Source organism: Parabacteroides sp. FAFU027, assembly GCF_022808675.1.
GTDB lineage: Bacteria > Bacteroidota > Bacteroidia > Bacteroidales > UBA7332 > CAXXIC01.
The window spans coordinates 173014-230684 of sequence record NZ_JAKZKV010000003.1 but is presented as its reverse complement, the minus strand read 5'-3'; the positions used below and the strand labels follow the sequence as shown (position 1 = coordinate 230684).

Sequence of the window (57671 nt, the reverse complement as noted above, 5' to 3'; positions counted from 1 at the left end):
CGTGAATTGCAGAAGGAGCTGGCAACGGTGCGTGCCGTATTGCGCACTTATATCATTCAGGTCGATTCTCTGAATGCGCAAAACAAAAGGCTTCGCGATGAAAATCAGAACGTGACGCAGCGTTACAACGAAGCTTCACAGACCGTTTCGCAATTATCAAAAGAGAAGAAAAACCTTTCGGATAAAGTTTCGCTCGCAGCGCAGTTGAACGCGACGGAAATCAGTGTTTCGGGACTGAATAAAAAAGGAAAGGCGACCAAGGATGTGGGGAAAATGACCCAAATCATGATTAACTTCAAGATTGCCCGCAATGTGACGGCTGCAACCGGTGATAAGATGGTTTACCTGCGCATTATGAAACCGGATAACGACATCCTGACCAAAAACCGGATGGATTTGTTCAGATACGAAAATCGTGACATCAATTATTCCTGTCGAAAGGCGTTTGAATATACCGGTGAGGAGATTCCGCTGACCTTATACTGGAATGTCGAAGAATACCTTTACCCCGGAGACTACCGCGTGGACATTTTCGCTGACGGCAACCTGATTGGAAGCCGCAGTTTTAAACTGGAAAAGTAAAAATCAATAAACCATAGTGAAACGCACCTGACTGAAATCAGGTGCGTTTCTTTTGATGGGAAATAAGACCTCAGTAACAGGTTTTAATCATCGCGAATTAAAAAAGAACTATTAATTGGTTTTGTTGCACAGAATTCATACTTTTGTGCGTTTTGCAAACCTCAAAACAAAGATTGTCGTCAAACCATGAAGCAATATTTAGATTTACTACAGCGTGTTTTAGATGAAGGTGTGCGTAAAGATGACCGCACCGGTACGGGAACCATCAGCGTATTTGGCCATCAGATGCGTTTCAATCTCGAAGAGGGATTCCCGATGCTTACCACAAAAAAGCTTCACCTGAAGTCTATTGTTCACGAATTGCTTTGGTTTTTGGCAGGTGATACCAACGTAAAGTATCTTCAGGATAATGGAGTCCGTATCTGGAATGAATGGGCTGATGAGAATGGTGATTTAGGTCACATTTACGGTTATCAATGGCGTTCGTGGCCTGATTATGACGGTGGTCACATCGACCAGATTACCGAAATTATTGATACAATCAAGAATAATCCCGATTCACGCCGTATCATAGTAAGTGCATGGAACGTGGCCGATATTAAAAACATGAAGCTACCGCCTTGCCACGCTTTCTTCCAGTTTTATGTGGCAGATGGACGCCTTAGTCTGCAATTGTACCAACGCAGTGCCGATGTCTTTCTCGGCGTTCCTTTTAATATCGCTTCTTATGCTTTGTTGCTGATGATGGTTGCTCAGGCTACAGGTCTTAAAGCAGGTGACTTCGTACATACTTTCGGTGATGTACACATTTACTCTAATCATATTGAACAGGTTAAGCTCCAGCTTTCGCGCGAACCCCGCGCATTGCCCCGCATGGAGATTAATCCTGATGTAAAAGATATTTTCTCCTTTAAATATGAGGATTTCACACTTTGCGATTACAATCCGCATCCCCATATTAAAGCTGATGTTTCAGTTTAATAACTAATAAATTCAAGGTAAGCTATGTCAACAATTTCAGTTATTTGCGCCCTTGCCGAAGACCGTGGTATCGGAAAAAAACAGGAGCTTTTGTGGCGACTGCCCAACGATATGAAACGCTTCAAAAACCTCACTGAAGGGCATATTGTAGTGATGGGCCGCAAGACGTTTGAATCGTTGCCGAAAGGGGCGCTTCCCAATCGGAAAAACATTGTGCTGACCTCTATGCCCGAAGCCATGGGCACCACCTGTATTGCTTGTACTACGATGGAAGAGGCCATTCAGTTAAGTGAAAGCGACAAAGAGATTTTTATTATTGGTGGAGCTTCCGTCTATCAAGAGGCTTTGACAAAAGCAGATAAAATGTATCTGACTTTCGTCCATTCAACTTTTCCTGACGCCGATGTGCATTTCCCCGAAGTCAACTATGACGAATGGGAAGAGGTGAATCGCGAAGATCATAAAGCGGATGATAAGAACGCTTATGATTACACCTTTGTGGATTTCGTGAGAAAGAGATAAGGGAGGCCTTTTCCGACCCCACCGAAGGAGGTGAAAAGAAAAAATCAAAATCAAAACATTAGTAAGAGCTCTGATCCAACTCCCTCCCTTTGGGGGAGGGTTGGGGAGGGGCTATTTTTATTATGAATATTATCCTATTTGACGGAAAATGCAGAACAGACCTGCTTCCGTTTACCTTTACCCGACCTGTAGCCGACATCCGCGTCGGTATAATGACCATTCGCGAGAAATGGGCCAAAGTGTTTAAAGCTGAATTTTCCTATCTGACTGAAGAATACCTTTCAGAAAAGTTTCCCTTGAATGAGACCGAGGAAAATATCTACATCGCTGGAAATGTATTACCATCGATTGAGCTGGTTGACGCTATTCTTCACCTGAATGAAGGCGAAGCGCTGTTTAATGACGATTTGTTGATTGCGGTAAAAGGTAATCGTACAGCTTATGAGCAAGCGGAGTCGTTGGAACGCGTGGAATACAAGGAAAAACTGCTCGCTATTCGTCAAAGTTACGATATCTTCACGTTGAATGGAGAAGCGATGGAAGTGGATTTCCGTCGGTTGACCATTGGACGCCAAAGTGCTGCGTTGAGCCCGACTGTACAGGTGATTGGTGAGCTCTGCTTTGCAGATGGAACTCCGAAGCTATTTGTGGAAGAGGGCGTGACCATCGAATGTGCAACTATCAATCTGAAAAACGGTCCCGTTTATCTGGGAAAAGATGTTGAAATCATGGAAGGTTCGCATATCCGGGCACCATTTGCCGCCTGTGAGCACGCTACTGTGAATATGGGTGCGAAAATATACGGAGCAACGACATTAGGTCCTTACTGCAAAGTAGGAGGGGAGCTCAATAACGTAGTAATGTTTGGTTATTCCAATAAAGCTCACGACGGATTCCTGGGAAATGCCGTTATCGGAGAGTGGTGTAACCTCGGTGCCGGAACTGAATCGTCCAACCTGAAAAATGATTACGCAGAAGTGAAGCTGTGGAACTACTCTTCACGCCGTTTTGCTAAAACCGGACTGCAATTCTGTGGTTTGATGATGGGTGACTATTCCAAAGCAGGCATTAATACGATGTTTAATACAGCAACTGTTATCGGTATTGGTTGTAATATCTACGGTTCCGATTTTCCACGTACTTATATCCCGTCTTTTAGTGAAGGAGGTGCATCAGGCTTTAAAGAGGCGAATATGAAAAACTTCTTTGCAACTTTAGAGAAAGTCAAAGCCCGCCGGAAGAAAGAACTCACAGATGCAGAACGTCGCATTTGCGAAGTGGTGCTGGAGCAGAAGATATAAAATACCGACTGTGAAACAATATATTCGGAGTAATCGGATATTTATCCTGAATTGAAAGCGAAAAATAGTGATTAGGGAATGATTTATCGGCGCTAGATTCCTATTTATTGGGTCTTGTGGCTGATTTATCCACTCTTCAAACTAAAATATTGCCGCGTAGAAGTGATTTATTCTCTCTTAGATTTAATTTGAGGTCAATGTGTTTTAATATATTCAGACTATGAAATATTATTTGACATCTAAGAGGTGATTTGTGATGAATGTGAATTGATATATTTGGAATATATAATTATATATTGTTAATATGGATTGGAATATGCACGCTATGAAGTGAATTATTCCCGCTCTGAAGTAATTTATGCCGGTTGTGATTTCATATACCGGCATTTTCATTTATTATTTCAGCTCATCGGTCGCTAAAGAGAAGAGTTCGTTGCAGGTTTTCCAGTTGCGGGTGGTGGCGATGACCTTGAGACGGTTTTCAATCAGGCTGTTGCTGATTTTTGTCTTGCTGTATCCATTCGGACAGTAGAGATAGACAACTCGTCCTCTGGTTTTGAAATCATCTGTAAGACTTTTGTCCGCATTTAACTTATCAACCAAAGATTGTAACGGCTTTTCGGTCAGAAAAGTGACATGCAGGTGGTTGCTTTCCTTTGATTTATCAGACAAATAGGGATTCTGCTCAATAATAATCCTCAGTTCGTCACGGCTCAGGACAATCACCGGAACGTCAAATCCGAATCGGAAAAGGATTTCCTCCGTTATTTTTTGCTCAAACTTCGTATCGTTTCCATTTTTACTTTGGAAGATTATGTTTCCGCTCTGGATATAGCTCTTAACCCCGGTAAATCCCATGTCGGAAAACATTTGGCGGAGTGTATCCATCTTTATCATGCGGTTTCCGCTGACGTTGATGCCGCGTAATATGGCAATGTAGGTCTGCATAAATGATTTGGGGTTGTATAACAGTAGAGACGTGGCCTGCCGCGTCTTTACTCAAAATGTTAATTTAATATCAATCAGTTTATTGATATCATCGAGCTGTTTTTCTTCCAAAATACCGATACGAATGCCGCGTCCTTCCATATAAACGGTGGCTGCCATCAGTTCGGTCTTGATTGCCTCTTCAATATCGCTGGCCATGATGGCATCAGTTGCCTTTTGCCCAAACATAAAGGCCGCTTTGAAATAACCATCGCGGGGCAGTAGGTAAATAATAGCCCGTTTCTTGTCTTTTATACGGAAGCCCCAACCATAATTCTTGCCTGAATGAAACCATTCCTCGGTTGCCTTCGGGTATTTTGTGTACACATATTCTTTTAAGGCCTGCCACAATGGGTAGGTGTTTCCGATGGCCGATTTTAATCCCTCTTCGTCAGGAAGAACTGCCTTATCCATGAAAATGCTCGTGTCCATGATTGTTTGTTTTTGGAGGAGAGACGCGCCAGAGCACGTCTCTATTGTTGGTATGTCTTTATGCGGTGGTTATTATTCGATTTGGCCAAAAATAAAGACGTAATTCTTTCCGTATTTCTTCGCACATTTGGGGCAAACGGTGTACCACATATACATTTTCCCGATTTTGTACCCTTTTTCGGCTGCAATTCGTTGGAAATCCTTGCACCAGTTGCCTGTTTCCTTGAAAGGCCCTTCATAAACCTTTGTGAACATCTTTCCACTCAGCCGTGCGTGATTTATGCCGGGGATTTCCTTGTCCACAGCGAGGTAAAGATCCATATTCCACTTAGAAGTATGGTCTGAAAGGCAGAGGTAGTCGGGGAAAGAGATGTTGTGCTCGCGCATTTTAGCATCGAAACGCTTCATTACCTGACTAAAATTCAACGGCATGTAAAAGAAGGTACGTACACGCTCTTTAGCGAACAGTTTATCATTCCATTCCAGGATTTGGTTGTCCCATTTATCGACTTCAATCAAAGGACAGCAGATTTCTTCGTTTTGTGTTTCTGTTTTCATGGTATTTTGATTTAACTAAATATGGAATTGGTAATTTCAGTCAAAGATAAAAACAAATAAACCGGCAGATTAGATTTTAAATGCAAAATAAAAGCCGGACTTTGTGGAAGCCCGGCTTTTACAGATATGAATTTGGAATGTTCGTACTTAGTTATGCACCACGTTAAACAGGCGTTTAAAGCGGATACCGCCATCAAACAGACCACGGTCCTTGTCGAGAGAGAGCCAAATGAGTATTGGTTTTCCTACAACGTGGTCTTCGGGTACAAAACCCCAGTAACGAGAGTCTGCCGACATGTGACGGTTGTCACCCATCATCCAGTAGTAGTCCATTTTGAAGGTGTAACGGTCTGTAATCTTGCCGTTAATCATGATTTTGCCATCTTTTACTTCCAGTTTGTTGCGTTCGTAATCACGGATGCAACGTTCGTAGATTGGAAGGTTATAGAGACTCAATTTAAGCGTCTTGCCTTTCTGTGGAATCCAGAGCGGTCCGTAATTATCGCGTGACCAAACTTTGAACCCGTTCAATGGATAAACTGGTCCTCCCATCAGGTCCGGTTCAATGATGACTTTCACCACAGATTTGTTCTGTTTCAGTTTGCCTAAAACCTCTTGGGTCAATGGGAAATGATACAGTTGGGTAAATTGACCGTTAGCATCAGGTTCAATGCCCAATTGTCTCTGCCAATCGCCTGCTTCATAAAGCTGAATATCGTCTTTGCTAATACCAAGTGAACGAAGATATTCTTCACTTAGTGATGCTCCGTCAGTTTTCACGAAATAGTTAAACTGAAGGTGTTCCGGATTCGCCATTTTCTTTTGATTGATAAAAAGCTGGTTGTTTACGATTTGTAAAACATCCCCCGGAAGTCCAACGCAACGTTTTACATAATTCTCCCGGCGATCAACAGGACGATAAACAATCTCTCCGTAAGTTCCCTGGTTGGCTTTTACTAGTTCACGGCCAATGGCAATACATTTATTGGCGTATGCATTGTGATTCATCGAATCTTTGACGAAGGGTTGCCCCATGCTTTGCAACTGACGATCGCCTTCGGTATAATACGATGAGTAAATGTCAGGATTTTGCACCTTCAACGCTACGGTATCGCCCGCCGGGAAGTTAAATACCACAATGTCATAGCGTTTAACTGTGCCAAAGCCAGAAAGGCGCTTGTATTCCCATTGCGGCCACTCGATGTACGATTTGCAATCCAGGATTGGCAGCGTGTGTTGTGCCAATGGAAATGAAAGCGGAGTATTTGGCACGCGTGCACCGTAGCTCACCTTACTTACAAAAAGGAAATCACCCACCAAAAGCGTCTTTTCCAACGATGAAGAGGGTATCTTGTAATTTTGGAAAAAGAAGGTATTGATGAAATAGACGGCTACAAGTGCAAAAAGGATTGCATCGACCCATTCCATCACTTTGCGGGCTGTTTTATTTTCCCATTTCTTCCAAAAGCCGTAATTAACACGTTTTGAAAGGTAAATGTCAAAGATGACCGGCAGCAACAGCAAAATCCAGAAGTTGCCAACCCAGTCTGCAAAGAGAATCAGAAGCACAGCAGCGACAATGAACTTAATCCACTGCTTCGGTGCAAATTTTTTCATAATGATGAATATGAATAAGTTGATAATTGAAAATCAAAATCAGAATTTCAACATGTCTTCCATGGTTAGGAAGCCTTTTTTGCCCGCGGTAAACTCAGCGGCAACCACAGCTCCAAGGGCAAAACCCTTGCGGCTTTTCGCATCGTGAGTGATGGTGATAGTATCTACTACAGATTCGTAAATGATTGAGTGGTAACCCGGAACTTCACCTTCACGAAGAGCTTCGATTGCCAGCTCGTTTGCACTATTAGAACCGTCTTTGAGCGCCCATTTGGTTTTGCGGTCAATATTCTCGAGTACACCTTCTGCTAATGTAATTGCTGTTCCACTTGGTGCATCCAGTTTATGAATGTGGTGGATCTCGGTCATTTTTACATCATAGTCAGGGAAATTATTCATGATTTTAGCCAGGTGTTTGTTGAGTGCAAAGAAGATATTCACACCCAGGCTGTAGTTTGAAGCGTAGAAGAAGGTTTTTCCATTGTTGTCACAAGCCTCTTTAATCTCCGGCATATTGTCCAACCAGCCGGTTGTACCTGCCACAACAGGCATATTCACAGCAAAACATTTGCGGTAATTCTCTAGCGCAACCGATGGCGCGGTAAATTCGATGGCTACCTCTGCACTTTGAAACGCTTCGGAAGTGAAATCATCCGGATTATTTACATCAATGATACTTACGATTTCGTGTCCTCTGCTGATCGCGATTTGTTCGATTTCGTGACCCATTTTGCCGTAGCCAATCAATGCTATTTTCATCTGTTTCAGTTTTAAATGGGCAGAATGTCAGGCTGGATCTCGGTTGAATCACTCGGATTGCGGCCTTTTCTTCTGCTTTTGATGTTTTATAAAAGGATAGTCTGTTTAAATTATTTTGGATTTTTTGTCGGGACATGCATATTTACGCCCCGTTTTTCTTTAATTTGCAAAGATATAGTTTTCCCCGAAACCAAAAGCGCCCCGTCGGAAAATCCCAAATCTCAAACGGCTTTATCTTATGGAACAATTGCTGCAATACATCTGGAAATACCGCCTTTACACCGCCGATTCTCTTCAAACCACCGCAGGAGCAGAGGTGGATGTGATTGATGCCGGCCAGCACAATACAAATTCTGGCCCGGACTTTTTTAATGCCAAAGTCAAACTCGATGGAACGGTCTGGGCGGGAAATGTCGAGATTCACCTCCGCTCATCCGACTGGATGCGGCACGGACATCACGAAGATAAAGCCTATGACTCGGTCATACTAAATGTGGTAGAGGTTTGTGATGCGGTGATTGTCCGCTCTAATGGGGAGATTGTCCCGCAATTAGTATTGCCCTTTCCCGAAACGATGCGTGAGCATTACCGCCATCTGGTAGCTGCCGATTCGGCTATTCCCTGCCGCAATCAGTTGGGTGAAATTGATCCGTTTCTCTTTTCTTCCTGGAAAAATGTATTGTTGACTGAACGTTTGGAACGAAAAACGGAAGCCATCCGTTTGTTATTGGAACAAAACAAGCAAAATTGGGAAGAGGCCTTCTATATTACCCTGTTACGCAGTTTTGGGATGGGTATCAACAGCGATGCATTCGAACGTTTGGCACGCAGTCTGCCGTTGAATTTTATTTTAAAGCACAGCGATTCGTTGCTTCAGGTCGAGGCATTCTTTTTCGGTCAGGCCGGATTGTTGATTGAGGAGCCTGACAATGCTTACCTGCAATTGCTTCAGCGGGAATATCGTTTTTTGCAGAATAAATTCGCTCTCAAACCGATTGAGCCTGAGGCGTGGCGATTCCTGCGGCTTCGTCCGGCCAATTTTCCGCACATTCGTTTGGCTCAAATGGCAGCTCTTTATCACAAAATGCCGATGTTATTTTCCAAAATCATACAAATTGTGAAACCGGATGAATTTTACGCATTGATGACGGTTGAGCCGAGTGTTTATTGGCAAACGCATTATGACTTTGAGGCAGAAAGCGTGAAACGGACCAAGCATCTGGGCAAAACGGCTTTACAGGTGGCGCTGATTAATGCTGTTGTTCCGATGATGTTTGCTTATGGAATGTCAACCGGTCAGGAGGAACTGTGTAACCGAGCGTTGTCTTTGCTGGAAGAGATTCAGGGCGAGGATAATGCTATTGTCAGAAATTGGAAATCAGCGGGAGTGTCGGTGGAGTCGGCTTATGATTCGCAGGCTGTTATTCAGTTGCAAAAGGAGTATTGCGACAAGAAGAAATGTCTCTATTGCCGCATCGGGCACCGCATTCTGAGCCGGAAATAAGGGAGAGAACCGCATTTGCTTCCACTCCCGAATAATTTGTGTATTTTTGTCAGCGAAAAATCAGCGGTTTTCTCCAAAAATAACTCTGCATGAACAGTCGAATTTCATATTTCTCCTTATTTATATCATCCGTTTTCGCTTTTATCGTTTCGTCGTGTGCCAATATCGGCCGTCCGGGAGGTGGTCCTATTGATGTCACGCCTCCGGTATTATTGAAAAGCACACCGGAGCAGGGGGCAACTTTTTTCAAGAAAAAGAAAATCGAGCTGGAATTCGATGAAATCATACAGGTGGAAAAACCGGGCGAGAAAATTACCGTTTCTCCTCCGCAAACGAATCCTCCTGAAATTTATACGGCAGGTAAAAAGATTATAGTTGAACTCAAAGATTCACTTCGTAACAATACGACCTATACAATTGACTTCTCGGATGCGATTGTCGATAATAACGAGAAGAATCCATTTCCAAATTTTGCCCTTTCGTTCTCAACCGGAGGCACTATCGATAGTCTGGAAGTTGGCGGTGTTTTGCTCAATGCAGAAGATCTGGAACCGGTTACGGGAATGTACGTTGGTTTGCAGCCGGATTTGGTTGATTCGGCATTCCGCAAGAAGCCATTCGTGAAAATTACCCGTTCGGATGCTTCCGGTAATTTTACATTGAAAAATGTAGCTGCAGGAAAGTATCGCATTTATGCATTGAAAGATGCGAACCGCGATTATAAATTTGACCAACCCGGTGAAGATATTGCATTCCTCGATTCGGTAATTATACCTTCTTATAAATTGGTTGAAAAAACCGATACGATTTGGAAAGATAAACTTAAGCATAAAATGGATACGGTTCGCTCTGTACTAGCGAAGCAATATTTACCGAATAATCTGTTGTTGCGCGCTTTCAACGAGAACTTCAAGTCGCAATACCTGGATAAAACCGAGCGTAAAGAGCGCAATCATCTATTGATTACCTTTGCTGCTCCGGCAAAAGAGTTACCCCGTTTGCGCCCGCTCAATTTTCCTGCAAAAAACTGGGCCAGACTGGAGCGAAGTGCAACTAACGATACATTAAACTTCTGGATTAAGGATTCCACCATTTATAAGAGTGATACCTTAAGACTGGAGGCTACCTATTTGCATACCGATTCTTTACGCAGGCTCATTCCTCAGACGGATACATTGACTTTTACTTTTCATGATATAAAGTTAGCTCCCTCCAAAAAGCCTAAAAAGAAAGATGAGAACGCCAAAGTGGAAAAACCTGCCCTTCAGGTTGAATCAAAATTCGGAGGTTCAATGGATTTGTATGGCTTGATGGACTTTTCTCTTCCTGTTCCAATTGATTCCATTGACGAGAAAAAGTTCCATTTCGAAGAAAAGAGAGATTCGCTCTGGCATGCTTTAAAAACTCCGCCATTTGCGTATGATTCGTTGAATATCCGGAGGTTTAATCTCAAATATAAGTGGGCACCCGGCCAGGAATATCGTCTGAAGGTGGATTCGGCGGCAATTTACGGCATAAATGGCCTATGCAATAAACCGATTGAGAAATCATTCAAGGTTAAAAATGTCGAGGATTATTCCGGATTCTTTATCAATGTCGCAGGAATAAACGATAGCGCTTTTGTCGAATTGCTTAATGAAAGCGATAAGATGGTTCGCCGTGAACCGGTTATTAAAGGCGTGGCAGAGTTTTTCTATGTCAATCCGGGAACCTATTATGCACGTCTTATTTGGGATAAAAATAAAAATGGGAAATGGGATACCGGTAATTTCGGGCAAAAATTGCAGCCGGAGCAAGTCTATTATCATCCTGGGAAATTCCAACTGCGGACAAACTGGGATGTAGAAGAGCAGGGCTGGAATCCACTTGCTTTGCCTTTGGATAAACAAAAACCACGTAAACTGGTGAAGAATAAGCCAAAAGAAAAGGTGAAACGTGACCCGATAACGGGAAAAGTGATTCCATCAACTCCCGTAAAAGAGAATACAGAAGAGGAACAGCAATCTCCTGTTACAGAATAGTCGTACATTCCGGAATTTGAAATAAATTAAAATATATTCCGTTAGAATGAGAGGCGTTTTTACCATGATGATGAATTCATTTTTGTCTTTCTAAAAGAAAAACAATGAGATATAAGATATTGACTTTACTATTGATTTTACCTGCTATGGCACTTTTGGCACAGGATGGGCAAAGTGCTTTTGGATTCCTCCGGCTACCGGCCTCTCCCTACATTGCTGCTTTGGGAGGAACGAATGTGTCATTGGTGACTTCGGAAAATTCAACAGCTTATCAGAATCCTGCGTTATTGTCTCACTCTTTTGACAAGCAGTTGAGCCTGGGGTATATGAATTATGTGGCTGATATAAATTCCGGGGCTGCTATGTATAGTAAGGCTGCTTCTCCCCGTGCGAATTGGGCCATTGGCATGCAGTTTTGTAGCTATGGCACTTTTAAAGAAACGAATGAGATAAATGAGGAGCTGGGGACATTTACAGCTCAGGATATGGCTCTTAACGGCATCTATTCCTATAAATTCACCGATAAATGGTCGGGGGGAATTACCGGGAAAGCGATTTATTCAGCTTTGGCGGATTATACCTCATTTGCAATTGGCGTGGATTTAGGACTGAATTATTACGATGAAGCACACAATTTTTCATTGGGGATGGCTTTGAAAAATCTTGGAGGACAGATTGTCCGTTACGATAACGTTTACGAATCGCTACCATTCGATTTTCAGATTGGTCTTTCAAAGAAATTGGCTCATGCTCCATTCCGATTCCATACCACTTTACATTATCTGACGGTATGGGATATGTCTCTTAATCGTTCGACAGATGCTTCGATTTCTACAACGGCTTATACAGGCAGTTCTGATAACTTTCTTAAGACATTGTCCAAGCATTGTGTGTTTGGAGTTGACATGCTTTTATCTAAGAACTTCTATCTCGCATTAGCATATAATCCAAAGACCTCGGATGACTTCCGGTTGTTGGAACAGAAAGGCATGCAGGGCTTTTCGTTTGGAACGGGATTTAAGGTGAGCCGGTTTAATGTAAGTGCCGCCTATTACTCACAGCATGTGAATGCTTCAACCCTTATGGTCGGAATAAATACAACCATTGGCAAACTATAACCAAACCTATAGCTGTTAATACAATAACAGCACATTTAATTAGCTATATAAACTCTCAATTTTCGATGAAAAAAATAATCATTGCCATCGATGGCTTTTCCTCATGCGGAAAAAGTACCATGGCAAAAGACCTGGCCCGTGAGATTGGCTATATCTACATTGATAGCGGCGCCATGTACAGAGCGGTTACGCTTTATTGTCTCCAGAATAATCTGATTAAAGATGGCGTTGTAAATGAACCGGAGTTGTTGCCCCGGATGGAACAAATTCAGATTTCGTTTGTTTTAAACCCCGGCACAGGAAAGCCGGAGACTTGTCTTAACGGCCAAAATGTCGAGACAGAAATTCGCACCCTTGAAGTTTCCCAAAATGTGAGCTATGTGAGCGCGATTGCATTTGTACGCAAGGCAATGGTAGCGCAGCAACAACAGATGGGAATGCAGAAAGGAATAGTGATGGATGGTCGAGACATTGGTACGACGGTTTTTCCTACTGCCGAGTTAAAGATTTTTGTAACCGCGTCACCCGAAATCAGAGCACAACGCCGATTTGACGAGATGATTCAGAAGAATGAAGTAGCCTCTTTTGATGAAATTCTGGAAAATGTAAAGCATCGGGATTATTTAGACCAAAACAGGGAGGAGAGTCCGCTACGTCAGGCAAAAGATGCCTTGCTGCTGGATAATTCTCATATGACGATTGCTGAGCAAAAGCAATGGCTGTTGGCCCAGTTTCAACGGGTGGCAGAAAATTAATTGTATGAAAAAAGATGTGATTGTAGAGATAGATAAAGGTTCCGGTTTTTGTTTTGGGGTAGTAACCGCTATTCAAAAAGCGGAAGAGGAGCTTTCCAAAGGAGGTACCCTGTACTGTCTGGGCGATATCGTTCATAATAGTCATGAGGTAGAGCGTCTTGAAGGAAAGGGGCTTGTTACCATTGATCATGAAGCTTTGAAAGGACTGAGAAATGCGAAAGTATTGCTTCGTGCCCATGGAGAGCCACCAGAAACTTATAAACTGGCCAAAGAGAATAATATAGAAATCATAGACGCCACTTGTCCGGTTGTGTTGCAGCTTCAGAAAAAAATCAAGAAAATGCACGATTCTCCAGAGTCTGATGATTTACAAATCGTGATCTACGGTAAAATTGGCCATGCTGAGGTAAATGGCCTGGTCGGTCAGACTAACCGCAAAGCGATTGTTATCGAATCATTGGCAGACCTTGATAAAATAGACTTCAATAAGGGGATTCGTCTCTATTCACAGACAACAAAGTCCCTGGATGGTTTTTCATCGGTTGTCACTGAGATTAAGTCCCGCCTCAATCCTGACGTATCTTTTGAATCTTTTGATACAATATGCAGGCAGGTTTCAAACCGATTACCAAATATCCGCCAGTTTGCAGGAAAGCATGATGTCGTACTGTTTGTAAGTGGAAAGAAGAGTTCAAATGGTAAGGTGCTTTTTGAAGAAAGCCGCAAGGTCAATCCAAATTCCTATTTGATAGAAGATGCCCGTGAGTTGAAAGTTGAATGGCTTGAGAAAGCCTCCTCTATTGGTATTTGTGGGGCAACTTCAACACCCACATGGTTGATGGAAGAAGTGGAAAAACAGGTGCGTGCTATTTTATAAAAGTATACTGTGGAAAAATGTCATCAAAATTGACGATTTTGCAACTTGGGCTGTTAAAATGCTATTTCATTGCGAATTTTGAGAGAATTATGTAAGGTAAATCAACGTAATCAGTTAAATTTGCGCCAAATTACAAACTCAAATTATTTACATACAAAACAAAGCAATTGATATGGCATTAAAATGTGTAGGGATATTGACCTCCGGAGGTGACTCTCCGGGCATGAATGCCGCCATTCGTGCGGTGACACGTGCTGCTATTTACAACGGATTGGAGGTTAAAGCAATTTATCGTGGATATAAAGGCTTGATTTCAGGTGAAATAGTGTCGTTCAGAACTCAAAACGTAAGTAATATTATTCAACAGGGTGGTACTATTCTAAAATCCGCGCGTTGCAAGGAATTTATGACACCAGAAGGACGTGCAATTGCCTACGAAACGATGCAGCGTGAAGGTATTGATGGTCTCGTTGTTATCGGTGGAGATGGCTCTTTAACCGGAGCGCGTATTTTCGCTTCAGAGCATAATGTTCCCATCGTTGGTCTTCCGGGTACGATTGATAATGACCTTTTTGGGACAGATATTACTATTGGGTACGATACCGCACTAAATACGATCATGGATGCTGTGGATAAAATCCGCGATACGGCGACTTCGCATGACCGCCTTTTCTTTATTGAAGTGATGGGTCGTGATGCCGGCTTCCTTGCTTTGAATGGTGCAATTGCTTCCGGTGCCGAAGCTGCCATTATTCCTGAAATAGCAACAGAAGTTGACCAGTTGGCAGAGTTGATTAAAAGTGGTTTCCGTAAGTCTAAAAACAGTAGTATCGTACTGGTTGCTGAAAGTGAAATTACGGGAGGTGCTATGGGACTTGCTGACCGTGTGAAAAAAGAGTACCCTGAATACGATGTTCGCGTAACTATTCTTGGTCACATCCAGCGTGGAGGTTCGCCAACTGCCAATGACCGGATTCTTGCCAGCCGTATGGGTGCTGCAGCTATCGACGCTTTGCTTGAAGGGCAGCGAAATGTGATGATTGGCGTTCAAAATGACCAGATTGTATATGTTCCTTTCTCGAAGGCTATTAAGAATGATAAACCCATCAACAAGGAGTTGCTAAACGTATTGCATACCTTGTCTATTTAATAATGAAATTATTTTATCAGGATTGGTTAGCCAGTCCTGATATTTTTCTTTTTGGGTATTTCCCTCATTATTCAATTGAATGAAAAGCTTCCTTTCCAGAATAAAAGACATTCACATTTCCCGAAAAACTGTTCTTCGGATTTCTGGTTCCATTTTAACCGTTCTTTTGTTACTGGTTCTTTTCACTCCTTCCATAGCAAAATATTTTTTCTTCAGAGAAGTTCATCGGATAGAGCAAAACAGGCATATTCAGATTGAAATAAAAGGATTTGAATTCCGGAAACTGAGTGATGTTTGCATAGATTCGGTCCGGATTATCCCACTCAAAAATGATACCTTCTTTACATGCAATCATCTGGAAGTCGATTTGAACTTTTGGAAACTACTTATGTTGGATCCGGATGTCAATACCATCTCCGCTAATTCCATGAAATGTCGTTTTATCAAGATTGGGGATTATTGCAATTACAATTTCCTGTTTACCAAAGACAAAAAACAGCCGGGAAAAACACACAAAAAAGACTATTCTGATCGGATCACAACGTTGTTAAATTCTCTGTTTAAAGTTCTTCCTTCTGATTTGAAAATTCAGGATATAGATGTCTCTTCAAATAATAATGGAAATAAGAGCCGTGTTTTGTCTCAAAATCTGAAGATTGTCAATAGTCATTACGCTTTCCCGATTCAGATTCAGGATAGCCTTGTTAGCCAAAGATGGCATGTGCAAGGTATTGTTGATAAATCGAATCGGGTTATCTCCGGAAAGATTTCATCATTGGGAGCTGAAAAAGCAATACTACCATATATTAATATGGTGTACCATGTCAGGGTTGCATTCCGGAGTCTTGCCTTTAGCCTACACCCGGAAAAAAAATGGCACAATAACCTGGCTTTAACCGGTACAGCGTCATTTAATGACCTTGATGTCGAGCATGCTCGATTGTCAACTGATAAGATTCAATTAGGAAATGGTGCTTTAAACTATCATCTGAATATTGGTGCCAATTTTGCCGAACTTGATAGCGCGACAGAGGTGAAGTTCAATAAAATTTCATTTCATCCCTATTTTTATCTCCAAAAAGATACGGATTGGAAAATTACGGCGTTAATTAATAAAAACCGGTTTCCGGCAAGCGATCTTTTAAATTCATTGCCAAAAGGGTTGTTTCATAATCTGGCTGATATTAAGGTGAAAGGAGATTTGAGTTATCATTTTCTTTTTGATTGTGATTTTGTAAATCCTGATAAGCTTCGGCTTGAGTCAAGATTAAAAAAACATAATTTCTCGATTGCTTCTTTAGGGGAACTGGGTAAGATAAATGTTCCCTTTTTGTACACAGCATACGAGAATGATCTCCCTGTACGTACTTTTGAGGTTGGGCTGTCAAATCCCAATTATTGTCCTTTGGAGAGTATTTCCCCATTGCTTCAACAAGCGGTATTGCAGTCAGAAGATGGCCAGTTCTTTTACCATCGGGGATTTCGAATGGATGCGCTCCGAAACGCATTGGTTTATGATATTAAGAAGCGACGTTTTGCCCGGGGTGGAAGCACTATCAGCATGCAGTTGGTGAAAAATGTTTTTCTGACACGGCATAAAAATATTGCCCGTAAACTGGAAGAAGCATTGTTGGTCTGGATGATTGAAGAAAATAGAACAACCTCAAAATCGCGGATGTTTGAAGTTTATTTGAATATTGCGGAGTGGGGGCCTTTGGTTTATGGTATTGGCGAAGCTTCCCGTTTTTATTTTGATAAATCACCTGCTGATTTGAATCTGAATGAAGCTATATTTTTGTCGGGGATTATTCCATCTCCGAAGAAGTTTGCAAACGCATTTGATGCCAGTGGCAGGTTGAAGTCTAATCGGGCCTGGTATTATCATCGAATTGCAGATCGTCTCTTAAGGACTGGATATATCAGTCAATTAGAGCGTGATTCTTTAAAACCGGATGTGTTTCTGTTGGGTGCAGCAAAAAGATACATAACACCTATATTTGAGGATAGCTCAGAAGTGAAAATGACTGTAATTCCCGCTGGAATCGATGGTTTGCCTCCTGGAAAGTAGCAAAATGTAACACCTTTGATCTTTGGACGCTAAAATAGAATCCTAGGTCAGATTTGAGAATTAAATGTTATTAATAAAATAAATTCCCCTGAACTATTCGTATTCTAATAGATGCTGTTAAATTTGCAGTTCCAAAATATAAGTACAAGATAAACACAACATGATAGAACTATATAGTCTAATACGCATTCTTATCGTTGAAATACAAACTCTAAAAGCAATTATTTAATATCAAAACAATTTCAAAACTATGAAAACTCAACAAAAAAACAAGTCTAGAAAGGCTAGTATCGCGTTCTCTTATGCAGTAATCCCAGTAGCATTAATTGTTGCTATCTGTGTGTTTAAATTTGTGATGGGTAACGGAGCAAACTTCGAAGGTGGTAATCCTGAAGGTCACCCGCTTCCCGGTAACATGTTGGCTACAATCTACAAAGGTGGTTTTATCGTACCTATTTTGATGACTTGTTTGTTAACTGTAATCACTTTCTCTTTTGAAAGATTTTTCGCAATCTCTAAAGCTTCTGGTAAAGGTTCAATGAATGAATTCGTTCAGAAAATCAAAGGTTTGTTGGAGCAAGACAAAATCAAAGATGCTTATGCTGCTTGTGACAAACAAAAAGGTTCTGTTGCTAACGTTGTAACAATGGTGGTTTCTAAATATGAGCACGCTGTTAATGATACCACAATGACCAAAGATCAGAAAGTGGTTGAGATCCAGAAAACTGTAGAAGAAGCAACTTCTTTGGAATTGCCTAGCTTGCAGCAAAACCTTGTAATCCTCGCAACTCTTGCATCTGTATCTACTCTTCTTGGTCTTCTCGGTACCGTATTGGGTATGATCCGTGCGTTTGCGGCGATGTCAACTGCCGGTGCTCCTGACTCAACTGCACTTGCAACCGGTATCTCTGAGGCACTTATCAATACTGCATTTGGTATCGGTACTGCTGCTGTAGCAATTATCATGTACAACTTCTTCACTACTAAAATTGACAAGTTGACTTACGCAATTGATGAAGCTGGTTTCAGCATTGTTCAGACTTACGCTGCTAAACACTAATTCATTATTTTGTAAATCAATAAACTGAGAAATTATGCCAAAAGTAAAAATCCCTCGCAAAAGTACGGTGCAAGATATGGCACCTATGTGCGATATGGCGTTTCTTTTGCTCAATTTCTTCATTCTTACTTCAAATTTTACTCAGAAAGAACCTGCTATTATTGATACCCCAAAATCAATCTCGGAAATTAAGATTCCTGAGACTAATATAATGAAGATTTTGGTTGATAATAAAGGTAAGGTTTTCTGGGGTATAGATAAACAAGCCGATAGAATTGAAGTGTTGAGAAAAATGGGGGAAATCTATAACATCAGTTTTACTGATGAAGAATATAAGCGATTCAGTGTTGTCGGTAGCTTCGGAGTACCAATGAGTGCAATGAAAACTTTTCTTGCCATGTCTCCGGAACAACGTGATAGCAAAGAGTCAGCTTTAGGTATCCCTTGCGACTCGCTGGATAATCAGTTGAAAGACTGGGTTTCGGCTGCACGTAGCGTGAATAAAGATCTTCGAATTGCAATCAAAGGTGATAAAAGTACAACCTATCCTGCTATCAAAAAGGTAATGGGAACTTTACAGGATGTAAATGAAAACCGTTTTAACTTGATTACAGGTCTCGAAGCAGAACAAGAATTAATCCCAACTAAAAAGTAATCCACATGGCAGAAATATCATCTGATCACGGGGGGGAAGGTAAAAAAGGGAAACCCAAGAAGATGTCAACTCACGTTGACTTTACCCCCATGGTTGACCTTGCGTTCTTGTTGATTACCTTCTTCATGTTGACAACAACTCTTATCAAACCACAGACCATGGAATTAGCCATGCCTCCGAAAAATGATAAAGTTGAAGATCCACCTGAAGTTGCAGCTTCGAGAGCAGTAACCGTCATCTTAGGCAAGAATCATAAAATCTTCTACTACATAGGAGCACAAGCGAATGGTGTTGATCCTAAAGTAGAAACATCTGATTTGGGAACTCAAGGCTTGAGAAAGATTCTTCTTCAGAAGAACTATAATCAGGTAACTAAAATCAGAGAACTGAAAGCAAAACTTAGTGAAATGAAGATTACTAAGGAGGTTTATGAGGAACAAAAGAAGAAAATCATGGGCGAGAAGGGTTCACCTGTTGTCATGATTAAAGCTACAAATGGTGCATCGTATAGTGATTTGGTTGATGTATTGGATGAAATGGCGATTTGTAATATTGCCCGTTATGCAATCATCGATGTTACACCTTACGATCTTGGTTTGATTAAGAATCTTGATATTTAAAAGGAGGAAAAATAATGAAACCAAAAGTAGATATTTATAATAGTGAGTGGGTGGAAATGGTTTTCGAAGGTAAGAACCAACAATATGGAGCTTATATTCTTCGTAAATCAAATTCAAAACGCCACCTTAAAGCGTTTCTTATTTCAGCGACTTTGTTTGTATTGGCAATCAGTGCGCCTTTATTGGCTAAGTATTTGATCCCTAAAAAGCACGTTGAAGAGAATACTGTAATCGAGCTGTCAAAGCTTCAAATGAAGAAAGCACCGGAAGAGATTAAGAAAGCTGTTTTGGCTCCTCCTCCTCCTCCTGCCCGTAATACCATCAAATTCGTTCCTCCGGTCATCAAACCAGATGATCAGGTAAATGAAGAAGAGGAAATGGTTACTCAGGATAAGGTAATGGAATCAACAGCAGCCGTAGGTGCTGTAAACTTTGATAAAGGTACAGATGATGTAACTGTAGCTCCTGCACAAACGACTATTGCAGAAGAAAGCACAGAGCCTTTTATCATCGTAGAAGAGATGCCTGAATTCCCGGGTGGAACTGAAGAGATGATGAAATTCCTTGGTAACAATATCCGTTATCCGGTTATTGCTCAGGAAAATGGCATTCAGGGTATGGTAATTCTTTCGTTTGTAGTAAGCAAAACCGGTCAGATTTCTGATATCCAGGTTGTACGTGGTTTAGGTTCTGGTTGTGACGAAGAAGCTGTTCGTGTGGTTCGTAAGATGCCTAACTGGAAACCAGGTAAACAAGGAGGTGCAGCAGTACCTGTTAAGTTTACTTTGCCAGTGAGATTTGCATTGAAGTAAGAATAGTGATTTATAACTATTATCTTTTTGAGAATGAAGCGAAAAATGTCATTTAAGCTAATCTTTGGGATTGCAATGACCGTTATCTATTTGGCTTTTGGCTTGGTATTATTATTAACCAAAGATATATTATGGCCAATTAGCGGAGCAACCCGAATTGGGATGGGTGTACTGATTTTGCTATTCGGTTTGTATCGTCTGACGCAGGTTTATAGCTGGTATATTGAGCAAAAAAATATTGATAGAGGTTCAATAATGACCTTGTTGATATTGGTTTTGAGTCTGCAAAGCTGTGGATATAAAAATCCCGGTGTAGGTAATTCATCGACTGACACTACTATAGTTTGTGTCGATGAAACAGTAACACCGGTTATAAAAGCAGAAGCTGAAGTTTTTGAGGTTATGGATACACTTGGCACGTTGAAGATTGACTATATTCCGGAAGGAAAAGCGATTAAAAATGTGCTGGATTTGAAATCAATGATGGCTGTTGCAACCAGACAGTTGACGCAAAAAGAAGAAGATTTTCTTAAGGAAAAATCTTACGTTGCACGTCAGACCTGGATAGCTAGCGATGCTATTGCTTTGATCACAAATCTCTCTCAGGGTGATACAATTCTTTCTGAGAAAAATGTCCGTGATATTCTGACCGGAAAAATTACAAACTGGAACCAACTGAACAAAAAAAATCCTTCTCAGCCAATTAAGATTGTTTTTGATAATCAAAACTCAAGCTTAGTGCGATATATGGCAGATTCGATCTGTAAAGGACAGAAACTCGCTGTAAATACCTTTGCTATGGATGTAAACCGTGATGTAATTGATTATGTTGCGAGAACTCCCGGAGTACTTGGTTTTATCGGAACATCTTGGATTGTTGATAAAGATGATTCTTTGCATCTTTCGTTCCATAAAAAGATAAAGGTTATGTCTATTTCTCCAGGTGAAGAAGTAGATCCGCTAAATAGCTTTAAACCTTATCAGGCTTACATCTCAGACGGAGTATATCCATTTGGTCGGAAAATATATACAATAAACATTGAGCCCGTTAGTGGAAAGGCTTCGCGTTTTGCATCCTTTATTGCCGGTAACAGAGGCCAGCGTATCATTTTAAAGACCGGGATAGTACCTGCAATTGCGCAAACCAGAGTGGTGAGCGTGAGAAGTAGTCTATAAGCTTGTGATTATTATAGATGAAGTTGAAGAATGATCCTTTTTAATTTAATATCAGAGTTTCTGGTTTTGAATTAAAAATGTGTATCACTCTTCAACTTTTTCGTTTTCGATTAGTCGAAAATAAAACCATAAATTAATTCTATGATTATGATTAAGAAAACGCAAATCTTAGCTATGTTGCTTATTGCCTTCTCTATGGGGCAGGCTATAGCACAAAAATCGGCGTTCAACAGTGCATTTTTATTGCTAGAGGATGATCAATATTCAAAAGCTACAACATTAGCAACATCCTTAAGCGGTAGTGAAACCGATTTTATTTCCGGAGAAATCGCCTTAAGAAAAGGCGATGTGAATAAAGCTCAGGAACTTTTCAATAAATCTGCAGCAGATGTGAAAAGTCCCTGGGGGATTGTCGGCCTGGGTCACCTCAGTTTGCAAAAAGGAGACCTGGTAGCAGCAAATGCGAATTTCGACAAAGCTGTAAAGGTCAACAAAAAGAATGCGCCTACTTATGATATTATCTCGCGTATTTGTCTGTCTTTAGATAAACCGGATACAGCCACTGCGATTAAATACCTGAATAAAGGTTTGGATGTGAATAGTAAATATTCATCTTTCCAGATTATTAAAGGTAATATCTCTGCGATAAAAGGTGACTTTGGTGCAGCTGCAAATGACTATCAGCGTGCTTTATTCTTTGATCCAAACAATGCTGAAGCAAGCCGAGAATTAGGTGTGCTTTACACAAAAGCAAAAAATTTCCGTGATGGTTTGGAAGCATTGAAGAAGAGTATCACACTAGATTCAGATCAAATCACTGTTTATAAAAATCTTGGTGATTTGTATTATACATTTGGTAAATATACAGATGCAGAGGATAACTACAAGATCTATATGGATCGTTGCGAAAAATCTACTGAAAATCTGGCTCGCTATGCTTTCATTCTTTTCTTTAACAAGAAATACAGTGAGTCGTCTAAGGTTCTTGATGAACTTCTTAGCACAGGGGCTTCAGCTTCAGTTCTTTATCGTGTGAAAGGTTATGTTGCTTGTGAAACAGGTGATGTAAAAGGTGGTTTGGATTATATGAATAAATTCTTTGCTGCTCACAATCCCGATAAAATCATTTCTTCTGACTACGTTTACTACGCTAAGTTGTTGTTGAAAGATGGTCAGGATTCACTCGCTGCCACTAAATACGAAAAAGCGCTTACGGTTGATTCAACAGTTGTTGAAAACTACGACGCTTTAGCTGATATTTATTCAAAACGTAATGATCACCTCAATGCAATTCGTATTTATACTAAATTGCTGACAGTGAAAAATGATCCGGCTAATATCAACTTTAGCATTGGTAAAGAGTACTATTATGAGGGTTATTATCTTTCTACTAAAACGAAATCTGCAAATGGCGCTCCCGTATTAACTCCCGAAGCTACTGACAACTACAAAAAAGGTATCGAAGCCTTTAAGTTAGTACAGAAATATAGCCCGAATTATGTTTGGGGATATATATGGGAAGGACGCGCTTCTGCTCAGGTTGATCCGGAAGCAATGACATCGGCGTCAAAAGATGCTTACCAAAAAGCATTTGATATTCTGTCACAAGGAGATCCTCAAAAAGGAGCAAAAAGTAAGATTGAATGTCTGAAATCTATCGGTTGGTATTATCTTGCTAATTCAGACCGTGCGACTAACGGACAGAAGGACGAAATGAAGAAACAGGCCATTGCAAAATATGAGCAAGTGCTTCAGATTGATCCAACCGATGCACAGGCTAAACAAGCGATTGCCAGCTTGAAAAAATAATAATGTTATTTATTCCATAGAAAAGGTTGCCATTTGGCAACCTTTTTTGTTATTTAGCTATACGAAGATATAACTATTCATTTACTACTATGGAAAGTGACAGCTTAAAATCGTACGCTTCTATCTTGCTGGTATATACCGGAGGTACAATCGGTATGATTGAAGATCCCGAAACCGGCCTGCTACGTCCGTTTAATTTTGAACATCTGGTGGATAATGTACCGGAACTGAAGCGGTTCGATTTTCACATTGATTGTGTGCAATTTGATCCACCGATTGATTCTTCCGAAATTGAGCCTGTCGATTGGGCTAAAATAGCTAAGGTAATTGCTGATCAATACGAGGAATATGATGGATTTGTTATACTACATGGTACCGATACAATGTCGTTTACGGCATCGGCCTTAAGCTTTATGCTGGAAGATCTGAATAAACCGGTTATTTTCACTGGCTCTCAATTGCCCATCGGAACATTGCGTACAGACGGGAAAGAGAATCTGATTACCGCTATCGAACTGGCTGCCATGAAAAAGAACCATCGGGCAGTCTTCCCCGAAGTATGTGTATTCTTCGAGCGCCATCTGATGCGGGGGAACCGTACTTCCAAGATAAATGCAGACCGCTTTAATGCATTCCGCTCCCATAACTATCCGTCGTTGGCTATTGCGGGAATACAAATCAATATCAATGCTTCTGCTATCAAGACAATCGGGCGCTACCAGCCCCTTCGACCTCATTACTCCCTAAACCAGAATGTCGTTATACTGAAACTCTTCCCCGGGATTCAACCCCAGATTGTGGAGCAGATACTTGACCTGCCTACCCTGAAAGGCATTGTCCTTGAAACCTACGGTTCAGGAAATGCTCCGCAGAAGGAGTGGTTTCTCTCCAGCCTGAAACGAGCTGTCGAACGTGGGGTCGTGATTGTAAACGTAACCCAATGTCTTTCCGGAACAGTCTCCATGGAACGGTACAAGACAGGACATAAACTGCAGGAGATAGGGGTAATCAGCGGGCGGGATATTACAACAGAAGCGGCTGTAACCAAGTTGATGTTCCTTTTCGGTCAAGGCTATAATGCGGAGCAGGTTGCCCGAAAAATGAATGACTCCATTGCCGGTGAAATTTCAGTCGCTGCGGTTGTTGATTAATTGTTAGGATTGATACACTGCATCCAGACAACATTTTCAAAACCATTCTCCGTGTTGAGCCATTCACGAAGCAGTCCGTTTTGGATAAAACCGCATTTGCTGAACAGATGAAGGCTAGGGGTGTTTGCGGATGGCACATGGGCATAGATTTGATGCAACTGGAGGAAGTTAAAGCAATAGTTTTTGATAAGCTCCAGCGTTTCATGTCCCAAGCCCTGCTTTTGGACAGAGGAGTCAATCAGGATGCCAATAGCAGCCCTCCTATGAAACGGGTCAAAATCAAACAAGTCTATCGTTCCGACCGGTTGTTCGTTCTCTTTAAGGATAATCATTAACCGGAGCTGTTTCGCTTCGAAGATGTCGAGATGCGAATTGGCGATGTATTCTTTCAGCGTAAATTTAGAGATAGGGGAGAGTGTGGAGCCGAATTTCCACAGCGTAGAATCATTTTCCCATTTATATAGAACGTCAAGATCTTCCGGTTCCGGAGCACGGAGGTATATGTGGTCGTTGTATAGCATAAAGGCCTTTTTGCTGGATTTGAAAAACAAACTGCCAATATACGAATAAAAGCAGCCGGATATTCCTATACCCGGGAATAATATCATATTTCCCGAATATGCTTTTTTATTTGTTTGTTTTTGAATATATTTGCAACTCATCCAATTAGAACAGGTGTTTTAATTTTCTTATCCGGGAACAATGAGGCCTTCTTTTTGTTTACTTTACCAGATAAGATATTTTTCTAATAATCATAATAACTAACTTATGAAAAAATCAAACATTTTCGTTGCAGTATTATTAAGCGGTAGCTTATTGCTGTCAGGTTGTTCATCCATGTCAAATGCAGTGAAAGGCGGACTTATCGGTGGTGCAGGTGGTGGCGCTTTGGGCGCAGGGATTGGTGCATTGGCCGGAAAAGGTAAAGGTGCTGTAATTGGTGCTGCTATTGGTACAGCAGTTGGAGGTACAGCAGGTGTATTGATCGGTAAGAAAATGGATAAGCAGAAAAGAGAACTTGAGGCTATCCAGGGTGCTAAAACAGAAGAGATCACTGACATCAACGGTTTGAAAGCGTTGAAAGTGACTTTCCAGGAAGGAATCTTGTTCCAGACCGGAAAGGCTAACTTGTCAGCTTCATCTAAAACTGCATTGTCTCAATTCGCGACTTCAGTTAAAGGCAATCCTCAGACTGACATCGTGGTTCAGGGACACACTGATATCACCGGTGGTGATAAAATCAATGTTCCTTTGTCAGAAAAACGTGCAGCTAGCGTACAATCATTCCTTCAGGCTCAGGGATTAACCAACAAAATCACCGCAATGGGATTGGGTTCTTCACAGCCTGTATCTGACAATACAACTGCGGCAGGTAAAGCTCAAAACCGTCGCGTAGAGGTTTATATCTCTGCAAACGAAGAGATGATTAAAGCTGCCGAATCAGGTACTTTGAAATAATCTTACGAATATTATTCAGAAGCGGGAAAGTTCTTTCGGGAGCTTTCCCGCTTTTTTGTTTTTGTCCGTTTCGTGAAAAAGATAAATCCTTATCTTTGTGGCACTTTAAAAAGATGTAAAAACCACAGAATTAAAATTAATCAGATATGAAGACTTACCTCGTGACCGGTGGGGCCGGATTTATTGGCGCCAACTTTGTGAAATACATGTTGAATAAATACAGCGACATCCAGTTGGTGGTACTTGATGCCCTTACCTATGCCGGTAACCTGGGAACGATCATCAAAGAGGTGGAAGACCCGCGTTGTGTGTTCGTGAAAGGCGATATCTGTGATGCAAAACTGGCCGACGAGCTGTTTGCCAAATACAACTTCAACTATGTAGCGAACTTTGCGGCTGAAAGCCACGTGGATCGCAGTATCGAAAATCCGCAGTTGTTCCTGATTACAAATATCCTCGGTACTCAGAACCTGCTTGACGCTGCCCGCAAACATTGGGTGACCGGTAAAGATGCCAATGGCTATCCGACCTGGAAAGAGGGCGTGAAATTCCACCAGGTTTCGACCGATGAAGTGTATGGCAGCCTGGGTGCAGAGGGCTATTTTACCGAAACCACGCCGCTTGACCCACGTAGTCCGTATAGCGCTTCGAAAACAGGCTCCGACCTGATCGTGAATGCCTATGCCGAGACTTATAAAATGCCGGTAACCATTACCCGTTGTTCCAACAACTACGGTCCTTACCATTTCCCTGAGAAGCTGATTCCACTGATCATTAAAAATATCCTGGAAGGTAAATCCCTGCCTGTTTACGGTGATGGGACCAACGTGCGTGACTGGTTATATGTGGAAGACCACTGCAAGGCGATTGATATGGTCATCAACAACGGCCGTATCGGTCAGGTGTATAACGTGGGTGGGCACAACGAGAAACAAAACATCGAGATCGTGAAGCTGACTATCTCCACCATTCGTCAGCTGATGGAAGAAAATAAGGCTTACCGCGAGGTGTTGAAGAAGAAAGAGATCGTCAATGGTGAAATCAGCATCGAATGGATCAATGAGAGCCTGATTACCTTCGTGAAAGACCGTCTGGGCCATGACCAGCGTTATGCAATTGACCCGACCAAGATCAAGGACGAATTGGGCTGGTATCCTGAGACCATGTTTGCCGAAGGAATCGTGAAGACTATCCGTTGGTACCTTGAAAATCAGGGCTGGGTAGAGGAAGTGGCCAGTGGCGACTACCAGAAGTATTACGATGAGATGTACGCGAAGAGATAATTGCGTCTCTGTTTTAACTAAATAAGCCAGTGAGGGGGTAGCTTGGAGCCATCCCCTCACTAACGATATAAATCCTGCATCCGACGCTATTAGTCAGGTGCAGGATTTTCTTTTTTGTGGAAATAGATTTGGTCTGAATATACTAATCATATTGAAGTTTCTCGGAAATGATACTGACTGTTTTTGAAAAAGAAAAGCAACTTATTCTGGAAAGATGTACATTTGTATATGCCAAAGATGTACATCTATAAGATATGTAAATGTACATCTAATAATCGAATAGATGTACATCTTTATGGAAATTCATCAGGTTGTTATTAATAAACTTACCGTATCATTGAAATAAAAGTAACGGATAAATATCAGAAAACTATGGGATTCAAATACATTGTAAAGACGAAGCGTAGCGGTGTCGGTGAAAGAAAGCCAAATATTACGCAATACCTGTTCGTTCGGGTGAAATAGATACACGTCGGTTGGCTAAAGAGTTATCAGAACGTTGTACTCTGACGGAAACCGACGTTCGGGCCACGCTGATTGGATTGGTCGAGATTATGGAGGAATATCTCCATCAGGGCTATAGCATCCGGTTGGAGGATTTAGGGCGATTTACCGTTTCGGTAACGAGCGATGGACATGAGACTCCGGAAGAGTGTACACCTAAACGGGTGAAGGCGAAGAAGATTTGCTTTATGGCGGATAAGCGGTTGAAAGAGAATCTGAAGCATGTGAGTTTTGAACGTAAGAAGTGAAATTATTGAGCGGATGACTTCAAGTCATCTGCTCAATAAAAAGAACTGGCATTTTATTCCACCCCTCCTTCAAACCTCATGTGCGCTACTACCAACCGGATTTCCCCGTAAGAAACATCGTCCCCAAGGGCTTCCTTAACGGGAGTCATGGAGGTGGTTTCCAGTTTGTGGAACTGGTCGATGATTTGTTGCGCCTTATTGCGGTCAAGCAGTTCGTCTATTCTAATCTCGCCGGTGGAGATGTAGTGGGCGAGGTGGCCTTCGATGGTGTTCGGTGTCAGGGTGCGTTCCTGCGCAATCTCTTCCACGCTTTTCCCGCTTTTGAAGAGGTCGAAGGAGACTTTCTTGGTATCGATCTTCGGCGCTTTTGTCTTCTCTTCTATTTTGAAATTATCTGCCGAAACGGTGGTCTGGATATTATTCGCCTGTCGGTATTGCAGGATAATATTCAGAATTTCCTCCCCAAACTGTTTCAGCTTCTGCGGACCGATGCCGTGGATGGCTTTGAGCTCTTTCATCGAGGTCGGCATCACAGTTGCCAGTTCAGCCAGAGACTTTTGGGATAAAATCATGTACAAATCAAGCCCGAATTCCTCTGCTTTGTCCTTGCGCCACTCCCGGAGGTATTTCACGAGGGCGTTATCCTCATTGAGCTGAATCTTAGGAGTAGTCTTCTTGCGTTGCGGCTCCTCAATCAATGCCTTGGCACGCAGGGAGAGATAGTCGCGGAAGTTGAATCCCGTCAGGCAGGCATTCAGGCAAACCTCTTTGACCCGGATATCGGCAAAGATGCGTTCTAATGGCTCATCCAATGCCTTTTGTACCGCTTTATTGTCAATCTCAACGATACAGTTGCTTTTCACCTCACCGACCAATTTCTCCGTCAGGTCAAGGTAATAGGCCGATGCTTTGCGGATGCGCTCCTGCAACGGGGCATTGCCTTCGATATCGGGATTGACCGCGATGAGTTGCTGCAACTGGATGGCAAACTTCTCGGCTACCGTCACGGCATTGTTTTTAATCGACTCGATAATCTCTGTCACACTCTTTGCCAACCCATCGGGAAGAATGGTCACGTGCTCCTTGGCCTGTTTCTGGTATGCGTACAGGTTACGCAGAACCGGCTGGTAATCAAACAGGTCAAGCAGGAGCTCCAGCTGGTAGTCCCGTTTCGACTGGTCGAGCTGCGCATCGTTCGGCGCATTCTGGTCAATGTTGTGGTTGAAGTCCGTAACCTCGTGGTCGCTGATGACGCTGTCGGCAGAGATGGGCGTACCCAGCACCAATCCTTCGAGCGACTTGCAGCGGCTTAATGCCACGTAAGTCTGTCCGTGTGCGAAGGCCGCTCCGGCATAGATAATCGCCTTTTCGAAGGTCAGACCCTGGCTTTTGTGGATGGTAATAGCCCATGCCAGCTTGAGCGGGTATTGGGTGAAGGAACCGATAGAGGATTCATCGATTTCTTTGGTGGTTTCGTTCAAGGTATATTTCAAGTTGTCCCACTTCTCCCTTCCGATGATGACAGGCTCGAACCAATCCTCGCATTTGACGCAAACACCGTCATCGTCAAAGTTGGTCACGATGCCGATTTTCCCGTTGAAGTAGAGCTTGTCACGCGAGGAATCGTTTTTGACAAACATCACCTGAGCACCGACCTTTAGCTCCAGCTCCTTTTCGGTCGGGTAGGAGTATTCCGGGAAATCCCCTTCGATAGTTGCCCGGAACAGGTGCTTCTGGAGTTTGATGTCGTTGAGTTTCGACTCGTTAATCTCCTGCGCCTGCCGGTTGTGCGTGGTCAGGGTGATACAGCCCTCTTCCGAAGCGGGTTTGAAGTTGGGGATAAAGCGGGCGTTCAGCTCATTCAAAGCCTCCCGGTCCAGTTTGTTGTCCCGGATTTTATTGAGAATGGAGATAAAGTTCTCGTTACTCTGGCGGTAGATGTGCTTCAGTTCGATGGGAACGAAGCTGGTCTTCTTCAACGCCAGTGATTCGAAGAAAAAGAGCGAACGGTAGTAGGGGCGGAGCAATTCCAGATCCTCCTGCTTCACTACCGGAGGGAGCTGTTGCATATCGCCAATCATCAGCAACTGAACCCCGCCGAAGGGCAGACTGTTGCGGCGGTGACGGCGCAATACCTCGTCGATACCGTCGAGCAGGTCGGCCCGCACCATACTGATTTCGTCAATCACCAGCAGGTCGAGACTGCGTATAATCCGAATCTTCTCTCGGCTCATGCGGAAATTGGAGGCTGAAAAACCTCCCTGTTCCTGTACGAAGGGGGCATTTGCATCCTTCGGTATCATCGGACCAAACGGCAACTGGAAAAAGGAGTGAATCGTTACCCCTCCGGCATTGATGGCAGCCACACCGGTCGGGGCTACGACCACCATCCGCTTGAGCGACGAGGCTTTGAGGGTTCGGAGGAAGGTGGTTTTCCCTGTTCCTGCCTTTCCGGTCAGGTAAATATTGCGATGGGTATATTGTACAAAGTTGTAGGCTAAATCGAGCTGTGGGTTGGTAGATGTTTGCATATCAACAACATTTTAAGATGCTAAGGTAGGTATTTTGGTTTATTTTGCAAAAAGAGATTACCACTAATGCTCTATCAATCCATCATTCCCTCACCCCCTCAATCCTTTTAATTAAAATGACGCCGAAATATACCACGAACCCTTAACTTTGCGTTTCTATCCTTAAATGATAAACATGAAACCACTCCAGATGGTCGATTTGGTCGGCCAATACCATAAAATCCGTGACGAAATCAATCTAGCCATTCAACAGGTGCTGGATAGCGCCGCCTTTATAAATGGTGCTCCGGTCCGACAATTTGCAGAAAATCTATCCCGTTATCTAAATGTAAAACACGTCATTCCCTGCGGTAATGGAACCGATGCCTTACAGATTGCCCTGATGGCGCTTGACCTGAAACCGGGCGATGAGGTGATTGTGCCCGCATTTTCCTATATTGCATCGGCTGAGGCGGCAGCTTTATTGGGGCTTGTTCCCGTCTTTGTGGATGTGGATGAAAATACCTTTAACCTGGATGTCAACCAACTCGAAGCTGCTCTTTCCCCTAAAACCAAGGCGATTATTCCCGTGCATCTTTTCGGCCAGAGCTGCGATATGGAGACGGTTATGGCATTTGCGAAAAAACAAGAGCTTTTTGTATTAGAAGATAATGCACAAGCTATCGGTAGTGATTTTCGGTTTTCAAGCGGTATATGTCGGAAAACCGGAACCATTGGGCACATTGGTTGTCTCTCCTTTTTTCCTTCCAAGAATCTTGGAGCCTTTGGGGATGGCGGTGCAATGCTGACCAATGATGATGCGCTGGCTGAAAAGTTGCGGATGATAGCCAATCACGGTCAGGCTAAGAAATATTATCATAGTCTGATTGGCTGTAACTCCCGGTTGGATACTTTGCAGGCCGCTATTCTGGATGTTAAGTTGAAACATCTGGATGAATACATTGCAGCTCGTCAAGCGGCTGCCGAACGATATTTTGATTTGCTGAAAGAGGTTCCTGAAGTTATCCTGCCCAACGTGGAGGAGCGGAGCAAGCACGTTTTTCACCAGTTTACCCTGCAAGTACCGAAGGAAAAACGGGATGCACTCAAGCAAGCCTTGCAGGATGCCGGTGTGCCTTCGATGATTTACTATCCGGTGCCGTTGCATCGCCAGCAGGCTTTTGCCGGGCAGTGTAGGATAAGTGGTGAGCTGGCTGTCTCGGAGAAACTATCCGAAACGGTACTCTCGTTGCCAATGCACACCGAGTTGACGGAAGAGATGCAGCAGCGGATTTGTAATAAGATAAAGGAATTCATGTGTAAATAGCACACTGATGACACTGATTTGAATCGATAAACACAGATGAAGAATCTGGGTAAATCCACGTTGCTTGCATTTGCGTTGTCTGTGTGCCAATTTTTAAGTTGAATTAAATAAGCAACATAGCCAAAAAGCTCTATTTTTGCCCGAATAAATACATTGACACAATGCGTAAAACACTACTGACGCTCTGCGCCTTATTCTCATTCGTCATTACAGCATTTTCCCAAATCAATACGGAACAGGTGATGGCGATTGCCAAGAATGCGCTTTACTTCGAAGATTATGTGCTTTCCATCCAATATTTCAACCAAATCATTAAGGCTAAACCTTTTTGGGCCGAACCCTATTTCTATCGCGGGGTAGCCAAGTTGTACCTAGAGGATTATAAAGGGGCGGAAGAGGATTGTTCTTCCTGCATTGACCGGAATCCCTACATCGTCAGCGCTTACCATTGTCGGGGAGTAGCCCGCCAAAACCTGAAGGATTACAAAGGAGCGGTTTCCGATTATGATAAAGCCCTTACTTTTGATCCGGAGAACCGCAATTACCTTATCAATAAAGCGGTGGCATTTCAGCAAAGCAAGGATACTGTCAACGCGGAGAAAACATTTGATTTTCTCGTAAAAACCAATCCGAATTATTACAATGCCTATGTGTCGAGAGGTAGCTTCTATGGCGAACGAAAAGATACAGCCAGAGCGTTTACTGACCTGAGAAAAGCGATTTCGATGGACAAGACCGACCCTCAGGTCTATGCTACACTGGCGACGGTGTACGGTCAGGCGAATAAATACAAGGAGGCGCTGGATAATTTCAACGAAGCGATTAAATTGGATGCCAAGGTAGCCGGCTACTACATCAACCGGGCGATTGTCCGTTATTATCTGAATGATCTGCGGGGAACAATGGCAGACTATGACAAGGTGATTGAAATGGAGCCTCGTAATGCGATGGCACTTTATAACCGTGGTTTGTTGCGAATGCAGGTGGGAGATAACAACCATGCCATCGAGGATTTCGATAAAGTGTTGCAGCAGGAAAATGATAACTATTTTGCCTACTATAACCGGGGAACGTTGCGTGCCCAAACCGGAAACTTCCGTGGTGCGATTGCCGACTTTACCAAGGTTATCAACAAATATCCAGACTTCCTTCCTGCTTATTCCGAACGGGCCGAAGCGCGTAAAAAGAGTGGAGACATGAAAGGCTCGGAAAAGGACTTCTGGACTGTGGTTAACCTCAATAAGCAGGCTGATAAAATCCGCCAGCAAAAACGCCGCGAGCAGCAAAAAGAACAACAGAAGGAACAACTGGCTGATGATAAGGACAAGGTGCGGAAACAGTCAGACAAGGATATGAATAAATTCAAAAGTCTGTTGGTGGCTGATGAAACCGAAACCGAAGCGCCGAAATATAGCAACGAAACCCGAGGTCGTGTGCAGGACAAAAACATTGATGTGCAACTCGAAAACCTTTTCGTGCTTACTTACTATGAAAAAGGAGGCAATGTTAAGCCAAAGACTTATTTCAATTCGGCACTGGATAAATTCAACCAGCAATATAAACTGCCGCACAAACTGTTGCTGACCAACGACGAAGCCTCCCTGGATGAAGATCAGGTGAAGGAGCACTTCAAAACGGTTGACGAATTGTCGAAACAGATTGAGCAAAATCCGAATGATGCCAAAGTCTATTTTGCCCGCTCCATCGAATTTTTGTTGATGCAGGACTTTAACAATGCGATTGAAGACCTGAATCGTGCCATTAAATTAGACCCCGGTTTTATGCTGGCTTATTACAACCGGGCTGTGGTTCGTTACAAACAACTTAAAATTAAATTATCAGAAGAGAATAAAGGAGAATCGGAGCTGGCAGAGACCTTCTCGGTAACGAACTTGAAGCAAGCTAAAAAGCCGGTATCAGAGGCGGTGGCCGGCAAATCCAATATTCAGCTTGAATACGACATGATTCTGCATGACTTTGACTATGTTACGGCAAAGCTGCCGAAGTTTATCTGGGCATACTTCAACCGGGCGAATATCAGATGTATGCATAAAGATTATCGTGCGGCTCTTGCCGATTACGATACCGCGATTCGCCTGGAACCCGATTTCGCTGAAGCCTTTTTCAACCGGGGATTGGTAAATCTTTACCTTAACGAGAATGAAAAGAGTGTGGAAGATTTGAGTAAAGCCGGTGAGCTGGGCATTCCGGGTGCTTACAATGTGATTAAACGGATCAAATAACCGGGTAAATTCGGGCATTGAGAACAAAACCAAACCAACGAATGTTTATTGGAAGTCCCATACAAATCAAAGAATCCGAATTATGAAGAAGTTCCAGAATGACAGTGAGCTGAAGGAGATTATTTGCAGCCATTTCAGCGAAATAGTAACAAATGTAGAGATTGAAAAACTAAGACTAACCACCTGCCATGAGGAGGTGGTGAAGATCGAACTGAAAATGGTTTACGGAGAAAATCCGGTTGAGATAACGTTAGTTCTCAACGGAGATAAGGAGCCGATGCCGGTAAAATATCTGGGCAATATGACCTATACAGCTCTCTCTAAATTTCTGATTGAACTGGGTACGTTGATTCACCGTTTATAAATCAACAATAAACAAGACCGGCCGGGTGATTTATTTCATTCGGCCGGTTTTGTTTTGCAGCCTTTCGCGGTCTGCTTTGGGGAGTTTCTTTACCACCTCATCGTATGAATGGTCAATCCATTGCGTAACTTCCGATTCTTTCATCTCGCCATTCAGCACGATGGTATTCCACAGCCGTTTATTCATGTGGTATCCGGCGGTGACACATTCGTATTTCTCCCGCAGTTCGATGGCCAGTTCCGGGTCGCACTTCAGGTTCATGCTGAGCGGATGCTCATCAATAGTAGTCAGGGCAAACATCTTCCCACATACTTTGAAGACAAGCGTAACATCATCAAAGGGGAAATCTTCGGTTGTTTCGGGAAGAGAGAGGCAGTAGTCGCGGAGTTGTTCGATGTTCATGGGATAGGGAATGAGGGGGTGATTAAATGAGGGAGTGAGGGATTAGCTGTTTGAGACTTTTGTGTTTTTTCTGACAGTTGCCATTATTTTTAGAATTTCAGTTGATTCGGTCATTAATGGCTCAAGTCGCTCAGTCGAAAAAATGCCTGCTTCACTTAGCAGTTCCAACCAGAATGACGATTCGTCAGCTTCTTCAACTACAATAGAAATCTTGCTGAAAAACTCTTTGGTTGATCTTGCACGACATGCTGCACGGTAATTAGCTGCAACAGATGTGCCGGAACGGAGTAATTGTTTGCCCAGTACCTGCGCTTCACCTGTATGAGGTAATGCTTGATATAACTTGATTATTCTCAAATCAAACTGTTTAAGTCTTTGTTTTAAAGCTTCTTTTGATCATTAGTTACGCTCATGATATTTAATATAATAGTTAGATAAATCTGATTTTACGGTAGAAGTTTCCCTCATCCCCTCAATTCCTCAATCCTTCACTCCCTACCATATCGGCGGATAAAACGCATCCTCAATATGTTCCGGTATGTAATTCTCACCCTGTTTCGTGACCGAAACCACATCGAAGCGCACCTCCATATTGAGGTCGAAAATACGGATGTAGTGGTCGGTTGCGTCCACTATCTTTCGGATTTTAGCGTTGGAGACGGCATCCCACGGATTGCCGTAGTCGAGGCGGTCACGGGTTTTTACCTCCACGATGACGAGGGTGTTGTCCTTCTCCGCGACGATGTCGAGTTCCAGTTTGCCGACTATCCAGTTGGTGTGACGGATGCGATAGCCTTTTTTGAGGAGCATTTCTTGAGCGGCGATTTCGCCTTTCTTGCCGGTTTCGTTGTGTTGTGCCATAGTTCAGTCTTTTTATCTTTGTTCTTCCTTCTGAAACGAAATGATATAAGTCACATTTACAGGCCTAAACAAAAGTAACAAATTTCTTGAAAAAGTGATAAGCCTTTATGGGTGGGTATGGGCAAAGAATTATTTTTCGTAAATTTGCACCTCAAATAAAAATCCACAATCATGCACGAAAAAATCATTATCCTTGATTTCGGTTCGCAGACCACTCAGTTGATCGGCCGCAGAGTCCGTGAAATGAATACCTATTGCGAAATTGTTCCTTACAACAAATTTCCGTATAATGACCCTACTGTTAAAGGTGTAATCCTTTCGGGAAGCCCTTTTTCCGTGTATGATGAGAGTGCATTCAAAGCTGACCTGAGCGAACTTCGCACTAAAATGCCTGTATTGGGTATCTGCTACGGCGCTCAGTTTATTTCTCATACTTCAGGCGGTACTGTTGAACCGGCAGGTACCCGCGAATATGGTCGTGCCAACATCGCCAGCCTTGAAAACAGCGATCCGTTGTTGAAAGGTGTAGAGCAGGGCGATCAGGTATGGATGTCGCACGGTGACACCATTACCCGTATTCCTGATAACTTCAAAATTATTGCAAGTACCAAAGAGGTTGACATTGCTGCTTATCGTGTGCAGGGCGAAGAGACCTGGGGGGTACAGTTCCACCCGGAAGTATTCCACAGCCTTTGCGGAACACAGATCCTCAGCAACTTCCTTGACATCTGCGAATGCAAGAGAGACTGGACGCCTGCTTCATTCATCGAAGAGACTGTCAAAAACCTGAAAGAACAAATCGGTAACGATAAAGTAATCCTGGCGCTTTCGGGTGGTGTGGATTCTTCGGTTGTGGCAGTGTTGCTTAACAAAGCGATTGGCGAGAACCTGACTTGTATCTTTGTAGATAACGGTCTGCTTCGCAAAAACGAATTCGAGAAAGTACTCGAAGACTACGCTCACCTCGGTCTGAACGTAATCGGAGTGGATGCCAAAGCTAAATTCTATGGAGAATTGGCTGGCGTGACTGATCCTGAAGAAAAACGTAAGATCATCGGTAAGGGCTTTATCGACATCTTCGATCAGGAAGCTCATAAAATACAAGACGTAAAATGGTTGGGACAAGGAACCATTTACCCTGATATCATTGAGTCGCTTTCGATTACCGGAACGACTATCAAATCGCACCACAACGTGGGCGGTCTTCCCGAGAAAATGAAACTGAAACTGGTAGAGCCGCTTCGTCTGCTCTTCAAAGATGAGGTTCGTAGCGTGGGTACAGCCCTTGGCATGATGCCTCACTTGATCAAACGCCACCCGTTCCCGGGCCCGGGTCTCGGCATCCGTATCCTTGGCGATATTACTGCGGAGAAAGTTCGCATCCTGCAAGAGGCTGACGATATCTATATCAACGGCTTGCGCGAATGGGATCTTTACGACAAGGTATGGCAGGCGGGAACTATCCTGTTGCCGGTTCGTTCGGTAGGGGTAATGGGTGATGAGCGTACTTACGAGAACACCGTTGCACTGCGTGCCGTGACTTCATCTGACGCGATGACTGCCGACTGGGCGCACTTGCCTTACGAATTCCTCGCTCACGTTTCCAACGAAATCATCAACAAAGTAAAAGGTGTGAACCGCGTAGTTTATGACATCAGTTCTAAACCACCGGCAACTATCGAGTGGGAATAATTATTTCAGACGTACCGCAATCTTGCTGTGCACCTCTATAATAAGAAGTGTGTGATTAGCATCTACACTAAAAAAGCCATCGTTCGGAAGAGCGGTGGCTTTTGTGCGTTAAATGCAATACTGGGTTCAATCATTGTTTCTTAAAACCAATGTAAGTTGGACGTAATCGTCTTTGTATAAGTTTCTCAGATTCTATCTTCTTCACTTCTTTTTCTATAAGAACTTGTAGCCTATATTGTAGTGTTCTTGTATTTCTATAATGGTTTAGGTTCAACTTTCCTTCAATCCATTTTGTGAGATAGAAATGGTTAAGCGTGAAAATAAATTTATCCTTTTTAGCCTGAATCAATATTTGCGTATAAGAGTAATGATCAACATTACAGGCTGCACGATATGTTTTAAGTTGAATTTCAGGAGAGAAGATCTTCTCTTTCTTAAGGACTGTTTTGTTCTTAAAATAGAAGTTCCATACTTGATTAAGATTATATTGAATTGTATCATATACAAAACAGTCACAAGTGCTGACTTTAGCAATAGAGGTTTGACCCTTATTTTTCCACATTATATATGATACATCAGGTTCTTCATCGTAATAGCAAGTGTCCTTAACGTTCATAATTATTGTAGAACCACTACCAACACTCCGGATATCATAGGTCATTATCGTATCAATACCTTGTTGTTTAAGATTATGAATGAAGTTTTCAATTATCAAATCATTTTCACAAACTTGTGCAAGACAAGGTAGTAACATTAATGAAGAGAGTAGGCTAATTAAATATTTCATGATTGGTGGAATGGGTATATTTTTATTGTCTAGACAATAAAAATATACCCATTCCACCAAACAAATTATCCAATCATTAGAAAAGTGTCCTCGAAAATCCCACCCCGTACACAAAGTTTTGCGCATGCGGAACGCAGTTGAAGTTATTCTCATACATGGAGAAGAAATCGAGCTTGAAGTTGTCCGTCAGGTTGTAGAGCAGGCCGACGTAGAAGCGGTTGCGGTCAAAGCCATCCGGATTTTTGTTACCGTCGCGTTGTAGGCGGTAGTAGAGCTCATCTTCTACGTAGGGATAGAGGTATTTCTTTAGCTTGTAGCGTAGGGTGACTTTGTCACGTAGGAATTTATCCTGCAACTCGTGTCCATTCTCGGAAGTTTTGTAATCGACCCATTGCCCTTCGGTAAGTATGCGGTTATAAAAGAGGTAGCGGTGGTATTTATGACGCATGCTCAGGTAAACGTTGTACTGGTTACGGGTACTGTAAAAACCATCCTTTTTCTCCTTTTCCACCAAGACGTAATCCAGTCCCAGACGCAAGGATTTGCCGAATTTTATCACATTGCCAAAGTCGAAATAGTAGTAGGAGAGGTGTTGCATGTTGTCGGTCAGTCGGGCTTCATCCTGCAGGCTGAAACTGTAACGGCGGCTGATGTCAAACTCAAGTTCGCCCTTTTGCCAAAGCTGGGCGTCACGTTCGGTTTGAGCTATGATGTAGAGTGTGCTGGTCAGGAAAAGGAATAGCAAAGTCAGTTTTCTCATGGCTGAAGTCGGGTTAAACTTTGAGGTGAATATCAAGCGTTCAAATGTACGAAAATTCAACTATCATACACCGATTGAAATTGACTTAACCCTATTTCAGAGGTTGTTGATTTTATCAGGAAAAAGCGAGTTCAACTCGCTCTCGACCGACTTCGAGTCGCTCCATTCCGACTTGAAGTCGCTTCCGACCGTCTCAGAGTCGCTCCGGAGTGTCTCCGAGTCGGTCCATTTCGACTTTTTGTCGGTCGGTTTCGACTCTGAGACGGAAATTACCGACTTGAAGTCGCTCCGGACCGACAATTTATCGGTCGAGAGCGTCCCGGAGATGGTCCGGAGCGCCAGATTAGCGGTCGAGAGCGACAATCTAGCGCTCTCGACCGACAGAATGGCGCTCAAGAGTGCCAGGTTAGCACTCTTGAGCGTTAAGTTACCGGTCCGGAGTGCCAGCGAGGCGGTAATTACCGCCAACTTAGCGGTCGGAAGCGCCATTTAGCACTCCAGAGCGCTAATTTATCGGTCACGAGTGCTTCTGAGACGCTTTTGATTCAAAATCCCCTTGTCACTAGTGGTGCGGTAGGGGGATTTTGTAAAGGATCTTATATTTAAACTGATGATAAGTATTACCCTTTTATCCGTTTAGTCACCAACGCATGAATATCCTGAAGACCGGTAATCATTTTCTTCAAATCTTCATCGGTCGGTGTTTTGTAACCAAAGCCATCAATGGAGCAGATGGATTCAAATTTATTAATCAGTCGGCAGGTATCTTTCATCTCCGGAGTCAGCTCGGTTTCCACTTTTGCAGCATCGTTATAGAGGGCGATAGGCATGTGGTGCTCTGCAAATTCGTCGTAGTGATAGAGCAAAGCGACAAACAGTTTTTCGCAACACATCACGGCCATACTGTAAAGCAGGTCGTTGCCAAAGCGGCTCTTCTTCTCCAATGAACGGGAGAGGGTGCCGAGGTATTTATCTCCTTCTTCATAAATAGCGAGAGCGAGGTCGCTTAATTCTTTTAGTTCTTGCATAACGGGGGTGTTTGGATTGAGTTTACGTTTTATTCTATAGACTCATTTGCATATATCGTGCCAAATATTTAAGTAGAACATTTCCAAATAGATGACGCCTGTCGGTGTTGGAGCTGCATTTTATTTCCCTACATTTCCGAAGGGGAATGAGATTCCAAAATCACCAAAATGTAGCGAGACGACAAGATACTTCTCCGGATGTCCCTAACGTCACTTAACTACCCGCCTCATTTCCACTTAAATAAAAGTAACCCGTTGGGGTACAACGTTATTTGGTGTATCTTTGCAGCATGTTACAACATTCCACTTTAATCGAAAAGACGCTGTCCAACATGGGCATCGCGTCGCTCAACGAAATGCAGCAGGCTTCTCTCGAAGCGAACCAAAAGAACAGCGATGTGATATTGCTTTCTCCTACCGGGTCGGGCAAGACGCTCGCCTATCTGCTCCCTCTTTTACTGAAACTGAACCCAGATGTTAGCACCATTCAGGCTTTGGTACTGGCTCCATCGCGCGAATTGGCGCAACAAATCGAGCAGGTTTTCCGCAGTATGGGAACCGGTTATAAGGTGAATTGCTGCTTCGGTGGTCGTCCGATGAACAACGAGAAGCGGATGCTGGAGACTCCTCCTGCCTTGCTGATTGCTACTCCCGGCCGTCTGATTGATCACATTGACCGTGGTCACGTTGATTTGAGTAAAGTGCATACCCTCGTTTTGGATGAATTTGACAAATCGCTGGAGTTTGGTTTTCAGGCACAGATGGAGGCGGTGATTTCTTCATTGAAATCGGTTGAAAAACGAATGCTGACCTCAGCTACCGACACCGAGGAGATTCCTGAATTTACGGGATTGAATCGTCCGGCGAAGCTGAATTATCTGGTGGAAAACAATGAACTCGAAGGTCTTTCTGTGAAAACTCTTTGCGGTGCTACGTCCGATAAGATGCAGACGCTGTATCAATTGATTTGCCATCTGGGAAATGCGTCAACGCTGGTTTTTTGCAATCAGCGTGAGTTTGTAGAGAATGTTGCAGACTATTTGCGAGAGCATCGTGTGGAGGTGGAATACTTCCACGGCGGCCTCGAACAGCCGGAACGCGAACGGGCTTTATCGAAATTCCGCAACGGTAGCTGTTCGGTATTTATCTCGACAGACCTGGCTGCCCGCGGTCTCGATATTCCGGCCGTGAAAAATGTAGTGCATTTCCAGCTTCCGGTCAATGAGGATAGCTTTATCCACCGCAACGGTCGTACTGCGCGCATGGGAGCGACCGGTACTTCCATTCTTTTGCTCAATCCGAATGAATATTTACCCGAATATATTCAACCTGTTCCGGAAAATATGACTCTCCCGGGAAAGCTGGGACAACCAGCTCAGCCTGAATGGGCAACACTTTACATTGGGAAAGGCAAAAAAGACAAACTCAGCAAGATGGATATCGTCGGGTTCCTGTTCAAGAAAGGGGAATTGCAAAAGGACGAACTGGGTATCGTGGAGGTGAAGGAGTTCTACTCGTTTGCAGCCATTAAGCGGGATAAAGTGAAAACTTTGCTACAACTTGTACGCAACGAGAAGATTAAAAATATGAAGACGAAAATCGAGTTGGCCGAATAGGAACAACAGAACAGATGATATGAAAAATGCCTGAACGATGTGATTGTTCAGGCATTTTTAGTATCATCTGTTTTAGCTCTCTTTCTTGTAATCTTCAGGGAAGCGGGATGGCGAGCATCCGTACTGCGCTTTGAAGCATTTACTGAAATAGAATGGGTCGTTGATACCCACCATGTATGAGACTTCCGAAACGTTGTATTTCTGCGTCATCAGCAACTCGGCGGCCTTTTTCATCCTCCGGTTACGGATAAATTCGTTTGGCGAATAACCAGTCAGATATTTGATCTTCTTGAAGAAGAGCGTCCGGCCGGTATTTGTCATTTGAGCAAATTCATCTACTGAGAAATCGGGATTGTCGAGGTTCTTATCCATAATCTCTTCCACGAGCGTCAGGAACTGGCTGTCTCTGTCCGGGATTTGGTTGAAAGTCTCAGGTTCAGCTTCTGCAATTGGCGCATTGTTGCCGTAATGTTTGCGCAGACGTTCGCGTTTTTCCAGCAACTTATTGATCTGAAGCATCAGGTGATTCATGCTGAACGGCTTCGTGATATAGGCATCCGCTCCGGCTTCGATTCCTTCGGTATTGTATTCATCGGCAATGTAGGCCGTGAGTAACACTACCGGGATGTGGCAAGTAGCGAAGTTATCTTTCAGCTTCCGGGTCAGTTCAAATCCGTTCATACCCGGCATCATCACGTCGCAGATGATCAAGTCGGGGTCATCTTCCATACTGCGCTTGATACCGATATTCCCATCTTCAGCCGTGATTACTTCAAAGTGAGGGCTGAGCTTTTCAGTGAGGAAATTACGGATATCATCGTTATCATCGATCACCAGTACTTTGTATTTGGTATCCGCACTCGGTACATTCGGAAGCAGGTTGAGCAACGTCTCATTACCATTTTCAATAAATTCAGAGAGATTCATCACCTCTTTTTTATTGTCACTACCCGTAACAACCACCTGCTCATTTACAAAATCATCCTTTTCGTAAATATGATTCTCTAACGGAAGTTCGATGGTGAAAACAGAGCCACCTCCTTCGTTTTCGGCAAAACTGACTTTCCCTTTGTGCAATGTCGTAAATTCATTGACCAGAGATAATCCGATGCCAGTGCCCGTTACCGAGAAATTAATCTGCATAAACCGGCTGAAAAGCAGATCCTGTTTCTCTTTGGGGATACCGATTCCATTATCTGCTACAGAGATTCGCAAAACGTTTGCCGCATCGTCTTCTTCGGCAGTCAGCGTGATATTCCCACCACGGGGGGTAAATTTGAAGGCATTTGACAAGAGATTAAATACGATTTTATCGACCTTGTTTTTATCCAGATAGATCGGAATCATATCCGGAGAAGGCAGGAATCTGTATTCGATGTTCATTTTAGCGGCGACATCACTGAAGCTGATGAATATCTCTTTGAGGAATTTAACCGCTTCTACCTTTTGAAGGTTCAGTTTCTGCTTGTTGTTCTGAAGCTTACGGAATTCCAGTAACTGGTCAATCAAACGCATCAGGTGCGTGGTGTTTTTATCCAACCCTTCCACCAGATGTTGCAACGGATCCGCCATTTTGCTTTTCAGTTCATTCAGGGTATCTACACTACCCTTAATCAGGGTAAGCGGAGTACGGAATTCGTGACTGATATTGGTAAAGAAACGCAATTTATAATCGGTCAACTGGCGCTCCAGTTTTACTGCGTTATTCAGACGATGGAATTTCGTAATCAACCCATAGGCGAAATATCCGGCGGCGCCCAGCAAGATAATGTAGAGGAGGATGGCAATGTTTGACCTCCAGAACGGAGGTTCGATAATCACCTCTATCGTAGTAACATTATCGTCCCACCCCCCTTCACTGTTGGCCGATTTGACCATAAATGTATATTTGCCCGGAGGCACGTTGCGATAGGTGGCCACGTTGTATGAGCCCGATACGTTCCAGCGCTTTTCATAATTTTCCAGCATATACATATACTGGTTAGCTTTCGGATTCTTGAAATTAAGATTGGCAAATTCGATGTGGAAAACCTTGTCAGCAGCTTTCAGAACAATCTTATCGGCAAAAGTAATGGCTTTCTTCAGAGGAGCGCCCTTTTCACCGATTGGGGCATCTTCATCGAAAATTAATAACCCGGTAAGCACGACTCTGTTTTTTCCCCGGTAGCTTTCGTTGAGTTTATTCGGAAAAAAGGCATAGAAACCGTTGAGGCTACCCCACAACATCTTTCCATTGCGACAGGTCAGTGCCGCAGCCTCGGAAAAGATATTGGCAGAAAAATCATTTGAGAAATTGTAGTTCTGGAAAAGATTGGTTTTCGGATTGTACTTGTGTAATCCACTTTCCGTACTGATCCAGAGGCAGCCTGATTTGTCTTCCTGAATGGCCATAATATTATCGTTCGCCATACCCTGATGTGTGCCAAAAACCTTAAAGATGCCTTGCCCTTTTTCGTTTTCGCCCATAAACTGATTCAATCCCCCTCCGGCTGTTGCTAACCAGATTCCCCCTTTGGAATCTTCATAAATATAGCGGATTTCAGGATTGCTGAGACTTGTTTTGTCTTCTATGTCAAAGGTGTAATGTTTGTAGGCTTTAGGATTTTTCAATAGGGCGTCAGGATTAAAACGGAACACTCCGTTGCTTGTTCCGGCCCAGATCTCGCCCCTTCTGTCCATCATGAGATAGCGGATGTTTTTGAGCCAGTCATCATCATTGAAAAAGGTTCTGAACTCATTGACTCCGGATGGAGAGGTCTTTACACAAATTCCCCCTCCAAAGGTAGCTACCCAAAGGCGGCCTTTTCGGTCTTTAAGCATGGAATAAACCTGATTATTGCTCAGGCTTGAGGGAGAATCTGTTTTCCGGTAGTTTATGGCATTGGCAAATGATCCCCCCTTTAGTTCATAGAGTCCGTTTCCTTTAGAGGCCATCCAGATAGTCCCCTCTTTATCCTGGTACATACCGTAGATGTTGGATCCATTTTCGAAAACAGTTTTCCGGGTTGATAGAGTAGGATCGTATTGGTAGAGACTTCCGGCTTTTGTAGCAACCCAGATGTTTCGATTGTTGTCTTCGAGTAAAGCCTTAATTGTATTGCCGTTTCTTCCCGAGTTGAGAGGTGCCGGGTAAACGGTTTGTACATTTCGGTATGAGAATGAGATTTTATTCAGTCCCATATATTCAGTCCCGATCCAGATGTTGTTGAAATCATCTAATGCGATTGACAACAAATAATTGGATGACAATGAATAGGGATTGTTGGGTTCTGACACATAATGTTCCAAAGTCCCGTTGGCTCGGTTATAACAATACAGACCATTTCCATATGTGGTTATCCAGACGTTCCCGTGGCGGTCTCCCAAAAACTGATATCTTTCTTCATCAATCAGTTGAAGCATAGCGGATGGCAAAAGTGTAAGTTTCACAACTTTTCTGTTCTGCGGATTATACATCCATACATTACCAGTACGATTATAAACCCACAGATCCCCGAATCTATCTGTCTGGACATTCGGTAAACCGTATATTTTCTCTCCGAATATCGTCTCTTCCGGTGAGAATTGAGCGGTATAGGTATTGTAAATTAAGATTCCCTGACTCCGTGTTAATAGTAGAAGTTGGGTCGGACTGAGTACAGCTGTCTTGATAATCTCACAATTGGCTAGTTCCGCCATTTTTCCAAACTTGCGGGTTTTCAGATCATAATCTACGACTTTTCCTCTTTGAGAAATGAAGTAAACCTTATTGTTTAACTCATAAGCTTTGAAAAATGGGACAGCCTGTTTGCCCGAAAAGATTGTGTTAACCACTTGTCCGTTAATGGTCATGACAATACCTTTTGCGGTCAGAAACCAGACGTTGTGGTTTTTATCTTCAAGGATATCGTAAACTTTTTCCGAAGGAATGCGATTGATTTGTTGATTGGTGGAATATATCTTCGTGTCGATTTTATCCTCACCAAAAGAAATCTTTACACATCCGGCAGTTGCGCTCCCCAGCCAGATATTATGCTGACTATCCTCGTAAAAGAGGTTGAACTTAGTGTTCCGTAATGTCTTATTCTCAAATATCGGAATGAATTTCCCTTTTCTCGGGTCATAGCAATGATAGAGATCTGCATAAGTCCTGATCCAGATATTTCCTTTACTATCAAGATTGAGCTCTTTTAGCTTTCCACTGGAGAGGGATGAGGTATTTCCGGTCTCGGGCTTAAAGCTTTTGAACTTAATACCATCGAAACGATCGAGTCCGTTGAGCGTAGCGCACCATAAGAAACCGGTGTTATCTTTGAGCAGATCCCGGATCGTATTATGAGACAATCCATCGTTTGTTGTCAGACGTTCAAATGTGGGTTGGCCTTCAGCAAAGGAAAGAAGCGGAAACAGCGCTATAAACAGAGTAAACTTGATACAGCTTATCAAACGCATTTTTCTTGTAGTTTTAAGGATTAAAGGTCTTATTAATTGGACAAAGATACATGATTTATATCATGTCTATAATGGTTAATTATCAGATTGTATGGATCAGTGTATTATTTGTCTCACGTATCTGTACAAATATCGATACGACAAATACAACCGCTTGGATTATTATTCATTCATCTGTACGTTTTTCCATTTTATATGAGGGGAGTTCATTGTTCTTTTGCATTATCCAATGTTAGGTGATTTTGTTCCGGCGTTTTAATGTGTTATCCACAGCTTAGGGAAATAACGTTGCAACCTGTTTTAAGTTTATCCGGATAAATCTAATATGATATTTAAACTAATTTGAAAACCTTCAGTCGGACAATAACTAAATAAATCAGACTTAAAAAATCAGAAAAGCGAAACTACCATAAAACTATGAGAAAAACACTGCTATTGCTTATTGCATTAATTGCTTTTAACCAGATATATTCGGCATCATCAAAAGTTATTGACCTGAAAGGTAAATGGGCTTTTGCCATGGACCAAAACGATCAGGGCCTTTCTGAAAAATGGTTCTCAAAAAAGCTGAATGACTCCATTAAACTACCCGGTTCAATGGTCGAGAACCTGAAGGGGTTTGATATTGACCTGAAAACGAAATTTACCGGTAGCATCTACGATAGTTCCTGGTATTTTAATCCCAAAATGGAAAAGTACCGTCAACCCGGCAATATCAAGATGCCATTCTGGTTGACTCAGCTGAAACATTACGTCGGATTGGCCTGGTACCAGAAAGATGTTGTGATTCCTTCTTCCTGGAAAGGCGAGCGTGTGGTTCTTTACCTGGAACGTCCGCACTTCATTACCCGTGTTTGGGTGGATAATGTAGAAGTGGGTTCTCAAAATTCACTGGTGATTCCTCACGTATTTGACATTACTTCTGCAATTAAGCCGGGCAAACATCGTATCACCGTGCGTATTGATAACCGCATGAAGGATATCGATGTTGGTCAAAACTCACATAGCGTGACAGACCACACCCAGGGAAACTGGAACGGGATGGTGGGCGCACTTCAATTGCGTGCCGGTTCACCCGTTGGGTTCGATGATATTCAGGTATATCCTAATCTGAAAAATAAGACAGCTTTGGTCAAAATCAAAGTGATGAACGAGAGTGGTAAACCTGCTTCCGGTAAAATCACCTTATCAGTTAAAAGCTTCAACAGCAATAAGTCTCATTCAATTTCTCCGGTCGAAGTACCTTTCACCGTTTCCGGAAAAGAAAACGAAGTGACTACAACCCTCCAAATGGGTGAAGGGGTGTTGACCTGGGATGAGTTTGACCCTGCTCTATACAATCTTTCCGCGACATTGACTTTCGGGAAAGAGACTGATGCTAAGACCGTTGAGTTTGGTATGCGTGAAATGAGCATTCATGGAAAATATTTCTACGTAAATGGTCATAAAACGGTTCTGCGTGGAACTGTTGAAAACTGTCTTTTCCCGCTTACAGGATATGCTCCGATGGACGAACCTTCATGGGAACGGGTATTCCGTATTTGCAAAGCGTACGGATTGAACCACATGCGTTTTCACTCATTCTGTCCGCCGGAAGCAGCCTTCAAAGCCGCAGACCGAGTGGGTATGTACCTTCAACCGGAAGGTCCGAGTTGGCCGAACCACAGTACCCAATTGGGTAAAGGACTACCGATTGATACCTACCTCATGGATGAAACCAAACGTATGGTGAAAGAGTATGGCAACTTTGCTTCATTTACCTTCCTGTCAGCCGGAAATGAACCGCGTGGAGCCTGGGTTTCCTGGGTAAGTAAATTTGTAGATTACTGGAAAGCGACAGATTCACGTCGCTTGTACACCGGAGCATCAGTAGGCAATGGCTGGGCATGGCAGCCGAAGAGTCAATATCATGTGAAAGCCGGGGCCCGGGGCCTGACCTGGAGCGGTGGCCGTCCGGAGTCAATGTCTGATTATCGGGATAGAATTGATACTGTAAAACAACCTTACGTTTCTCATGAGACCGGTCAGTGGTGCGTTTTCCCGAATTTCGATGAAATCAAAAAATATACCGGGGTAACCCGTGCCAAAAACTTCGAGCTTTTCAAAGAAGACCTGGCAGACAACGATATGGCTGATTTGAGCCACGAATTTCTGATGGCATCAGGAAAACTACAGGTATTGTGCTACAAACATGAAATAGAGAAAACGTTGCGCACTCCCGATTATGCCGGATTCCAATTGCTTGGACTCAATGATTACTCCGGTCAGGGAACGGCATTGGTAGGCGTATTGGATGCTTTTTGGGATAATAAGGGGTACATGACCGGTCCTCAGTTCCGTCGCTTCTGTAACTCTACTGTGCCGTTGGTACGTATGGATAAATTCGTTTTCCGAAACAATGAAACGCTAAATACGAAAGTTGAGGTAGCTCACTTCGGCAGAGAAAAGTTACCTAATGCTAAAACTATCTGGCGAATCAAAGATGCTTATGGATTAGTGGTAAAACAAGGCTTATTGTCCGTGAAAGATATTCCGGTAGGAAACAATTTCGATTTGGGAGAAGTAAAACTGGATTTATCGGAATTCCAATCAGCTGCTAAACTGAATCTGGAAATCTCCATTGAAGGAACTGATTTTGTGAATGACTGGGATTTCTGGGTGTATCCAGAACAAAAAGAGCAGGTAAATACTGCCGGTATTTACGTTACCGATTCTTTGGATGCAAAGGCTACTAAAATTCTGAATGACGGAGGGAAAGTCCTGATACTGGCTGCCGGAAAAATCAAATACGGAAAAGATGTGGTACAACAGTATCAGCCTGCTTTCTGGAATACTTCCTGGTTTAAAATGCGTCCTCCGCATACAACCGGTGTTTTCATCAATAATTATCATCCGGTTTTTAAAGATTTTGTGACCGAAGCGTGGGGAAATATGCAATGGTGGGAGCTGATTAATAAAGCGCAGACCATGTTGCTGACTGATTTCCCGAAAGGTTTCCAACCGATTGTTCAGCCGATTGATACCTGGTTTATCAACCGTAAACTGGCAATGTTACTGGAAGCAAACGTTGGCAAAGGGAAACTGATGATTACCTCTTGTGATTTGAAAAAGAACCTGTTAGAGCGTCCGGTAGCTGAAAGTCTGTACCGCTCGATTGTAAATTACATGCAGTCGGATAAGTTCCGCCCTGAAAATACCGTAGATATTCAACAAATCAAAGACCTCTTTACCAAAGAGGCTGCAGCGATCAGCTCTTACTCGAAAAGCAGCCCGGATGAGTTGAAGAAGGGTGTGAAATAAGGAATGAGGGATTGAAGTCCTTATGAAACATGTTCATTTGATGTGGAATTTGAAATAAAAGAATCAATAAATGAAATACATACTTGGAGTATTGCTCCTCGCGGCATCGTCTTTAATACAGGCACAGCAGACTGAATGGAAATTCGACTTTGGAACAGCGAATACAGAAAAAGGTTATGTAGCCGTTACACCGGCTGATAAGTTCTCAGACAGTAAAGGGTACGGTTTTGATTTGGGGACTACACCCGAAGCTTTTGACCGTGGAGGTAAAAACGCGTTGACCTCTGATGGAGTTTGTGGCGGAAAACCGTTCTATTTTTCAGTAAACCTCCCGGAAGGAAATTACAATGTTAAAGTGATTCTCGGAGATGCGAAGAAGGCTTCATTAACAACCGTTCGGGCTGAATCACGTCGTCTGATGCTGGAACATGTTGCCACTAAAAAAGGAGAGTTTTCAACACAGACTTTTACCGTGAATATCCGTAATCACCGTATCTCTGCAACGGATACGGTTAAGATAAAACCCCGTGAAATCGGTAAGCTGAACTGGGATAATAAACTGACGCTCGAATTTAATGACGAGCACCCATCGGTAGTAGCATTAGAGATTACCAAGGCTGATGTGCCGACGGTATTCCTTTGTGGAAATTCAACCGTGGTTGACCAGGATAACGAGCCCTGGTGTGGTTGGGGACAGATGTTTACCCGTTTCTTTGGCAAAGGTGTTGCCATTGCCAACTATGCCGAATCGGGAGAAACAGCATCGACATTTATTGGTGTGAAGCGATTGGCTAAGCTTTTGACTCAAATGAAAAAAGGAGATTACATCTTCATGGAGTTTGGTCACAATGACCAGAAACAGAAAGGAGAAGGTATCGGACCTTTTACATCGTATAAAAAGACGTTGAAACAATTTATTGCAGAAGCACGCAAACGAGGTGCTACTCCGGTGATTGTTACTTCGATGCATAGAAGAAATTTTGATGGTGATGGTAGAGTGGTCAATACTCTGGGCGATTATCCCGAAGCCGCACGTCAGGTGGCAGTCGAAGAAAAGATCGCCCTCATTGACCTTAATGCCATGAGCAAAACTTTATATGAGGCTTGGGGCCCTGAGAAGTCAATTAAGGCGTTTGTGCATTATCCGGCAGGAACGTTTGAAGGTCAGAGCAAGCCATTGGCAGATAATACTCACTTCAATAGTTACGGTGGTTATGAGTTGGCCAAATGTATTATTGAGGGAGCCCAAAAGGCTCGATTGGGTTTCATGACCTATCTGCGTTCTGACTATAAGACTTTTGACCCGGCTAAACCGGATGATTTTGAAAAATTCCATTTGCCCCTTAGTCCGTTTGCGTCTGTAGTTAAGCCTGATGGTAATTAATTCGATAGGTATATTCAATAGATATTAGGTAATAAACAAGTTTATATGTTGCTGATGAAAAAATCTCTTTTGTTCTGGTTGGTTCTGTTTTCCACTACCTGTCTTGTGGCAGGCAAGCGCGAATCCATATTGAAGGTATATCCTTCATTGACCTGGATAAAAGAGGTTGGTGCGAAGGAATTTCCCAAAGTGAAAAAGATATATTCCGTTGCAAAATACGGAGCGGTAGGAGACGGAAAGACCCTAAATACAAAAGCAATCCAGGCGGCCATTGACGAATGTGCCCGGAATGGCGGAGGTATAGTTACTTTTCCTGCCGGGGAATATCTGACCGGTTCGATTTTTCTGAAAAACGGAGTAAATCTCCGCGTTGATAAAAATGTAACACTGCTCGGAAGCCAAAACCTGGAGGATTATCCCGAATTGCTGACCCGTGTAGCGGGTATCGAGATGGTTTGGCCGGCAGGATTGATTAATGTGATGAATGCAAGTAAAGCGGCTGTTACCGGTAAAGGAACCGTTCATGCTCAGGGTAAGCCTTTCTGGGATAAATACTGGACAATGCGCAAGGATTACGAGGCTAGAGGATTACGCTGGATTGTCGATTACGATTGCAAACGTCCGCGTACCCTTGTCGTGGCTAATTCTGAAAATGTAACAATTTCGGGTCTGACATTTAAACAATCCGGCTTTTGGACAATCCAACTACTTTATTCCAATAAATGTACCGTTCATGGCGTGACTATTCTCAATAATGTTGATGGTCATGGACCAAGTACCGATGGTGTCGATATAGACTCATCCAGTCGTATTTTGGTAGAGAACAGCTATATTGATTGCAATGATGATAATTTCTGTCTCAAATCCGGTCGTGATGCCGATGGTCTTCGGGTAAACCGACCGACAGAATATGTGGTGATTCGCAATTGCGTTTCGGGTGCGGGCGGTGGTTTGTTTACCTGCGGTAGCGAAACTTCCGGCGGAATTCGTAATATTGCGGCCTATAACCTGAAAGCAGCAGGTACCGGTGTAGGGTTGCGTCTGAAATCGGCAATGACACGGGGCGGTGTTACCGAGAATATTTATATCCACAACGTGGAAATGGCCGATGTGGGTACAGCCATCGAGACATCACTTAACTGGAATCCAACCTACAGCTATTCGACTCTTCCGGCTGAATACGAAGGGAAGGAGATTCCCTGCCACTGGAAGGTGATGTTGGAAAAGGTAGAACCAGAGTCGTTGGGAGTTCCAACTTTCCGCAATGTCTATATGTCAAATATTCATGCCAGCAATGCGAAGCAAGCACTGGTCGCGGCAGGCGCTAATAATTCCCTGCTGACCAACTTCCATTTCAGGGATATTGAGATTCACACCAATAAACCCGGAAGTATAGTGTATGCAAAAGATTGGGAGATAACTAACTTTGTATTCTCGGATACCACCAGAATAAAGCTGGAGAAATGCGAGAATGTCGTATTTGAATAAAACCATTTGAAATTCACATAAATCCTATTTAGAATGAGGGTATTTAAGATGAGCTTTTTTGCCGCGCTGATGTTGATGTTTTCAGTTTCGGTAGCCGCTCAGAATGCAGAACAGCCAAAAGCTGAACAACAAGGTAAAAGTAAAATCACAGGTGAAGACGCTTTAGGATTGAAATCCGGTGCTGACCCCAAGAAAGCTCCGCAAGGTAAGAAAGCAGGCTACACGCGCAAGAAAGGCCGTCCGGTGGTTTTTGTAATCGGTGATTCGACCGTGAAAAACGGTAAAGATGACGGTAGCAATAGCCAGTGGGGATGGGGACACTTCCTGTCGGATTTTCTGGATACAACAAAAGTATCCGTGGAAAACCACGCATTGGGTGGCCGCAGTAGCCGTACCTTTCAGGGTGAAGGCCTTTGGGAAAAAGTGCTTTCGGCTGTACAAAAGGGCGATTATGTGCTGATGCAATTCGGACATAACGATATGGGACCGTTGAATACCGGTCGTGCCCGCGCGGTGCTTAAAGGCAACGGCGACCAGGACACTACTGTGGTCATGGAAGCTACCGGAAAGCCAGAAACTATTCATACCTTCGGTTGGTACATGCGTAAATTAGCCAAAGATACCAAAGCAAAAAAAGCAACCCCGATCATGTTGTCGCACATTCCGCGTAACATGTTTACCTCATTGGACAGCACCACCGTTATCCGCAACTCTGACGGTCTGGGTAAATGGACCAAAGAGGCCGCTGCTCAGGAAAAAGCGTTCTTCATTGACCTGAACGATATGATTGCCACAAAATATGAGAAAATGGGCAAGGATTCTATTCAGTTGATGTTTTACGGAGACCACACTCATACCTCAAAAGCCGGAGCTATCCTCAATGCAAAAACAGTTGCAGAAGGGATTCGTAATCTGAAAGGATGCGGCTTAAGCAAAGCGCTTAAACAGTAATATCAGTTTCAATGTTATAAAATAGCCTCAGGGAATGCTCTCTGGGGCTTATTTTTTACCGGTGAACGGAATTTATACCGATTTGGACAATTCATTACTAGGGGAAAGAGGTTCTTGTATGTTTTTTCATTGGATTGTACATTTCTCTATTTGGGAAAACCGTTGAAATTTTCAACTTTGTAGAAATCAAATATTAACCGCCATAAAAGTTTGATACGATGAGAAAAATAGCGTCATTGCTGTGTCTTTTAGTTGTTTCTATATCTTGCCTGAAAGCTCAGGGCAAGCCCACTCCGATTACTCTCAAAACACAAAATCCAACCTCTCAAATTGTTGCAGGAAAAGTTCCGCAATTCTCTTTTCTATTTCCTGAAATGGCGGGAACGCTTCGTCTCGGTATTATTTCGGGAAATGAGAGCCGTTGGCCGGAGCAACTTAAGTCGAATACATTTTCCAATAAAAACGGTTTTCTCATTTACGAATACAAGGATGTGTTGCTGGGTAAAGGCACACTTCGTGTAAAATCAGTTCCAACGACCGTTTCCGATGGGTTGGTTCTCGAGGTTTCTGCTGAGAATGCGCCCGAAGGGTTGCAACTCTTCTGGGCTTGCGGAGCTGCTTCCGGAAAAACAATCGCTGCGAATGAAGCGGGTCTGAAACCCGAATATTGCAAAGACAACGTTTTCGTCGTGGAGCGTAACGACGTGACCATCTTTTACGGTGAAAGCATGAAGTTGAAGACCATCAACCTGCTCTTCCCGGTGGAAACCGAAAGCATCCTTTCCGATGCTCACCAGCAAACTTCTCCGCTGGCATTTTTCAAAAGCGGAAAGAAGACCGATGCGCCTGCCCTGACCGGCAAATTTTCTCTTGTTCCGAATAAAAAATATTACATCTGCATCTATCGTCAGACGAAGGAGGCGGACTATAATTACTCGCATTTGGAAGGGGTTTTTAATAAAGCGATTCAAAAATAGAATGTTATAAAACCTTCAAGGTTTTCAAAACCTTGGAGGTTTAACGAAGTAATAGTTTGAAAACGAAATTATTCATCCTTCTGCTGCTCCTCAGCCTGACCGCTGCAGCGCAGCCACCGCATCCGGATGCTGAATTCAAAGTCTTTCAGTTTCCGGTCAATCAGATTCCGCGCATTGACGGGGATGATTCCGATTGGGCTATAGTGCCTGAGTCGTATGTGGTGGGTACGAAGGATATGTGGGACGATACGGGTGTGCATAAACAAGCCGATGTTTCCACGCCTGATATTCGGGTGAAGGTTGGTTGGGTAAAAGGGGAGAACCGCCTCTATTTCCTCTACGATGCCACGGACAATTACTGGGACTTTTCCCGTCCGGGTCTCGAAGCTGATATTTTCGAACTGGTCGTTGATGCCGATCGTTCGGGCGGACCGCTCATCAACCGTTTTCATCCGTTGAAGGATAAAGGCGTCGATTCGTGGGAGGCTTTTTTCTCGATGCACGGCGTTCATGCGCAGAACTACCACATTTTCACACCGGCTGTTGAGAAAGATTGGTGCATGGTGTGGGGATGCCAGTCCTGGATTAAGCAGTTGCCTTATGCCAATGCGGCTTACAGATTCAACTTTAAGCCGGGCGAAAAAGGACGACTGATGCTGGAGTTTTTCATTACCCCGTTTGATTACGCGGGAACGGAACCGGCCCGTTCGGTGCCTTCTGTTTTGAAGGAAAACAAGAAAATCGGCATGAGTTGGGCGGTGATTGATTTTGACGATGTGAATTCGAAAGATAAAAACGGTTTCTGGAATCTCTCTTCGCAACACACCATGTACGGACAGGCTGATTACCTGCGGACATTTCGTCTGATGCCGCCGGAGCCAGCATTTTCCAAAAAGATAGAAGCGAAATGGAGCTTTACCATATTGGATATGGAACGCCGGTTGGTGGCATTCAAAGATGAATCGGTCGGCGAAATCAAATCCCGGCATTGGGATTTCGGTGACGGAACTGTTTCAGATGAACAACATCCGCAGCATATTTACAAAGAGGCGGGACATTATATCGTGACGCTTTCGGTGGAAGGCGTTGGCGGCAAGTCGAAACTGACTAAAGTGTGGGATGTGACGGTGCGATGAAGAATTTTACACCTGACAGGTTTTCAAAACCTGTCAGGTGTAAAATCCGACCGTCGAAATCCAGCCTGGGAAATTAATAGCATTAAAAAACGGTTGATTTTGTCCTTGGGGAAATTTTAAGTCCAGAACAACTGTTTTTTCTCACTCTGGCTGAAGCCAGCGTCAAAAAAACAATTTTAGATGAGCCTTGATTTTTCCAGAATGCTCTTTTTCCGTTTTTTTCGACTCCGGGAAGCGCCAGGCACGAAAAAAACAGTTGATTTTGACTTCGGAGTTTTCTGGAGACCAAATTGACGGCATTTTTTGACAGATGAATTTCCGAATCTGTGTAAATCGATTCAAATCGGTGTCATCTGTGTGCCAACTACATAATTGAATATTCAAGAACTATGAAAAAATATATCGTATTAATACTTTCTTTGGTTGCTTTGCAACTTCAGGCCTCTCCTTTTTACAACGTAAAAGATTACGGGGCAAAAGGGGATGGCAAGACCATCGATTCCCCGGCCATCAACAAAGCCATCGAAACCGCAGCGCAGTCGGGTGGGGGAACGGTCATATTTCCTGCCGGCACTTACGCCAGCTATTCTGTTCGTCTGAAAAGCAACATCACGCTGCAAATCGAAGCCGGTGCGACATTATTGGCTGCTTATCCTGAGAATGGCATTGGTTACGATGCTGCCGAGCCGAATGACTTCAATAAGTTCCAGGATTTCGGTCACAGCCACTGGCAAAACAGTCTGATCTGGGGTGAAAATCTGGAGAATATCACGATCTGCGGACAAGGACTTATCAACGGTTACGGCCTGACCCGTGGCGAAAGCCGTCTGCCGGGTGTGGGAAACAAAGCGGTAAGCCTGAAGCTTTGCCGCAACGTAGTGATGCGCGACCTGAAGATGCTGAATTGCGGACACTTTGCCCTGTTGGCAACCGGTGTGGATAATATGACCATCGATAATCTGCTGATCGATACCAATCGCGACGGACTCGATATCGACTGCTGCCGCAATGTGCGTGTCTCGAATTGCTCGGTCAATTCTCCCTGGGACGATGCGATTGTGTTGAAGGCAAGTTACGGTCTCGGATTTTTCCGTGATACCGAGAATGTGACAATTACCAACTGCTACGTGAGCGGATATGACCGCGGTTCGGTGTTAAATGGAACATTCCAGCGCGATGAACCGCAGGCACCTGACCAGGGATTAGTGACCGGTCGCATCAAATGCGGAACGGAATCGAGCGGTGGTTTCCGCAATATTGCCATTTCGAATTGTGTTTTCGAGCGTTGTCGCGGATTTGCCCTTGAAACCGTTGATGGTGGTGTGCTCGAAGATATTGTTGTGAGCAATCTGACCATGCGCGATATTGTCAACTCTCCGATTTTTCTTCGTTTAGGAGCCCGTCTTCGCAGCCCTGAAGGAACTCCGGTCGGTCGCATGAAGCGCATTACCATTGATAATGTCAACGTTTATAATGCCGATTCGCGTTACGGCTGTCTCATCAGCGGATTGCCAGGCCATTACATCGAAGATGTGAAATTGAGCAACATCCGCATCCTTTACAAAGGCGGAGGTACTGCCGAGCAGGCCAAACTGACTCCTCCCGAAAGCGAAAAGCTCTATCCGGAGCCGTGGATGTTTGGCATCATTCCTTCGTCTTCTTTCTATATCCGACACGCTAAGAACATAGAGGTAAAAGATGTTGAAGTCAGCTTTATGCAGCCCGACTATCGTCCGTCTATTCAGTTGGATGATGTGAAAGGTTCGCGATTCAACAACGTCCGCATCAATCAACCTGAAGCACCAAAGAAATTCGCAGTAATCAACAGCGACGAACCCGCTATTAGGAATTGAGGGATTGATTAATTGAGGGATTGAATTATCCATACAACGATAACCACGAAGTGGTTAAATCTGAATAACCACGGGTGAAACCCGTGGCAGTTAAGCAGTCGACCGACGGAACCCTGAAGGGGTTCAACTAAATAATGAATAACAACCAGAATTCAAATATGAAAAAGACACTTTTAACCTTATGTGCGACAGTATTTGCCGGAATGGCATTTGCCCAGAACGATTCCGATGAAGCCATCCTTCGTCGCGTGGCTGATAACATCCTGAAACAACCCGTTACCCAGTTTGTCGGGGTGAAAGACGGTAAAACGTATAATTCCACAGCAGAAATACCCGAAGGGACTGTGGTTGGTTTCGCGACTCCGCTCAGTGAATGGCACTATTCAAACGGAGTTATCAACATGGCGATGGTTGAGTTGGGTGAATTACTCAAAGAGCCGAAGTACATTGACTATGCAAAAAATCACATCGCATTTGGATTTGCCAACTATGAATATTTCAAGAAGAGAATACCCGAAGATTTAAAGGAAAAACACTGGAGATGGCCGTTTGG

Annotated in this window: 48 protein-coding genes and 2 pseudogenes (2 of these 50 only partly in view); 34 read left to right on the top strand and 16 right to left on the bottom strand. The window is 43.3% G+C overall.

The features are described from left to right. From MLE17_RS06265 to MLE17_RS06250, 4 genes are all read left to right on the top strand, one after another. Positions 1-582, top strand: partial view of a hypothetical protein gene (locus tag MLE17_RS06265; protein ID WP_243347900.1) — the 3' portion only. It extends 300 nt beyond the left edge of the window; 582 of the gene's 882 nt are visible here — the last part of the coding sequence; its start codon lies off the left edge, out of view; the stop codon is at positions 580-582. 186 nt (positions 583-768) lie between these two features. After that, positions 769-1563, top strand: coding sequence for a thymidylate synthase (locus tag MLE17_RS06260; protein ID WP_243347899.1), 795 nt, complete (start codon positions 769-771; stop codon positions 1561-1563). A gap of 24 nt (positions 1564-1587) precedes the next feature. Then, on the top strand, positions 1588-2085 hold the full coding sequence (locus tag MLE17_RS06255) for a dihydrofolate reductase (protein WP_243347898.1): 498 nt from the start codon (positions 1588-1590) through the stop codon (positions 2083-2085). A 122-nt stretch (positions 2086-2207) separates the two neighbouring features. Continuing rightward, on the top strand, positions 2208-3386 hold the full coding sequence (locus MLE17_RS06250) for a GlmU family protein (protein ID WP_243347897.1): 1179 nt from the start codon (positions 2208-2210) through the stop codon (positions 3384-3386). A 396-nt stretch (positions 3387-3782) separates the two neighbouring features. Here MLE17_RS06250 and MLE17_RS06245 read toward each other — a convergent pair whose 3' ends face one another. From MLE17_RS06245 to dapB, 5 genes are all read right to left on the bottom strand, one after another. Continuing rightward, positions 3783-4334 (bottom strand): DUF1697 domain-containing protein, encoded by a 552-nt coding sequence (locus tag MLE17_RS06245; protein WP_243347896.1) that lies wholly within the window; start codon positions 4332-4334, stop codon positions 3783-3785. A gap of 51 nt (positions 4335-4385) precedes the next feature. Continuing rightward, positions 4386-4805: a DUF3788 family protein gene (locus MLE17_RS06240; RefSeq protein ID WP_243347895.1), complete on the bottom strand. Its 420-nt coding sequence runs from the start codon at positions 4803-4805 to the stop codon at positions 4386-4388. A gap of 72 nt (positions 4806-4877) precedes the next feature. After that, positions 4878-5363 carry a hydrolase gene (locus MLE17_RS06235; protein WP_243347894.1) on the bottom strand — a complete coding sequence of 162 codons (486 nt, stop codon included), beginning with the start codon at positions 5361-5363 and terminating at the stop codon, positions 4878-4880. A 147-nt stretch (positions 5364-5510) separates the two neighbouring features. Continuing rightward, positions 5511-6980: a S26 family signal peptidase gene (locus MLE17_RS06230; RefSeq protein WP_243347893.1), complete on the bottom strand. Its 1470-nt coding sequence runs from the start codon at positions 6978-6980 to the stop codon at positions 5511-5513. A 39-nt stretch (positions 6981-7019) separates the two neighbouring features. Further along, positions 7020-7739, bottom strand: a complete 720-nt coding sequence (gene dapB / locus MLE17_RS06225) for a 4-hydroxy-tetrahydrodipicolinate reductase (RefSeq protein ID WP_243347892.1) — start codon at positions 7737-7739, stop codon at positions 7020-7022. 238 nt (positions 7740-7977) lie between these two features. Here dapB and MLE17_RS06220 point away from each other — a divergent pair, with 238 nt between their 5' ends. From MLE17_RS06220 to pfkA, 6 genes are all read left to right on the top strand, one after another. Beyond that, the gene (locus MLE17_RS06220; RefSeq protein ID WP_243347891.1) at positions 7978-9243 is read left to right on the top strand and encodes a DUF2851 family protein; all 1266 of its coding nucleotides are present in this window, start codon (positions 7978-7980) and stop codon (positions 9241-9243) included. 89 nt (positions 9244-9332) lie between these two features. Beyond that, positions 9333-11264, top strand: a complete 1932-nt coding sequence (locus MLE17_RS06215; protein WP_243347890.1) for an Ig-like domain-containing domain — start codon at positions 9333-9335, stop codon at positions 11262-11264. Positions 11265-11368: 104 nt separating this feature from the next. Beyond that, on the top strand, positions 11369-12382 hold the full coding sequence (gene porQ / locus MLE17_RS06210) for a type IX secretion system protein PorQ (protein ID WP_243347889.1): 1014 nt from the start codon (positions 11369-11371) through the stop codon (positions 12380-12382). Positions 12383-12447: 65 nt separating this feature from the next. After that, a complete protein-coding gene (gene cmk / locus MLE17_RS06205) occupies positions 12448-13137 on the top strand; it encodes a (d)CMP kinase (protein ID WP_243347888.1) in 690 nt (229 codons plus the stop codon). Positions 13138-13141: 4 nt separating this feature from the next. Then, positions 13142-14014 (top strand): 4-hydroxy-3-methylbut-2-enyl diphosphate reductase, encoded by an 873-nt coding sequence (locus MLE17_RS06200; RefSeq protein WP_243347887.1) that lies wholly within the window; start codon positions 13142-13144, stop codon positions 14012-14014. A gap of 172 nt (positions 14015-14186) precedes the next feature. Further along, entirely contained in the window at positions 14187-15164 is a 978-nt protein-coding gene (gene pfkA, locus MLE17_RS06195) for a 6-phosphofructokinase (protein ID WP_243347886.1), read from the top strand. Positions 15165-15333: 169 nt separating this feature from the next. Here the strand turns inward: pfkA and MLE17_RS06190 are convergent, their stop codons facing one another. Next, positions 15334-15519: a hypothetical protein gene (locus MLE17_RS06190; protein WP_243347885.1), complete on the bottom strand. Its 186-nt coding sequence runs from the start codon at positions 15517-15519 to the stop codon at positions 15334-15336. Between the two features lie 33 nt (positions 15520-15552). Between MLE17_RS06190 and MLE17_RS06185 the strand changes: the two genes are divergently transcribed. The 8 genes from MLE17_RS06185 (at position 15553) to MLE17_RS06150 (ending at position 24515) form a co-directional block, all read left to right on the top strand. Then, positions 15553-17232: a biosynthetic peptidoglycan transglycosylase gene (locus MLE17_RS06185; RefSeq protein WP_243347884.1), complete on the top strand. Its 1680-nt coding sequence runs from the start codon at positions 15553-15555 to the stop codon at positions 17230-17232. 250 nt (positions 17233-17482) lie between these two features. Then, positions 17483-18292: a MotA/TolQ/ExbB proton channel family protein gene (locus tag MLE17_RS06180; RefSeq protein WP_243347883.1), complete on the top strand. Its 810-nt coding sequence runs from the start codon at positions 17483-17485 to the stop codon at positions 18290-18292. 34 nt (positions 18293-18326) lie between these two features. Next, complete coding sequence (locus MLE17_RS06175; protein WP_243347882.1) at positions 18327-18947, top strand: ExbD/TolR family protein; 621 nt, start codon at positions 18327-18329, stop codon at positions 18945-18947. A gap of 5 nt (positions 18948-18952) precedes the next feature. Further along, entirely contained in the window at positions 18953-19567 is a 615-nt protein-coding gene (locus tag MLE17_RS06170) for an ExbD/TolR family protein (RefSeq protein ID WP_243347881.1), read from the top strand. A 14-nt stretch (positions 19568-19581) separates the two neighbouring features. Continuing rightward, positions 19582-20379 carry an energy transducer TonB gene (locus MLE17_RS06165; protein ID WP_243347880.1) on the top strand — a complete coding sequence of 266 codons (798 nt, stop codon included), beginning with the start codon at positions 19582-19584 and terminating at the stop codon, positions 20377-20379. A gap of 33 nt (positions 20380-20412) precedes the next feature. Then, entirely contained in the window at positions 20413-21555 is a 1143-nt protein-coding gene (locus tag MLE17_RS06160; protein WP_243347879.1) for a PstS family phosphate ABC transporter substrate-binding protein, read from the top strand. Positions 21556-21702: 147 nt separating this feature from the next. Further along, entirely contained in the window at positions 21703-23364 is a 1662-nt protein-coding gene (locus MLE17_RS06155) for a tetratricopeptide repeat protein (RefSeq protein ID WP_243347878.1), read from the top strand. Positions 23365-23453: 89 nt separating this feature from the next. After that, positions 23454-24515, top strand: a complete 1062-nt coding sequence (locus MLE17_RS06150) for an asparaginase (protein ID WP_243347877.1) — start codon at positions 23454-23456, stop codon at positions 24513-24515. Here the strand turns inward: MLE17_RS06150 and MLE17_RS06145 are convergent. Continuing rightward, entirely contained in the window at positions 24512-25036 is a 525-nt protein-coding gene (locus tag MLE17_RS06145) for a GNAT family N-acetyltransferase (protein ID WP_243347876.1), read from the bottom strand. The two genes, MLE17_RS06150 and MLE17_RS06145, sit on opposite strands and share 4 nt — an antisense overlap. Positions 25037-25283: 247 nt before the next feature. Between MLE17_RS06145 and MLE17_RS06140 the strand changes: the two genes are divergently transcribed. From MLE17_RS06140 to MLE17_RS06130, 3 genes and pseudogenes are all read left to right on the top strand, one after another. Continuing rightward, positions 25284-25973, top strand: a complete 690-nt coding sequence (locus tag MLE17_RS06140; protein ID WP_243347875.1) for an OmpA family protein — start codon at positions 25284-25286, stop codon at positions 25971-25973. A 146-nt stretch (positions 25974-26119) separates the two neighbouring features. Then, a complete protein-coding gene (gene rfbB / locus MLE17_RS06135; RefSeq protein WP_243347874.1) occupies positions 26120-27256 on the top strand; it encodes a dTDP-glucose 4,6-dehydratase in 1137 nt (378 codons plus the stop codon). Positions 27257-27690: 434 nt separating this feature from the next. Next, positions 27691-28008 (top strand): annotated as a pseudogene (locus MLE17_RS06130) (HU family DNA-binding protein); the annotation flags it as partial. A 53-nt stretch (positions 28009-28061) separates the two neighbouring features. Here the strand turns inward: MLE17_RS06130 and MLE17_RS18915 are convergent. Beyond that, a complete protein-coding gene (locus MLE17_RS18915) occupies positions 28062-30539 on the bottom strand; it encodes a helix-turn-helix domain-containing protein (protein ID WP_317236624.1) in 2478 nt (825 codons plus the stop codon). A 166-nt stretch (positions 30540-30705) separates the two neighbouring features. Between MLE17_RS18915 and MLE17_RS06110 the strand changes: the two genes are divergently transcribed. The 3 genes from MLE17_RS06110 (at position 30706) to MLE17_RS06100 (ending at position 34452) form a co-directional block, all read left to right on the top strand. Continuing rightward, positions 30706-31845, top strand: coding sequence for a DegT/DnrJ/EryC1/StrS family aminotransferase (locus MLE17_RS06110; protein ID WP_243347872.1), 1140 nt, complete (start codon positions 30706-30708; stop codon positions 31843-31845). 161 nt (positions 31846-32006) lie between these two features. Continuing rightward, positions 32007-34088 carry a tetratricopeptide repeat protein gene (locus MLE17_RS06105; RefSeq protein WP_243347871.1) on the top strand — a complete coding sequence of 694 codons (2082 nt, stop codon included), beginning with the start codon at positions 32007-32009 and terminating at the stop codon, positions 34086-34088. An 82-nt stretch (positions 34089-34170) separates the two neighbouring features. Beyond that, the gene (locus MLE17_RS06100) at positions 34171-34452 is read left to right on the top strand and encodes a hypothetical protein (protein ID WP_243347870.1); all 282 of its coding nucleotides are present in this window, start codon (positions 34171-34173) and stop codon (positions 34450-34452) included. Positions 34453-34482: 30 nt separating this feature from the next. Here the strand turns inward: MLE17_RS06100 and MLE17_RS06095 are convergent, their stop codons facing one another. The 3 genes and pseudogenes from MLE17_RS06095 to MLE17_RS06085 all read right to left on the bottom strand — a co-directional run bounded on the left by MLE17_RS06095 (position 34483) and on the right by MLE17_RS06085 (position 35715). Further along, positions 34483-34854, bottom strand: coding sequence for an MmcQ/YjbR family DNA-binding protein (locus MLE17_RS06095; protein ID WP_243347869.1), 372 nt, complete (start codon positions 34852-34854; stop codon positions 34483-34485). 42 nt (positions 34855-34896) lie between these two features. Continuing rightward, positions 34897-35223 (bottom strand): annotated as a pseudogene (locus MLE17_RS06090) (four helix bundle protein); the annotation flags it as partial. Between the two features lie 126 nt (positions 35224-35349). Next, entirely contained in the window at positions 35350-35715 is a 366-nt protein-coding gene (locus MLE17_RS06085; protein WP_243347867.1) for a YraN family protein, read from the bottom strand. Positions 35716-35886: 171 nt separating this feature from the next. Here MLE17_RS06085 and guaA point away from each other — a divergent pair, with 171 nt between their 5' ends. Next, positions 35887-37407 carry a glutamine-hydrolyzing GMP synthase gene (gene guaA, locus MLE17_RS06080; protein WP_243347866.1) on the top strand — a complete coding sequence of 507 codons (1521 nt, stop codon included), beginning with the start codon at positions 35887-35889 and terminating at the stop codon, positions 37405-37407. 130 nt (positions 37408-37537) lie between these two features. On the opposite strand, the gene MLE17_RS06075 is transcribed toward guaA, so the two are convergent. The 4 genes from MLE17_RS06075 to MLE17_RS06060 all read right to left on the bottom strand — a co-directional run bounded on the left by MLE17_RS06075 (position 37538) and on the right by MLE17_RS06060 (position 39982). Then, entirely contained in the window at positions 37538-38320 is a 783-nt protein-coding gene (locus MLE17_RS06075) for a hypothetical protein (RefSeq protein WP_243347865.1), read from the bottom strand. Further along, a complete protein-coding gene (locus MLE17_RS06070) occupies positions 38271-38954 on the bottom strand; it encodes a DUF2490 domain-containing protein (protein ID WP_243347864.1) in 684 nt (227 codons plus the stop codon). Before MLE17_RS06070 ends, MLE17_RS06075 begins: the two co-directional genes overlap by 50 nt. Positions 38955-39050: 96 nt before the next feature. Beyond that, positions 39051-39317 carry a hypothetical protein gene (locus MLE17_RS06065; protein WP_243347863.1) on the bottom strand — a complete coding sequence of 89 codons (267 nt, stop codon included), beginning with the start codon at positions 39315-39317 and terminating at the stop codon, positions 39051-39053. A gap of 257 nt (positions 39318-39574) precedes the next feature. After that, a complete protein-coding gene (locus MLE17_RS06060) occupies positions 39575-39982 on the bottom strand; it encodes a hypothetical protein (RefSeq protein WP_243347862.1) in 408 nt (135 codons plus the stop codon). Between the two features lie 290 nt (positions 39983-40272). Here MLE17_RS06060 and MLE17_RS06055 point away from each other — a divergent pair, with 290 nt between their 5' ends. After that, positions 40273-41598 carry a DEAD/DEAH box helicase gene (locus MLE17_RS06055; RefSeq protein ID WP_243347861.1) on the top strand — a complete coding sequence of 442 codons (1326 nt, stop codon included), beginning with the start codon at positions 40273-40275 and terminating at the stop codon, positions 41596-41598. 72 nt (positions 41599-41670) lie between these two features. On the opposite strand, the gene MLE17_RS06050 is transcribed toward MLE17_RS06055, so the two are convergent. After that, positions 41671-46029 carry a two-component regulator propeller domain-containing protein gene (locus tag MLE17_RS06050; RefSeq protein WP_243347860.1) on the bottom strand — a complete coding sequence of 1453 codons (4359 nt, stop codon included), beginning with the start codon at positions 46027-46029 and terminating at the stop codon, positions 41671-41673. A gap of 417 nt (positions 46030-46446) precedes the next feature. On the opposite strand from MLE17_RS06050, the gene MLE17_RS06045 reads away from it, so the two are divergent. The 8 genes from MLE17_RS06045 to MLE17_RS06010 all read left to right on the top strand — a co-directional run. Continuing rightward, a complete protein-coding gene (locus MLE17_RS06045; RefSeq protein ID WP_243347859.1) occupies positions 46447-49329 on the top strand; it encodes a sugar-binding domain-containing protein in 2883 nt (960 codons plus the stop codon). A gap of 70 nt (positions 49330-49399) precedes the next feature. Beyond that, complete coding sequence (locus MLE17_RS06040; RefSeq protein WP_243347858.1) at positions 49400-50713, top strand: rhamnogalacturonan acetylesterase; 1314 nt, start codon at positions 49400-49402, stop codon at positions 50711-50713. A 54-nt stretch (positions 50714-50767) separates the two neighbouring features. Next, the gene (locus tag MLE17_RS06035) at positions 50768-52201 is read left to right on the top strand and encodes a glycoside hydrolase family 28 protein (protein ID WP_243347857.1); all 1434 of its coding nucleotides are present in this window, start codon (positions 50768-50770) and stop codon (positions 52199-52201) included. A 33-nt stretch (positions 52202-52234) separates the two neighbouring features. Beyond that, positions 52235-53152 carry a rhamnogalacturonan acetylesterase gene (locus MLE17_RS06030; RefSeq protein ID WP_243347856.1) on the top strand — a complete coding sequence of 306 codons (918 nt, stop codon included), beginning with the start codon at positions 52235-52237 and terminating at the stop codon, positions 53150-53152. A 218-nt stretch (positions 53153-53370) separates the two neighbouring features. Next, a complete protein-coding gene (locus MLE17_RS06025) occupies positions 53371-54129 on the top strand; it encodes a DUF4450 domain-containing protein (protein WP_243347855.1) in 759 nt (252 codons plus the stop codon). A gap of 56 nt (positions 54130-54185) precedes the next feature. Continuing rightward, positions 54186-55265, top strand: a complete 1080-nt coding sequence (locus MLE17_RS06020; protein WP_243347854.1) for a PKD domain-containing protein — start codon at positions 54186-54188, stop codon at positions 55263-55265. 389 nt (positions 55266-55654) lie between these two features. After that, positions 55655-57118, top strand: coding sequence for a glycoside hydrolase family 28 protein (locus tag MLE17_RS06015; protein ID WP_243347853.1), 1464 nt, complete (start codon positions 55655-55657; stop codon positions 57116-57118). Between the two features lie 158 nt (positions 57119-57276). Beyond that, positions 57277-57671, top strand: the beginning of a protein-coding gene (locus MLE17_RS06010; RefSeq protein ID WP_243347852.1) for a glycoside hydrolase family 105 protein. 847 nt of this gene lie beyond the right edge of the window; 395 of the gene's 1242 nt are visible here — the first part of the coding sequence; it begins with the start codon at positions 57277-57279; its stop codon lies beyond the right edge, outside the window.

What these genes read in the sequence shown, in the direction of transcription:
- MLE17_RS06260 (WP_243347899.1), top strand. Translation starts at nt 769, where the DNA reads ATGAAGCAATATTTAGATTTACTACAGCGTGTTTTAGATGAAGGTGTG.
- MLE17_RS06255 (WP_243347898.1), top strand. Translation starts at nt 1,588, where the DNA reads ATGTCAACAATTTCAGTTATTTGCGCCCTTGCCGAAGACCGTGGTATC.
- MLE17_RS06250 (WP_243347897.1), top strand. Translation starts at nt 2,208, where the DNA reads ATGAATATTATCCTATTTGACGGAAAATGCAGAACAGACCTGCTTCCG.
- MLE17_RS06245 (WP_243347896.1), bottom strand. Translation starts at nt 4,334, where the DNA reads ATGCAGACCTACATTGCCATATTACGCGGCATCAACGTCAGCGGAAAC.
- MLE17_RS06240 (WP_243347895.1), bottom strand. Translation starts at nt 4,805, where the DNA reads ATGGACACGAGCATTTTCATGGATAAGGCAGTTCTTCCTGACGAAGAG.
- MLE17_RS06235 (WP_243347894.1), bottom strand. Translation starts at nt 5,363, where the DNA reads ATGAAAACAGAAACACAAAACGAAGAAATCTGCTGTCCTTTGATTGAA.
- MLE17_RS06230 (WP_243347893.1), bottom strand. Translation starts at nt 6,980, where the DNA reads ATGAAAAAATTTGCACCGAAGCAGTGGATTAAGTTCATTGTCGCTGCT.
- dapB (WP_243347892.1), bottom strand. Translation starts at nt 7,739, where the DNA reads ATGAAAATAGCATTGATTGGCTACGGCAAAATGGGTCACGAAATCGAA.
- MLE17_RS06220 (WP_243347891.1), top strand. Translation starts at nt 7,978, where the DNA reads ATGGAACAATTGCTGCAATACATCTGGAAATACCGCCTTTACACCGCC.
- MLE17_RS06215 (WP_243347890.1), top strand. Translation starts at nt 9,333, where the DNA reads ATGAACAGTCGAATTTCATATTTCTCCTTATTTATATCATCCGTTTTC.
- porQ (WP_243347889.1), top strand. Translation starts at nt 11,369, where the DNA reads ATGAGATATAAGATATTGACTTTACTATTGATTTTACCTGCTATGGCA.
- cmk (WP_243347888.1), top strand. Translation starts at nt 12,448, where the DNA reads ATGAAAAAAATAATCATTGCCATCGATGGCTTTTCCTCATGCGGAAAA.
- MLE17_RS06200 (WP_243347887.1), top strand. Translation starts at nt 13,142, where the DNA reads ATGAAAAAAGATGTGATTGTAGAGATAGATAAAGGTTCCGGTTTTTGT.
- pfkA (WP_243347886.1), top strand. Translation starts at nt 14,187, where the DNA reads ATGGCATTAAAATGTGTAGGGATATTGACCTCCGGAGGTGACTCTCCG.
- MLE17_RS06190 (WP_243347885.1), bottom strand. Translation starts at nt 15,519, where the DNA reads ATGATTGCATGTAAAGAAGGTATCATTTTTGAGTGGGATAATCCGGAC.
- MLE17_RS06185 (WP_243347884.1), top strand. Translation starts at nt 15,553, where the DNA reads ATGTTGGATCCGGATGTCAATACCATCTCCGCTAATTCCATGAAATGT.
- MLE17_RS06180 (WP_243347883.1), top strand. Translation starts at nt 17,483, where the DNA reads ATGAAAACTCAACAAAAAAACAAGTCTAGAAAGGCTAGTATCGCGTTC.
- MLE17_RS06175 (WP_243347882.1), top strand. Translation starts at nt 18,327, where the DNA reads ATGCCAAAAGTAAAAATCCCTCGCAAAAGTACGGTGCAAGATATGGCA.
- MLE17_RS06170 (WP_243347881.1), top strand. Translation starts at nt 18,953, where the DNA reads ATGGCAGAAATATCATCTGATCACGGGGGGGAAGGTAAAAAAGGGAAA.
- MLE17_RS06165 (WP_243347880.1), top strand. Translation starts at nt 19,582, where the DNA reads ATGAAACCAAAAGTAGATATTTATAATAGTGAGTGGGTGGAAATGGTT.
- MLE17_RS06160 (WP_243347879.1), top strand. Translation starts at nt 20,413, where the DNA reads ATGAAGCGAAAAATGTCATTTAAGCTAATCTTTGGGATTGCAATGACC.
- MLE17_RS06155 (WP_243347878.1), top strand. Translation starts at nt 21,703, where the DNA reads ATGATTAAGAAAACGCAAATCTTAGCTATGTTGCTTATTGCCTTCTCT.
- MLE17_RS06150 (WP_243347877.1), top strand. Translation starts at nt 23,454, where the DNA reads ATGGAAAGTGACAGCTTAAAATCGTACGCTTCTATCTTGCTGGTATAT.
- MLE17_RS06145 (WP_243347876.1), bottom strand. Translation starts at nt 25,036, where the DNA reads ATGCTATACAACGACCACATATACCTCCGTGCTCCGGAACCGGAAGAT.
- MLE17_RS06140 (WP_243347875.1), top strand. Translation starts at nt 25,284, where the DNA reads ATGAAAAAATCAAACATTTTCGTTGCAGTATTATTAAGCGGTAGCTTA.
- rfbB (WP_243347874.1), top strand. Translation starts at nt 26,120, where the DNA reads ATGAAGACTTACCTCGTGACCGGTGGGGCCGGATTTATTGGCGCCAAC.
- MLE17_RS18915 (WP_317236624.1), bottom strand. Translation starts at nt 30,539, where the DNA reads ATGCAAACATCTACCAACCCACAGCTCGATTTAGCCTACAACTTTGTA.
- MLE17_RS06110 (WP_243347872.1), top strand. Translation starts at nt 30,706, where the DNA reads ATGATAAACATGAAACCACTCCAGATGGTCGATTTGGTCGGCCAATAC.
- MLE17_RS06105 (WP_243347871.1), top strand. Translation starts at nt 32,007, where the DNA reads ATGCGTAAAACACTACTGACGCTCTGCGCCTTATTCTCATTCGTCATT.
- MLE17_RS06100 (WP_243347870.1), top strand. Translation starts at nt 34,171, where the DNA reads ATGAAGAAGTTCCAGAATGACAGTGAGCTGAAGGAGATTATTTGCAGC.
- MLE17_RS06095 (WP_243347869.1), bottom strand. Translation starts at nt 34,854, where the DNA reads ATGAACATCGAACAACTCCGCGACTACTGCCTCTCTCTTCCCGAAACA.
- MLE17_RS06085 (WP_243347867.1), bottom strand. Translation starts at nt 35,715, where the DNA reads ATGGCACAACACAACGAAACCGGCAAGAAAGGCGAAATCGCCGCTCAA.
- guaA (WP_243347866.1), top strand. Translation starts at nt 35,887, where the DNA reads ATGCACGAAAAAATCATTATCCTTGATTTCGGTTCGCAGACCACTCAG.
- MLE17_RS06075 (WP_243347865.1), bottom strand. Translation starts at nt 38,320, where the DNA reads ATGCGCAAAACTTTGTGTACGGGGTGGGATTTTCGAGGACACTTTTCT.
- MLE17_RS06070 (WP_243347864.1), bottom strand. Translation starts at nt 38,954, where the DNA reads ATGAGAAAACTGACTTTGCTATTCCTTTTCCTGACCAGCACACTCTAC.
- MLE17_RS06060 (WP_243347862.1), bottom strand. Translation starts at nt 39,982, where the DNA reads ATGCAAGAACTAAAAGAATTAAGCGACCTCGCTCTCGCTATTTATGAA.
- MLE17_RS06055 (WP_243347861.1), top strand. Translation starts at nt 40,273, where the DNA reads ATGTTACAACATTCCACTTTAATCGAAAAGACGCTGTCCAACATGGGC.
- MLE17_RS06050 (WP_243347860.1), bottom strand. Translation starts at nt 46,029, where the DNA reads ATGCGTTTGATAAGCTGTATCAAGTTTACTCTGTTTATAGCGCTGTTT.
- MLE17_RS06045 (WP_243347859.1), top strand. Translation starts at nt 46,447, where the DNA reads ATGAGAAAAACACTGCTATTGCTTATTGCATTAATTGCTTTTAACCAG.
- MLE17_RS06040 (WP_243347858.1), top strand. Translation starts at nt 49,400, where the DNA reads ATGAAATACATACTTGGAGTATTGCTCCTCGCGGCATCGTCTTTAATA.
- MLE17_RS06035 (WP_243347857.1), top strand. Translation starts at nt 50,768, where the DNA reads ATGAAAAAATCTCTTTTGTTCTGGTTGGTTCTGTTTTCCACTACCTGT.
- MLE17_RS06030 (WP_243347856.1), top strand. Translation starts at nt 52,235, where the DNA reads ATGAGGGTATTTAAGATGAGCTTTTTTGCCGCGCTGATGTTGATGTTT.
- MLE17_RS06025 (WP_243347855.1), top strand. Translation starts at nt 53,371, where the DNA reads ATGAGAAAAATAGCGTCATTGCTGTGTCTTTTAGTTGTTTCTATATCT.
- MLE17_RS06015 (WP_243347853.1), top strand. Translation starts at nt 55,655, where the DNA reads ATGAAAAAATATATCGTATTAATACTTTCTTTGGTTGCTTTGCAACTT.